Below are 56,682 nucleotides of genomic sequence, written 5' to 3' on the forward strand. Positions count from 1 at the left end.
CGAGCTGGGCCCGGAAGGTGTAGTCGGTGACCCGCAGGAGCGTCAGGTCCTCGTCCGGCGTGCCGCGCAGCCAGGGCCGCAGCAGCGGGCGCAGCGCGTGCACGGTGCCGTGGTCCGCGGCGGACTCGCCGTCGGCGAGCTGGAACTCCCACCGGTACCGGTCGTCGGAGATCCGCATGTAGGTCGCGGCGCGCTCGGCCGAGCAGACCTGGTGGATGCCCTCCCACCGGCCGAGATCGGCGCCGGTCGCGAGGTCCACGACGAGCCAGCGCTGGGTGAAGCCGAGATCCTCCATCCGGGAGCCGAGAGCGTCGCGGACCACGCTGTTGGCCCCGTCGCAGCCCAGGACGTACCCGGCGGTGATCGTCTCGTCCCGGCCGGTGACCCGGTCGGTGAGCTGCACGGTGATCCCGTGGGCGAGATCGTGCCGGACGATCCCGGTCACCTCGGCGTCACCGCGGATGCGGGCACCGGGACGGCGCCGCAGGGCGCTGCGCAGCAACCGCTCCAGCTCCGGCTGGTCGAACATGCTGGCTTCCGGGTACCCGTGCCTGCCGGTACCGGCCCGGCCGATCTCCCCGAGCACCCGGTGGTCGGCTCCGTCGATCAGCCGCAGCCCGAGTGCGGGCCGCGAGATCGCGGCGAACTCCTCGGCCAGGCCCATCCGGGCCAGGATCCGGAAGATCTCGTCGTCGAGCGACACCGCCCGGGGCCGGGGGTACACGCCGGTCCAGCGGTCGAGCACGAGGACGTCGACGCCCCGGTCGGCCAGCATGATCGCCGCACTGATCCCGGTCGGGCCCGCACCCACGATCACGACGTCGGCGTGCTCCGGCCGCCCAGCCGTCACCGGTGCTCCACCGGGTTGCGCTGACGGCCCAGGTCCAGGTGGCCGTCGTCGGTGCCGATGGCGGCCGTCACGACGTCGCCGTGCTGCAGGTAGTCGGGGTTGCGCTCGGCCCGGCCGACGAAGGCCTTCCACTTCCGCTCCGGAGGCAGGAGCCCACCGATGACCTCCACGATCCGCCGCGGAGCCTTCAGCGCGGTGCCACCCGGCGTCCCCGTCAGGAGCAGGTCGCCGGGCTCCAGTTCCTGGAACCGGGCGAGCAGCGTGAGTGCCCTGGCCGGCTGCACGATCATGTCGGCGAGCGTGCGGTCCTGGCGCAGCACGTCGTTGACCCACAGCCGCAGCCGCAGCCGTTCCAGGTGCGCGGCGTCGCCCGGCTCGAGCAGGACGAGCCGGGGCCCGACGGGGGTGAACGTCGGGTACGACTTCGACTCGTAGAACTGGCCCTTCGGCAGCTGGATGTCGCGGGCGCTGACGTCGTCGGTGACGACCAGCCCGGCCACGTAGTGGTCGAGGTCGGCGTCGGTGACGACGCTGCCGACCGGCAGCGGCGCGCCGAGGACCAGGCCGAGCTCGACCTCGTAGTCCAGCAGCCGGACGTGCTCGGGCCGCACGATCGTCGCGTCCGGCGCCGACACCGAGCCCGACGCCTTGCGGAAGAACGTCGGGAGCACCTGGTCGGGGTCGAAGCCGGAGTCCGTGGCGTGCGACCGGAAGTTGACCATCTGGGCGACGACCCGGCACGGCGTGGTCACCGGCGAGACCAGGTCCAGTCCCGCGACGTCGACGGCGCTCTCCGCCGTCGACGCGGCCAGCGCGGCGGACGCCTTCTCGACGGCCGGACGGTCGGCCAGCAGCGCGGCCGTCGTCGTCGCGTCGGTGTCGATCGGTACCGCCCGGCCGGCGCCGGAGGTGCTGCCGGTGGCCTCGACGTACCAGGCGTCGGTGGTGCGCAGGACGGAGATGCTCATGAGTTCATCGCTCTCATCAGGGCCCGCAGACGGGCGGGGGTCAGGTCAGTGTCCTCGGCACGGAGCGCGCCGAGGGCGTCGAGGAGCCGGGACGGGCCGCCGCCGAGGAACTCCCGGGTGACGGGCGGGCCCCACTGGGCGAGCCCGGACGACGACATCGAGGCCCAGCCGGGCTCGACCGAGGCGTCGAAGACGTCGCCGTCGGCGAAGTGCTCGACCATGAGGCCGTCGGGATCGCGCCAGTAGTCGAAGAGCTGGCTGCCCTGGACGTGCCGCCCGATCCCCCAGGACCGCCGGTAGCCGCGCTCGGTCAGGTACTCGCCGCCGGCGGCGATCGCGTCGAGGTCGGTGACCTGGTAGGCGGAGTGGACGTAGCCGGTGGTGGGCCCGAGGTGCATGGCCAGGGTGTGGTGGTCGGCCGGTTCACGGCCGCGGTCGCACCGCAGGAAGGCGAACGTCGGGCCGAAGTCCCGGTCGTCGGGCAGGTGGAGGAAGTCGCTGACGATCAGGCCGAGGGTGTCGAGGTACCAGTCCAGTGCGGACCGGAAGCGCGGTGTCTCCAGGACCACGTGCCCCAGCCGCTGCACCCGGGCCGGTTCGCGGGCCGGTCGCTGGGTCGCGTTGACGCGCGGGAACTCCCGCGCGGCCGTCAGCCCGGTGTTCAGCGTCAGTGGCACCTGTCCGGGCAGTCCGGCGTGCTCGTCGGCGCCGGCGACGACGGCGACCGGGATCCCGCTCGGGTCGCGCAGCTCGACCAGGGACCCCGGCCGTCCGGGTGCGACCGGGCGGACCGGCGAGCCGGTGTGCCGGGCGAGGCGTTCGAGGTCCTCCGTCGCGTCGGCCTGGAAGACCGGTCCGACGAAGCGCGACGACGGCCCGCGGCGGACGACCAGGGCGTCGCTGCCGGGCAGGGTGCCGCGCAGCCGCAGCTCGTCCGGTGTCCGGGACGCGACGGCGAACCCGAAGTCGCAAGCGAAGATCTCGGCCCGGTCCAGGTCCGGCTTCTCGAACTGCAGCCAGGCGAGGTCGCGGACCTTGATCACCGGGTTGCGGGACCGGCCCGGGTGCTCGCCGCGGCGTCGCCCGTGCTCGCTGTGCAGGTCGCTGTGCGCCGCCTCCGGCAGGTCCGCGGGCGCGGGGATCTCGACGGTCATGCTCCTACTCCGATCTGGTCCAGGTCGTGGCCGACGACCAGCCGGCCGGAGAAGCCCTTGCCGGCGTCCTCCCAGCGCTCGACGGGCCAGGTCGCCGGCACGAAGTGGTTCAGGACGAGCGTCCCGACCCCGGCCCGCTCGGCCAGCGGGCCGACGTCGGCGATGCGGGTGTGCTGGCCGATCATGTGCTGGTAGATGGCCTCGGACATCGGGTCACGCGGCGAGGGGAAGTGCTCGGCGACCCAGTCGTCGGCGATCACCTCGTGGACGAGGACGTCCGCCCCGGTGGCCAGTTCGACCAGGTTGTCGCTGGGCCCGGTGTCACCGGAGAACACGACCGAGCCGTCGTCGGTGTCGAACCGGAACGCGAGCGCCGGGAAGATCGGCGCGTGCTGGACGAGCGTCGCCGACACCCGGATCCGGTCGTCCTCGAAGAACGGCACCGGGCTCATCCGCGGGTGCGGGTTCCCGTTCGGGTCGGCGGTGTACTCGGCCGGGATCGGCACGTCGTGCCCGGCGAGGTACCCGTCGGGGACCTCGACGCCCTGCTCGAAGAAGCGGTCGTTGTAGTCGGTCGCGTAGGTGCCGAGGAGCTTCTCGACCATCTCCGCGGTGCCGGGGGTCGGGCTCTGCGGCGCGACCGCGTTCGGCGAGCTGCCGGGGCGGGCCGGGGGAAGGGCGCCACGGTTGCCCGGGCCCCAGACCCGGACCGGGCCGCCGAGTCCCAGCCCGTTCGCCAGGCCGGTGGTGAGGATGTTGTTGAGGTCGCAGACGTGGTCGGAGTGCAGGTGGGTCAGGAAGATCCCGCCGAGCGTGTCGAGCGGGCCCGCCATCCGGGACTCCCAGTTGCCGAGCCGGGCGCGGCGGATCTGCGGGCCGACGCCGTGCCCGCAGTCGACCAGGTAGTACCGGTCTCCGACGGCGACGGCCGAGGAGATCCCGCAGCGCGGGTCGTCGAGCCACCAGTTGGGACCGCCCGCGGTCCCGAGCAGCACGAGGCGGGTCGGGGCGTCGGAGGTCAGGGGTGCACGGTCAGCGGTCACGGTGGTTCCTCTCGTCGTCGTGCAGCAGGGCACGGGTGTTCGTGGCGAGGTGGTCGCGCCACGTTCCGGTCGGTCCCGGCGCCGCCAGCGAGGCGATCTGGGCCTCGACGGCCGGGGCGGGCGTGAAGCAGTGGTCGCTGCCGTAGACGAGGCGGGCGCCGCCGACGGTGGCGGCGATCGCGGGCAGCTGGACGGGTAGCGGGGTCCCCGCGCAGTCGAACCAGCACCCGGCCAGCGCGGTGGCCACGTCCTGCCGCGGTGCCTGCGGGTCGAACAGGGAGAACAGGTTCACCCGCGCGGTGAGCAGCGGCAGCACGCCACCGCCGTGGGTGAGCACCCACCGGATCCGCGGGTGCCGGCCGATCCGGTCGGCGAGCACCAGGTCGACCGCGGAGCGCGCCGCGTCGAACAGGAACTCGATCATCGGCAGCGGCCTGCCGCGGGACACGGCGTCGGCGTGCGGGGGCGCGGAGGGATGGACCAGGACGAGCGCTCCGCGCGCGTCGAGCTCGTCGAACAGCGGATCGAGGGCCCGGTCGCCCGGGTAGAGCCCGGCGGCGTTCGACGGCAGCAGCACGCCGTCGGCCCCCAGCTCGTCGAGCCCGCGACGGGCCTCGGCGACGGCCGCCCCGACGTCCGGCAGCGGGAGTGCGACGAGGTGCCCGAACCGGTCCGGCCGGGCCTCGACGATCTCCGCGGCGGCGTCGTTGACGTGCCGGGCGAGCTCGCGGGCGGCGGCGTCGTCACCGAAGTGGACCCCGGGCGAGGACACCGACAGCAGGGACCGCCCGATCCCGGTCGCGTCCATCAGGGACAGGTGCTGGTCGGCCGACCAGCGCGGCCAGGCCGGCATGCCGTCCGGTGTGGTGTGGCCCGCGGCGACGGCCGCCTCGACGTAGTGGCCGGTGAGGAAGTGCGCGTGGACGTCGGTCAGCGACGGCGACGTCACCGCTGCTCCTCGTCGGCGGCGGCCACCGCCGCCGGCCGCGTGCGCAGCAGGCGCCAGGTGAGGTAGCCCCACAGGACGATCGCGGGCGGGCCGAGCACGAACTTCGCCACCCCGAGGGCGACGACCTGGGACGCCGCGTACAGCGGGACCCCGACGAGCAGGTGCAGCACCCAGAGCCCGGTCCACAGTGCAGTGACCCTGAGATGGGCGGCCGGGTCGTCGGTCATGCCGGAGAAGCGGGACAGCCGCATCGAGATCGGCCGCCGGATCAGCCAGGAGCCCGCGAACACGACCGTCGCGAGGCTGTTGACGACCAGCCACGGCAGGAAGTAGTCGCGGCCCTCCCCGGTGACCAGCACCATCAGCACGTGCAGCAGCACGAGGCCGAAGGCCGCGACGACCATGGTGAGCCGTCGGCGCGCGAGCAGGCGTACGACGACCAGTACCAGGCCCGCGGCGACGGCCGCGATCACTCCCTCCTGCACTCCCAGCGCCTCGTAGCCCACCAGGAAGGCGATGTTCGGCAGGACGGCGTCGGCGAGATGTCGTCGCAGGTCACGACCCTTCAGCGGGGACGGCGGTCCGGACGGGTGCTCCACAGCCATGTCCGTGACGATACTTCTCGGTATTCAATACCCTCAAGTACTGGACGCTGAGAAGTCCCTGAGTTCTGCCGGGCCGGCCCCACCCGGCAGCCGGACCCCGTCCACCTCCGTGACCGTCGCCCACCGGCGTCGGCGGACGACCTCAGATGTGGCGGCCACCGGCGACCTCGAGGACGCAGCCGGTCATGTAGGACGACATCCGGCCGGCCAGGAACAGCGCGACCGAGGCGATCTCGCTCGGGTCGCCCACCCGCTGCAACGGGATCTCGGCCACCTTCGCGTCGAAGATGTCCTGGCGCAGGGCGGCGGTCATGTCGGTACGGATCAGGCCGGGCTGGATGGCGTTGACCCGCACCCCCCGATGGGCCAGCTCCTTGGCAGCGGCCTTGGTCATACCGACCACGCCTGCCTTGGCGGCGCTGTAGTTCGTCTGCCCGGCCATCCCTACCTTGCCGGAGATGGAGGACAGGTTCACGATCGCGCCGCTCCCCTGCTCGCGCATCACCGCGGCGGCGGCACGGGTACCGAGCCAGGTGCCCTTGAGATGGATGTCCATCACGGCCTCGAAGTCCTCGAGGGTCATTCTCCGCATGGTCGCGTCCCGCGTGATGCCGGCGTTGTTGACGAAGACGTCGAGCGAGCCGAACTCACCGACCGCGGTGTCCGCAGCGCGCTGCACGGAACCGGGATCGGTGACGTCGCACGCCACCCCGATCGCCCCCGCCCCCAGCTTCTCGGCGGACTCGCCGACGAGGTCGCCGTCGATGTCGGCGAGGACGACCCGCGCGCCGTTCGCGAGGAAGGTCTCGGCGATCGCGAGGCCGAGGCCCTTCGCTCCACCGGTGATCACTGCCGTCTGGTCCTGGAGCATGTCTGCCTCTCGCGTGTCCGGGGTCGGGGTCGGGGTCGGTGGGTCAGCGGTCGTGCCAGACCGGCCGGCGCTTCTCGACGAAGGCCGCAGCGCCCTCGGCGGCATCGTCGGAGGCCAGGACCGGCTCGACCACCTCGCGCTGCCGCGCGAAGGCGGCCGGCGCGGTGTAGTGCACGGACTCGGCGACGAGCTGCTTCGACGCCCGGACCGCGCGCGGGGCGTTGGCGGCGATGGTCCGAGCGAGCTCCTGCGCCGCCGCGAGCGCCCCGCCCGGCTCGGCGAGCCGGGCGACCAGACCGTGCGCATGGGCGACGTCCGCGGTGACGGGCTCCCCGGTCAGGGCCATCTGCATGGCCTGCTGGTAGGGCAGCACCTTGGCCAGCCGGAGGAGACCACCGCCGCCGGCGACGAGCCCGCGCCTGACCTCGGGCAGTCCGAACTTCGCGTCCCGCGAGGCCACGATCAGGTCGGCTGCAAGCGCCAGCTCGCAGCCGCCCGCCAGCGCCCATCCCTCGACGGCGGCGAGCAGCGGGGTGCGGGGCGGGCTCTCGACGATCCCGGCGAAGCCGCGCCCCGGGAGGGACGGGCGTTCCCCGCGAGCGAAAGCCTTCAGGTCCATGCCGGCGCAGAAGTTGCCGCCGGCTCCGGTGATGATCCCGACCCGCAGGTCGGGGTCCGCATCGAGCTCGTCGACGGCGGCGGCGAGCGCGACCGCGGTCGCCCGGTCCACCGCGTTGCGGACCTCGGGGCGGACGATCGTCATCACCAGCACGCCGTCGTCGACCTCGGTCGTCACGGGCCGGTCGGTCGTCGTGGTCACGGGATGCGGCTCCTCGGTGTCAGAGTCCCAGGGACTTGGCGATGATCGTTTTCATGACCTCGCTCGTCCCGCCGTAGATGCGGGAGACCCGCGCGTCGGCATACAGCCGGGCGATCGGGTAGTCGCGGATGTAGCCGTAGCCACCGAACAGCTGAAGGCACCGATCGAGTACCCGCCCCTGCAGCTCGGTGCAGAACAGCTTGAGTGCGGCGGCGTCCGCGGCCGAGAGCTCGGCGCGGTCGTGGTCGACCAGGCTGCGGTCCAGCATCGCCCGGCCCGCCATGACCTCGGCCGCGCACGCCGCGAGCTCGAACCTGGTGTTCTGGAACCCCGCGAGCGAGCTGCCGAACACCTCGCGCTCCTTGACGTAGCCCACCGTCGTGTCGAGTGCCGTCTCGGCGGCGGCCACCGCACCCAGCGCGATGGCGAGCCGTTCCTGGGGCAGGTTCCCTGTCAGGTAGGTGAACGCCTGCCCCTCTTCTCCGAGCAGGTTGTCCTCCGGCACCTCGACGCCGTCGAAGAACAGTTCCGCCGTGTCCTGGGTGTGCAGACCCAGCTTGTCCAGCTTGCGGCCGCGGGTGAAGCCCGGCATCCCGTCCTCGACCACCAGCAGGGACAGTCCCTGACGGCGGTTCTCCGAGTTCCCGGTCCGCGCGACGACCAGCACCAGGTCGCAGTTGATGCCACCGGTGATGAAGGTCTTCGCCCCGTCGAGGACGAAACGGTCGCCGGCTCGCCGGGCCCGGGTCGTCATTCCCGCGAGGTCCGAGCCGGTGCCGGGCTCGGTCATGGCGATGGCGGTCATCAGCTCGCCGCGGGCGATGCCGGGCAGCCACCGTCGCCGCTGTTCCTCGGTCGCGTACCGCAGCAGGTAGGGCAGCACGACGTTCATGTGCACCCCCAGCCCGCCGAGGTGCACCCCGGCCCGCACGACCTCCTCGGTGAGCACGGCGGAGAACCGGAAGCTCGTGGCGCCGCCCCCTCCGTACTCCTCGGGGACCTGCATTCCGGGGATCCCGAGCTCGCCGAGGCGGGCGAAGATCTCCTTCGGGACGAGACCTGCGGACTCCCACTCCGCGAAGTGCGGGACGACCTCCTTGGCCAGGAGGTCCCGGACGACCTCCCGGAACGCCTCGTGGTCGGCGTCGTAGGCGCGACCGGTCGTGCCCGTCACCGTTCACCTGCCGGCACCGGGCCGAGCACCCGGCGGGCGTCGCGCTCCGGGTTCATCCCGAGCAGCGCGGCGAGTCCGCCGACCAGGGCCAGGACGCCGAAGATCTGGAACGCGGCGGCATACCCCTCGGCCGGCGATGCGGCCCCGTCCACGATGACACCCGTCATGTACGGGCCGACGAGCCCGCCGAGTGCCATCAGCGCCAGGAAGATCCCCAGCGTGGTCGCCAGCCGGTGCGGCGGGCAGATCTGCGAGATCGCGGCGTTGATGAGCGGGAACACGATCGACCCGACGCCATAGCCGATCGACACGACGACGACGGCGAGTACGGGCGAGCTGATCGCGGGCAGGCCGACCAGAGCGACCCCGCACACGAGCAGCCCGCACCCCGGGAGCACGCCTCGCAGCATCCGGGCGCTGGCGCCCCGGGACAGCATCCGGTCGCTCACGGCAGTGGCCGCGAACATGGCGACCACTCCGACGATGCTGGGCAGCCCGAACATCGCGCCGGCCTGCAGCCGGCCGTATCCGAGACCGACCTCGAAGTAGGACGGGAGCCAGGTGAGCACCGTGGACACGAGCGCGTACATCGCGAAGACCGCGACAAGCCCACCCAGGAAGGTCGGGGTGCGGGCGATGCGCCACCAGGGTGCGTCGTTCGGCGTCGGAAGCGTCGTCGCTCGTGCCTCGTCCGGCTCGGCCGATGCCGTGCGTTCGCCGTAGGGGCCCTCACGCCACACCATCAGCCAGACCGCACACCATGCGAGCCCGAGGATCGCCAGTGCGATGAACGCGCCCCGCCATCCCCAGGTCGCGACGATCACCGCCAGCACGGGGATCAGTGCGATCTTGGCGATCGACGAGCCCGCGGTGATGAACGCCCCCGGCAGGCCGCGCTTCTGCGGCGGGTGCCAGGAGTAGGCCGCGGTGTGGATGATGGCGCTCGACGGCCCTTCGAACAGTCCGAGCGCGATCCGGGACATGAGCAGCACTGCGAACCCGGCGAACGCCACGACCGGGAGCATCGAGGCAGCCCAGGTGAGCGAGAGGATCACCATGATCCATCGCATCGGCATCCACCGGGTGAGCGCCCCGGCGAAGAAGCCGCTGAAGACGAACGCCGCGAAGAACGCGCTGCCGATGAGGCCGATCTGGGAGCTGGTCAACCCCAGTTCTTCGGAGAGCGGCTGGGCGACCAGGCCCAGGACCGCCTTGTCCGCGTAGTTCAGGACGTAGAGCGCGACGAGGGTGAACGTCACCCCCCATGCCGTTGCTCGGGATTCGCCGCGCTCCCCCCGGGCCGATGTCATCGCTTCGACCGTGCGTACCGCGTTCAAGACAGATTCCTCCTGTGGAATCGTGACGATCAGCGAGAGATCCCGTCGTACGCCGTCTCGTGCGTTGCTGGATCCGTCCGATCGGGCCTCAGCGAGGAGGCATCCGGATCGCGCCGTCGAGCCTGACGGTCTCGCCGTTCATGTAGCCGTTCTCCAGCAGCGTGGTGGCCATGTGGGCGTAGTCGGCCGGGTCGCCGAGCCGACGTGGATGCGGTACCCCCGCGGCCAGCTGGTCCCGGAGGTCGTCCCGCAGCCGCGCGAGCATGGGGGTGTCGAAGACACCCGGGGCGATGGTGTTGACCCGGATCAGCCGGTTCGCCAGGTCCCGCGCCGCGACGATCGTCATCGCGTGGACCGCGCCCTTCGACGCGCTGTAGGAGGTCTGCCCGATCTGTCCGTCGAAGGCGGCGACGGAGGCGGTCAGGACGATCGCGCCCCGTTCACCGTCGACGGGCTCGTTGCGGGCCATCGCCTCGGCCGCCAGCCGCAGCACGGTGTAGGTCCCGACCAGGTTGACCTCGAGCACCTCGCGGAAGCGGTCGACGTCGGCCGGGGTGCCGTCCCGATCCAGGATGCGGAGCCGGTCACCGCCGCGGCCCGCGCAGTGGACGACACCGCGCAGCGGGGGCCGGCCGTCGTCGGTGGCGACGGCGAGGGCCTGGCGGATCTGGTCGTCGTCGCGGATGTCGGCGGGCACGAACCGCACGCCGGCTCCCAGTGCGGCGGCCGTGGCCGCACCGTCCGACCCGGGAAGGTCCGTGATCGTCACGTACGCCCCGCCCCGCACCAGCTGTGCGGCGGTGGCGGCGCCGAGTCCGGATGCGCCGCCGGTCACCAGGACCGACGTGTCGGCGATCTTCACAGAGCGTCTCCTCCTGTCCGACGGCGCCGTAGGACGGTCGCCGGTGTCTCGGTCGTGGCCATGTCAGATCACGTCCTTGTCGCGCAGGCCGTCGATCTCGTCGCGCGAGAGCCCGGCGATGTCGTGCAGGACGTCGTCGGTGTCCGCTCCCAGCGCCGGGGGCGGCGCGGCCGGGGCCGGAGCCGCATCGTCGAACCGGATCCCGAGGCCGACCTGCGGAATCCTGGTACCGCCGCGTTCCATGCGATAGAACATGCCGCGCTCCCGCAGGTGGGGGTCCGCGGCGACCTCGTCCACCGAGTGGATCGGGCCTGCGGGTACCCGTGCCTGCGCGAACACCGCCAGCCAGTGCGCGCGCGGACGCTGCTGCAGGATCGCCGAGATCCGCTCGACGATCTCCTCACGGTTCCGGCTCCGGGAGGAGTTGTCGACGAACCGTTCGGCGGCGCCGAAGCCGGGGTCGCCGACGGCCTCCCAGAACCGCGCCCAGATCCCGTCGTTGCCCAGCCCCAGCGTGAGCGGCCGGTCGGCGGTGTCGAAGGACTGGTAGACGGCGATGACGCTGTCCTTCGCGCCGGTGCGGCGCGGGACCTCACCGGAGCCCAGGTAGGTGACGATGCGCGGGGTGAGCATCCGCGTCATGCTCTCGACCAGCGAGACGTCGACCCCGTGGCCCCTTCCGGTTCGCGCCCGGTCGAACAGGGCGCTCACGGCGCCCAGTGCCGCGTCCATCCCGGCGAGCACGTCCGCCGCCGGGGCGCCGATCTTCTGCGGGGGCGAGCCGGCCTCACCGGTGACGTCCATGATCCCGCTGTAGCCCTCGGCGATCAGGTCGTAGCCCGACAGGTCGGCGTGCGCGCCCGTGAGCCCGTAGCCGGAGATCGAGACGTGCACCAGGTCGGGCCGGACCGCGGTGAGGGCCTCCCGGTCGAGGCCCAGCTTGCGCTGGACCCGCCCGGTCATGTTGACCACGACCACGTCGCAGGCGGCGACCAGGCGGTGCAGCACCTCCTGCCCGGGATCCGAGGTGATGTCCAGGGTGATGCTGCGCTTCGAGCGGTTGACGCTGAGGAACCACAGCGACTCCCCGTCGAGGAACGGCGGTCCCCAGGCGCGGCTGTCGTCGCCGGCTCCGGGCCGCTCGACCTTCAGCACCTCCGCGCCGAGGTCGGCGAGCAGCATCGTGGCGTAGGGGGCGGCGATCGACGTCGTGAGGTCGAGGACCCGGACCCCGGACAGCAGGGCGGGCGGGTCCGCCGTCGGCGCGGTGCCGAGATCGTCCACCGGGAGCGCGTCGGTCATGACGGGCCTCCCGCAGACCGACCGGGTCGGGGGGCCGTCACAGCGCCTCGAGCACGGTGGCGTTCGCCATCCCGCCCGCCTCGCACATGGTCTGGAGTCCGTACCGGATGCCGTCGTCGCGCATCCGGTGGACGAGTGTGGTCATCAGCCGGGCGCCGGAGGCACCCAGCGGGTGGCCGAGTCCGATCGCACCGCCCCGGGCGTTGAGCAGCTTCGGGTCCGCTCCGGTGTCGGCGAGCCAGGCACAGGTCACCGACGCGAAGGCCTCGTTCACCTCGAAGGCGCCGACGTCCTCGATCCGGAGTCCGGCCCGTGTCAGGACGGCAGCGGTGGCCGGGATCGGGGCGGTCAGCATCGTCACCGGATCGACCCCGGCGAGGGCGAACGAGTGGAACCGGGCCAACGGCTGCCAGCCGTGCCGGGCCGCGATCTCACTGGTGGTGACCAGCAGCGCGGCGGCACCGTCGGAGATCTGCGAGGAGTTCCCGGCGGTGACGACCCCGTCGTCCCGGAACGACGGCCGGAGCGCGCCCAGCTTCTCGGGCGTTCCGCCACGGCGGACCCCCTCGTCGGTGTCGACGACGGTCGCGGCGGCGCCGTCCTGCCCCGGAACCGGGACCGGGACGATCTCGCTGGCGAACAGGCCACCGTCGATCGCCTGTCCCGCCCGCTCGTGGGACTCCAGAGCATGCAGATCGAGCGCCTCGCGGGACAGCCCCCAGCGCTCGGCGACGATCTCGGCGCTGTCGCCCTGGTTGAACTCGACGCCCTCGTAGCGCTCGCGCACGGACGGCCCGAAGGGCAGACCCGGACCGTTCGTCCGCGCCGATCCCATCGGCACCCGCGACATCGACTCCACCCCGCCGCACACGACGACGTCGTACTGCCCCGCGATCACCCCGGCGGCGGCGAACGTCGCCGCCTGCTGGGACGACCCGCAGGCACGGTCGATGCTCGTGCCCGGCACGTGCTCCGGCCAGCCGGCGGCCAGTGCCGCGTACCGGCCCACGTTGCCGCCCTGCTCCCCGACCTGCGAGGCGCATCCCCACACGACGTCCTCCACCAGCGCCGGGTCCAGCCCGTTGCGCTCGGCCAGCCCGCGCAGGACCACGGCGGACAGATCCACCGGGTGCAGGCCGGAGAGGACTCCGTTCCGTTTGCCGATCGGGGTCCGGACCGCGTCGACGACGACGGCGTCACGCATGGTTCAGCCTCTCCTTCAGTTCGGTCTTGAGGATCTTTCCGGTCGGGGTGACGGGTAGCTGGTCCACGAAGACCACCTCGGAGATCCGCTTGTACGGAGGCACCCGGCTCGCGACCTGCTCCCGCAGTGCGTCACCGGTGAGTCCGGCCTCCGGATCCGCGACGACGAACGCGACGGGCCGCTCCCCCACGACGGCTTCCGGCCTGCCGACCACAGCGGCCTGACGGACCCCGTCGATCGCGGTCAGCAGCTCCTCCAGCTCCCGCGGGTAGACGTTGTAGCCCTTGTAGATCAGCATCTCCTTGAGCCGGCCGGTGATCGCGAGGTAGCCGTCGGCGTCGAGGCGGCCGATGTCACCGGTACGCACCCAGCCGTCCCGGAACTGCTCCGCGGTGATCTCCGGGTGGCCGAGATAGCCGGCGGTGACCTGCGGTCCGCGCACCCAGATCTCACCGTCGGTACCGGCCGGCACCGCCCGGCCGACGTCCTGCAGGTCACGGATCTCCACCTCGGTGTCGAACAGGGGGACGCCGACCGTGCCGATCCGGCGTTCGGTGTCCGGTGTGGGCGGTGGGAAGGTCGCGGTGCTGGTGACCTCGGTGAGGCCGTAGCCCTCCAGGACGACCGCACGGGGGAACGCTTCGCCGAGGGCGGCGTGCATGGCCACCCCCATCGGCGCCGCCCCGCTGGTCAGTGCCCGGACCGACGACAGGTCCCGGTCCGCGATGTCCGGGACGTCCAGCAACGCGTGGTAGGCGGCCGGAGCGGTGGTGGTGTAGTCCACCCCGTACCGCTCGATGAGATCGAGGGTGCGCGCCGCGTCGAACCGTCCCGCGATGACGGCCGTCGCTCCGACCGTGACCATCAGGTTCAGGTTCATCAGCGCGTGCTGGTGGTAGAGCGGCGAGGTGATCAGCCCGACGGACCGCCCGAGCTTCAGCGGGAACTGCTCGCTCTCGGGGATCTCCGTCAGCCGGATCTCCTCGCCGTGCACCTCGGGGAGCACGCCGGCGCGCCAGCAGCCCATCTGGAGCAGGTTCGCGACGAAGTTGCGGTGCAGGACGCGGACCGGCTTCGGCGCTCCGGTCGTCCCACCGGTGTACGCGAGCAGGGCCGTGTCCTCCGGACCGACGCCGATCTCGGGGGGTACCGACGGCAGGCCCCGGACCAGGTCGTCGAAGGCCGTTCCACCGACCGGCGCCCCCTCTCCGCCGGCCGGGCCCGGGAGGGTGACGACCCGCTGCAGCCGGCCGGCGGCCGCCTCGCGGGTGGCGTCGGAGCAGGCCGGATGGGTCACGGCAGCCACGGCGTTCGTCTCGCGCAACTGCCCTGCGAGCGTCGGCACCGGCTGCAGCGGGCTGAGCAGGCAGACCGTCCCGCCGGCCAGCAGGATGCCGAACCAACCGACCGGGTGGTAGAGGCCGTTCGGGGCGTGCAGCGCGACCACGTCGCCCTCTCGGACCCCGTCCCGCCGCAGTGCGTGCGCCAGTGCCGAGGCGCGGCCGAGCAGCTCGGCGTAGGTCAGGGTCTCCTCACCGTCGCGCAGGGCGATCCGGTCGGGGACGACACTCGCGGTCCCCCGCAGCAGCGCCGTCATCGGGAGCGCCGGATACTCCAGCGTCCGCGGCAGGCCCGTCGGCCAGATCTTGCCTGCGGTCTTCATCGTCAACGTCCTCCTCGACGAACACGCGACCCGTTCGGTGTGGCCTCAGCCAGTCAAGGACCTCGACACATATAGAACAAGCGGCATTCAACTAATGATCCGTACACAAGAAGCTATGAGTTGGGCTGTCCGGTGCGCCTCGGCCCTGGGCCGATCTAGGATCGGAGGGTGGAGCGCCGAGCCGCCGAGTACTTCCTCGCCGTCGTCGAGCACGGCTCGATGACCGCAGCGGCCGGAGCGCTCTACATCAGCCAGCCGACCCTCTCGGTCGCGATCCGCAAGCTCGAGCAGCAACTGGGGGCGACGCTGTTCGAGCGGTCGACGCGCGCGCTGACGCTCACCGACGCGGGCCGGTCGCTCCTGGAACCGGCACGGCAGATCCTCGTCGACATCGACCGTGCGCAGCGCACCGTGCGCGACGTGGTGTCCCTGCGGGGCGGCGAGCTGGCCGTCTCGGCGGTACCGGCGCACGCCGTGGATCCCTTGCCGGCCCTGGTGGCGCGGCTGCGCGAGCGCCTTCCGGACGTGCGCGTGGTACTGCGAAGCGGGTCCACGGACGCTGTGGAGACCGATCTCCGCGCGGGCCGCTGCGAGGCCGCCATCACCGATGGTCCGGTCCGCGCCGGCGACGAGCTCTGTCACCACCAGGGTGAGGACCAAGAGATCGTCCTGGTCCTCCCGGAGGGGTCGAGCCTGCCTGACCCGCTGCCACGGCATCGGCTCAACGAGATGCCGCTCGTCCTCGAACTCGAGGACCGCTGGCTGCGTTCCGAGCTCGGCGAGTACCTGACCCACGTGGTGGTCGACTGCGAGCACCGGCAGGCGATGCGAGCGCTGGTCTCCAGCGGCGCCGGGGCCGCGCTGATGTCACGCGGAACCGCTGCCCGCGCCGTACCGGACCACACGATCGTTGCTCTCGATCCGCCGCCACGGAGACCGTTCGTCGTCGTCCACCGCGGCGGCGCGCCATCGCCCGCCGTGACCGAGATCCTGGCCGCCGCAGGGATGGCGTGCGCAGGCGTGGGCTCGTCACCGGTGAACGTGCCCGGCCGACCGGCAGCCTTTCCAGCACGCTAGGTGTCGGGTCCCGACTCCGCCCCGTCGGTCGATGCGAGGGCCCGTTCGAGGAACGCCGCTCCGGCCGCGGACAGATGCGCGGGGTCGTACACCACTCCGTGAGCCCGCCGTACCGGCGGAATCAGGTCGCGCACCTGAGCGCCCCGTTCGCCCAGGTAGGCAGCGCTGGAGCGCTCCATGAACGTCGCACCCACGCCACTGAGGACCAGTGAGTCGAGCGACTCGCGGTGATGGGTGACCACGGCGACCCTCGTCCGCTTACCGGCAGCGTGCAGCGCCTCCTCGATCTGGACACGCATCGGTGCCGTTCGTGGCACGAGCAGGAGCGGCAGATCGGGGAGTTCCGCCAGGGCCAGCCGAGAGGTCGGAGGCAGCTCAGCGTCGGGTGGCGCGACCAGCACGTAGTCGAGCTGCCCGAGCGTCCTGGCCGTCAGGCCGGAAGCCATGACGGGGAGGTGGCTGAACACGAGCTCGCAGTGCCCTTGTCGCAGGAGTGCGGCCGGATCATCGCCCTCCGAGAGCGAGCCCATCCGAACGGTCACCGCGGGATAGGAGCGTCGGAACGCACCGACGAGCTCTGCGACCGGGTGAACCGACACGTACGCCGAAGCCAGGATGTCGAGACGGCCTGCGACCTGTGTACCCGACGCCAGCGGTGCGAGCTCCGCCGCTGTCGCGCTTCGCACGACCCGACGGGCCGGGCCGACGAACGACTGCCCGGCCGAGGTGAGCACCATGCCCCGGCCGACCCGGTGGAAGAGCTCCGCCCCCAGCGTCCGCTCCAGGGCACGGACCCCCTGCGACACGGACGAGCTGGTCGACCCCAGCGCGGTTGCCGCACTGACGACGCCGCCGTTGTCGACCACGGCGAGGAAGTAGCGCACCTGCCGGATCTCCACCGAACCATCCTAGGAAACCTCAGGGATACCCAGGACTTCCGATCGACAACCGGTCTCCACGCCACGGTCGACGAGACCGCGCTGCTCCGGTGACGGCATCCCGGATCGCGGCGATCCGGGCCCTACAGCTCCATGTCCTCGAGCGACGGCCCGATCCACGTCTGTTCGGCAGGCATCGGATCGTCGCACCGCTCGGCGAAGGCGGCGAGCTCGACGAGGAGCCGGTCGGACATCGGATGCGCACGCTGGGCGGAACCGTGCTGACCGCCGGCGACCACCCGGAGCTCGACCTCGCAGCCGGCCCGGGCGGCCGACCGGGCTACCGCGAGAGTGTCGTCGCGGAGGAGCTCGTCGGCGCCGCACAGCAGGAACAGCGGCGGCGCGCCCCTCCAGACCTCCGGCGAGGCCACCGCCGGCGACACGGCCGGATGACCGGGATCGGACGACCCCGTGTACATCGGACCGACTCGGTGAGCCTGGGCGGGCGTGATCTGGTCCAGGCCGTCGTTGTCGGCGAGCGACTGCTGGGTGAGCGTGAAGTCGAGGAAGGCCGACAGCGACACCACGCCGGCAGGTGTCGGCAGACCGTGCTCGGAGGACCGGGTGAGCAGGGTCAGGCCCAGCGTTCCGCCTGCGGAGTGGCCGAGGACCAGGATGTCGCCCGGGGCCCAGCCGGCGTCGAGCAGGAGCGCGTACGCCGCGATGACGTCGTCGCTCGCGGCGGGGAACGGATTCTCCGCGCCGACCCGGTAGTGGAGCATCAGCACCGGGCGATCGAGAGCGGCAGCGACCCGGTCGGCGTAGAGATCGGGTTCCTCGTCGAACAGGAACGCCCCGCCGTGCAGGTACAGCACGACCCGTGCGCCCGGAGCGGGCTCGCGGAGCGACGGCGGCAGCTCGCCGCCGGGCCACAGCTCCGCGACGGCGGGGGTGGACGGTGCAGAGGTCGCCACGGCGACTCCGTTCCGGTAGGGCTACAAATCGAAACGATTGACTCGTTTTGACGCTATGGCGGCGGGCGATCCCGCGCAACCGCTCCGCGCCTACCATGGCGATCATGCCCCGGTTGAGCGATGCGCTGAGAGCGGAGCGGCGTCGACATGTCCTCGACAGCGCGTTCCGCTGCTTCGCCCGCACCGGCTTCCACGCGACCACCGTCGACGATGTCGTCGCCGAGACCGGCTGGTCGTCGAGCGTGGTCTACAGCTATGTCCGGACCAAGGACGAGATGGTCGCTGCGGCGGTCGAGGAGGCGCTCGCCGAGTTCGCCGTCGTACTCGCCGGCCTGCTGGGCCGCGATCCGGCGCCGACTCCGCGCGAGACGCTCCAGGCGTTCGTCGACATCCTCGACGACGACACCTACGACCGCCGGTACGGCCTGCGGGGCCTGGTCGTCCACATCTGGGCCGAGGCCCTGGGCAGCCGTGAGGTCGGGGACCGCGCCCGCCGAGCACTCGCGGTGGGGCGCCGCAGGCTCACGACACTCACCGGCCGGATGGAACAGGCCGGGACCCTGCCGCCCAGCATGACTCCCGACGACGGTGCCTCGCTCCTCCTGCTGGTGATCTTCGGTGTCATCGTCGACCAGACCCATCTCGGCGGCGCGGCCACTGAAGGAGCGCTGCACCGCCTGGAGATCTTCGAGCCGTGACGGACCCCGGCGCGACGACGGGTCCCCTCGTTCGCCCCTCCGACCTGGATCGCAGGACCCGGGTGGAGGACGTCGGAGTCCGCCCCTCGGACACCCGCATTGAGGCGACGATCGCCTCGTGGAGAGGAGTCCGACCGAGACGCCTGTACCCCTGCGTCACCCCGGGTCAGCGCCACCGACTTCTGGACGGAGACCCGGGATGCGCCACTCGGCAGCTCCTCGATGGCCCCAGAGGCGAACGTGGATCCGGCGCTCAGGTCGAGCGGCGCCGCCACTCGGTCGGGCTGCAGCCGAACTGCCCCCGGAACCAGCGGGTGAAGTTGCTGTGCGAGGAGAAGGCCAGCATCTGGGCGACGTCGGTGAGTGGTCGGTTCCGGTTGAGGACCATGTGCTCGGCGAGCCCGCGCCGGGTGGCGTCCAGGACGCCACTGAATGTCTCCCCTTCCTGCTTGAGCTTCCGGTGGACCGTGCGGCGGTCGACACCGAGGCTGCGTGCGACCTGCTCGACCGAGCACTGCCCGGTCGGCAGCAGCATCTCGACGAGCTCCCGGACCCTGCTCGAGGTCGTGGTCTGCTTCGACGTCTCGAGCGAGTCGAGGAAGTGCCGGGTGTACTCGCGCAGGAGGGGATCGGACATGGCGTTCGGCGCATCCAGGTCGGCCGCGTACACGGACAGTCCGTTGTAGCTCTGCCGGAATTTCACCGACGGGCCGAGGACCCGGTGGTGGATCGTCTTCCGGTGTGGCTCGCCATGGGTGAAGGCGACCGTCAGGGGGCGCCAGGTCGCCCCGAGGAACCCTTGCATGAGCTGGTGGAGTACTCCGACGGCGAGTTCCACGGACTGTCGGGTCCCGGTCTCGTGCACGTCGAGCTCGATTCCCAGGGTCGCGATCCCGTTGTGCTCGTGAACCCGGGCGTGGAGCGCTTCGTTGTACATGTGCTCGTACCGGATCAGCAGCGCCAGAGCGCCGCGGACGTCGGGCTCCTCGCGAACGACCAGGCTCAGCGGCCCGAGGTTCGAGAACCGACGGAGCTCGGCGAGGCGTAGCCCGAAGTCCTCCCGGCCCGAGGCGGCAGCCGCGAGCTCGAGCAGCTGCGCAACGGCCACGGCCGGGATCCAGCGGTCCTGCATGCTCAGGCTCCCCGGATCGAGCCCGACCTCCCGGATCATGCCCGCCGGATCGAGCCCGAGCGATCGGCTGAGCTCGATGAAGTTGTTCAGGGCGGCGTAGCGCGCCAGTGATCCCGACGCCATCGTCAGCTCCGTTCGATGTCCCGAGATGAGCAGAAGACTGTCCCCCGAAGATAAGTTACCCGCCGCCGCGGCTCCTAACGTCGCCTCCGTCACATCGAACGACGAGGAGGTGAGGTACCGATGGCCAAGGCGATTCGCTTCGCCGAGCCGGGGGGCCCGGAGGTCATGCGGTGGGAAGCTCTCGAGGTCGGCCGGCCCGGTCCCGGCGAGGTTCGGATCCGGCACGAGGCGGTCGGTCTGAACTTCGCCGACACCTACTTCCGCAGCGGGCTGTATCCCGCCGCGCTGCCGGCCGGGATGGGGGTGGAGGCGGCCGGCGTCGTCGAGGAGATCGGGACGGGTGTCGCCTCGGTCGCTCCGGGTGATCGGGTGACCTACACCGGCAGCCCGCTCGGCGCCTACAGCACCGAACGCGTCCTGCCCGCCGAGCACCTCGTCCGGCTCCCCGACGGGATCGGCTTCGACACCGCGGCGGCGATGACGATGCGCGGGCTGACGTCGGCGTACCTGCTGCGGCGCATCCACCCGCTGCGTGCCGGAGACACGGTGCTGCTGCACGCCGCGGCCGGCGGCGTCGGGCTGATCGTCGTCCAGTGGGCGAAGCTGCTGGGCCTGCGCGTGATCGGAACCGTGTCGACCGAGGCCAAGGCCGAGGTCGCGGCGGCTCACGGCTGCGACCACGTGCTGGTGCACGACCGCGACGACATCGTCGCCCGGGTCCGCGAGCTGACCGGAGGTCGCGGGGCCGAGGTGGTCTACGACAGCGTCGGACAGGCCACCTTCCACACCTCCCTGGCCTGCGTGGCACGTCGCGGGCTGGTCGTGTGCTTCGGTACGGCGTCCGGGCCGGTCCCGCCGATCGATGCCGTGCAGCTCGCACTGCACGGTTCGGTCTTCGTGACCCGTCCCGCCTTGGCCGACTACATCGCCGACCCCGACGAGCGGGCGGAGCTGGCCGGCGAGCTGTTCGACCACGTCGGGGCCGGCCGGATCACCATCGAGATCCGGCAGCGCTACGCGCTCGCCGACGCGGTGCAGGCGCATCGCGACCTCGAGGCCGGTCTCAGCGTCGGCTCCTCCGTCTTCTCCGTCTGACCGACCCTCCTCGAATGCGGTGATCCCATGACCACGACCGCTGCTCCGACGATCCACGCGGAGCCCCTGACCTGCACCATCGGCGCCGAGCTGCACGATGTGGACCTCGGTGCTGCGACTCGGGACGACGCGCTGTTCGCCGAGCTGCGGGCGTTACTGCTCCGCCACAAGGTGCTGTTCCTGCGCGACCAGAACATCACCGGCGGCCAGCATGTCGCCCTCGCCCGCCGGTTCGGCGACCTCGAGGACCATCCGGTCCTCGGCAGCGACCCCGAGCACCCCGGGCTCGTCCGGATCTACAAGGACCTCGACAGCCCGCCCGAGCACTACGAGAACGCCTTCCACTGCGACGCCACCTGGCGGGAGAACCCGCCGATGGGCTGCGTGCTGCACTGCGTCGAGACCCCGGCGGTGGGTGGCGACACCATCTGGGTCGACATGGCCGCGGCCTACGCGCGTCTGCCGGACGAGGTGAAGGCACGCATCGGCGGGCTCCGCGCCCGGCACAGCATCGAGGCGTCCTTCGGCGCAGCCATGCCGATCGAACAACGCCACGAGCTCCACCGCCGGTTCCCGGACGCCGAGCACCCCGTGGTGCGGACCCATCCCGAAACCGGCGAGAAGGTGCTGTTCGTCAACGGCTTCACCACCCACCTCGTCAATTACCACACGCCGGACAACGTCCGGTTCGGGATCGACTACGCCCCCGGCGCCAGCGCGCTGCTCCAGTACCTGATCAGCCAGGCCACCGCTCCCGAGTATCAGGTCCGCTGGCGATGGACCCCGGGCAGCGTCGCCATCTGGGACAACCGGTCCACCCAGCACTACGCGGTCCAGGACTACTGGCCCGCGATACGCAAGATGGAGCGCGCCGGAATCATCGGCGACCGCCCGTTCTGACCGGAGCCCTACTCACTGAACGGAGCAAGCAATGCATTTCCTCGACGACGCCCTCTTCCCGGAGAACCAGGAGAAGCTGGTCATCACCGTGGCGCCCTACGGCCCGGAGTGGGAGCTCGACGACTTCCGCGACGATCTGCCGCTCACGATGGACGAGCACGTCCAGCAGGCCGTCGACTGCTACGACGCCGGCGCCACCGTGCTGCACATCCACGTCCGTGAGCTCGACGGCAAGGGCTCCAAGCGACTGTCGAAGTTCAACGAGCTGCTCGGCCGGCTCCGCGAGGCCGTCCCGGACATGATCCTGCAGGTCGGCGGCTCGATCTCGTTCGCCCCCGAGGGCGAGGGAGCCGACGCGAAGTGGCTCTCCGACGACACCCGGCACATGCTCGCCGAGCTCGACCCCGCTCCGGACCAGGTCACCATCGCGATCAACACCAGCCAGATGAACATCATGGAGCTGATGACCGCCGACGACGTCGCCGGTACCTCGCTCGAGCGCCCGGAGGTCTACGAGGCGTACCGGGAGATGTACGTCCCGGCCGGGCCGGGCTGGGTGGAGGAGCACCTGCGCCGCCTGCAGGCCGCCGGAATCCAGCCACACTTCCAGCTCGCGAACGTCCCGCAGCTCGAGACCGTCGAACGCCTGGTCCGTCGCGGGGTCTACACCGGCCCCCTGATGGTCACCTGGGTCGGGATCGGCGGCGGGTTCGACAGCCCGAACCCGTACAACATGATGGAGTTCATCCGGCGGACGCCGGACGGAGCCGTGCTCACCCTCGAGACGCTGATGCGCAGCGTGCTGCCCGTCAACGCGATGGCCATCGCGATGGGGCTGCACGCCCGGTGCGGCAACGAGGACACCATCTGGACACGCAAGGGCGAGAAGATCAGCTCGGTCGCCCAGGTCGAGCAGCTGGTCCGCATCGCCGGCGAGCTCGGTCGCGAGGTCGCCACCGGCAAGGACGCCCGCGAGATCTACAAGCTCGGTGAGCGCTACGCCGACGCCGACGAGACGCTCGCGAAGATCGGCTTCGCGCCGAACCGCAAGCCCGGACAGGTCGGGTTCACCCAGCACACCTGATCGGCACGCACGTGCCCGAGCCGGGCGGGGACAGCCCGCTCCCGCCCGGCTCGGGCACGCGTCCGCCGGGACACGCAGGACAGACCCGTCCCCATCGCGCCAGCCCTCGGCCACAGGAGTCCGAATGGGACCGCACGCCCCGTCCGACATCATCCCGACAGCACCGTCGCCCGCCACCACTCCGGTCGCCCGGCGCACTCGCCTCTACCCCTGGATCGTCTTCGTCCTGACCTTCGGCCTGCTGCTGTCCGACTACATGTCCCGGCAGGTTCTCAGCGCGGTGTTCCCGCTCCTGAAGGCCGAATGGACCCTGTCCGACACCCACCTCGCGACCCTGAACAGCGTCGTCGCGCTGATGGTCGGCCTGCTCACCCTCCCGCTGTCCGTGCTCGCCGATCGCCGGGGTCGCGTGCGCAGCCTGATCATCATGGCCGTGCTGTGGAGCGTGGCGACCCTGCTGTGCGCCGTCGTGACCAGCTACGAGCAGATGCTCGGTGCCCGGTTCCTGCTCGGCGTCGGCGAGGCCGCCTACGGCAGCGTCGGCATCGCCGTCGTCCTCGGCGTCTTCGCACCGCGCAGGCATGCCGCGCTCGGCGGCGCCTTCATGGCGGGCGGCTCCTTCGGCTCCGTCCTGGGGGTGGCCCTCGGTGGACTGCTGGCCGTGCACCTGGGCTGGCGCTGGTCGTTCGTCGCGATGGCCGTGTTCGGGCTGCTGTTCGTGGCCCTGTTCGCCGTCCTGGTCACCGAACGGCGGTTGAGCAGGCACGCCGCCGACCCGTCGTCCGGTGCGGCCGCGGCGACCGGGACCCGCGCCCCGCTGTCGAGCCTGTTCACCAACCCGCCGGTGTGGTGCGCCTACATCGGCAGCGGACTCCAGATGTTCACCGCGGCCGTCCTGCTGACCTGGACGCCCAGCTTCTTCACCCGGTACTACGACCTCGGCCTGGACAGGGCCGCGGGGGTGGCCGCGCTGTTCGTACTGCTCGTCGGCACCGGCATGGTCGTCTGCGGTGCGCTGACCGACCGCGTGGGACGAACCCGACCGCAGAAGAGATGGACGACCACCATCGCCTACTGCACCGTCTCGCCGGTCTGCCTGGTAGCGGGCTTCCAGCTCGCACCCGGCCCCGTCCAGCTCATCCTGATCGGCATCGGCTCCTTCTTCGCCGCCGGTTCCTCCGGCCCGACCGCCGCACTGGTCGCCGGGCTCACCCACAGCTCGGTACGGGCCTCGGCCATGGGCACCCTCACCGTGGCGAACAACATCCTCGGCCTCGCACTGGGCCCCTTCGTCGTCGGAGTCCTCGCCGATCACCTCGGCCTGCGCACCGCCCTGACTCTCGCCCCCCTCGCCTACCTGGGCGCGCTCACCGCCTTCGCCGTCGGTCGACACCTCCACTCCGCGGGGCTGCGCACCCTGCACACCGTCACCACCAGCACCGGAGCGTGAACCACATGGACTCCACCGTCGTCATCGTCCCCGGGCTCCGTGACCACGTCGCCGATCACTGGCAGACCCTGCTCGCGGACGACCTGACCCGCCGGGGACGCCCGGTGCGCATCGTTGCGCCCCTGCAGACCGACCGGCTCAGCAGACGGGCCCGTGTCGCCGCACTCGACCGCACGGTCCACGGGATCACCGGGCCGATCCTGCTGGTCGCCCACAGCGCGGGCGTGGTGACCACCGTGCACTGGGCACGAACCGGTAGCCGACCGGTCCGCGGCGCCCTCCTGGCCACGCCTGCGGACCTCGAGCTCCCGCTGCCCGAGGGCTATCCCACGACCGCCGAACTCGAGGCCCACGGTTGGAACCCGCTCCCCCGGCAGCGGCTGCCCTTCCCCAGCATCGTCGCGGCGAGTACCGACGACCCGCTGGGCCGGCACCGGCGGATCACCGGCATGGCCGAGACCTGGGGCAGCCGGCTGGACACGCTCGGGGCCGTCGGTCACCTCAACCCGGCCGCCGGTTTCGGACCGTGGCCGAGAGCCGAGCAGCTGATCGCGGAACTCGACGCGCGCGGTCGCCCCGCCACCGGAGCGCCCACCTGGAACACCCTCTCGGCGCACTGATCCGTGAGACCCGACCTGGACCGGTTGGTGACAGACGCCGATGAGTTCCTGGGCGGCGGGACCGTCGTCGGACCCCTCGAATCGTGGTCGCACGGGTTCACGGTTCGTCGTCGGCGAGCTTCTTCGCCCACCACTCCTGGTCGGATCTCGGGATGGTTGCGTGATCGGGGCGGCGATGCCGGAAGCACCCATCAACGAACACCGCGACCTTCCAGCGAGTGAAGGCCACGTCAGCGCGTCTGCGTCGAAGTCCGTCGATGTCCAGACGCACCTCGACACGAAACCGGCGTCAGATGGGTGGGCGCGGCAGGGTTCGAACCTGCGACCGCTCGGGTGTAAACCGAGTGCTCTCCCGCTGAGCTACGCGCCCTCGAACGAACGAGGAAACACTCTCACACGACCGAGAGCGCCCGTCTCCACCCGTCCTGGTCCCGCGGCTCCCCCGGCTGGTTCACCTCGGCGAACGAGACGATCCCGTCGGGGGCGACGAGGAACGTCCCCCGCACCGCCATCCCCTTGGCCGGGTTGAACACCCCGTAGGACGACGCCACGTCGCCGTGCGGCCAGAAGTCCGACAGCAGCGGGAACGTGAACCCCGCCGACGACGCCCACGCTCCCAGCGCGAACGTCGGGTCGCACGAGATCGCCAGCACCTGCGTCGAGGAGTTCTGGAAGTCCGCGAGCGAGGACTGCACGGCGGAGAGCTCCCCGCCACAGATCCCCGAGAACGCGAACGGGTAGAAGACCAGCAGCGCCGAGCGCCCCGATCCCAGGACCGACTCCAGCGACACCGGAGTGCGGTTCTGGTCGGGGAGCCCGAAGGCCGGCGCCGCCGACCCGACGGCGACGGTCAGCGCTTGCCCTTGCCCTGTTTCGGCGGGACGAGCTTCGAGCCCACCCAGTCGTCACCGAGGGTCGCGTTGGACGTCTGGGACAGGCCGGCGGTGGGGGCCGCCTCGGCGATCTCGGACGGCTGGAGGTGCCCGTCCCGGCCGGTCTTGGGTGTCAGCACCCAGACCACGCCGTCGTCGGCCAGTGGGGTCCGGGCGTCGACGAGGGTGTCGACGAGGTCTCCGTCACCCTCACGGAACCAGAGGAGGACGACGTCGATGACCTCCTGGGCGTCCTCGTCCAGCAGCTCCTCACCGGTGATCTCCTCGACGGCGTCTCTCACCTGCTCGTCGACATCGGTGTCGTATCCCAGCTCCTGGACGATCTGGCCCGGCTCGATGCCGAGCTTCCCCGCGATGTCGGACGCACCGGCATCAGCCGCGGTCACCACTCGTTCCCCTCTCACGCTGCTCACGCAGTCCATCGTCATCGGTTCCGCGTGCGGGCGCCACCCTTCACGCGAAATCGGATGCGGCATCCGAACACGCGGGCGCGACCCGGCGCAACTGTGCGTACCCGATGCGGGGCACCGGGGCGGCGGGAGAAGCAGGTCACCCGACCTTCCGTTCAGTTACGTACGAGTAGTACCTATCCTCGCCGGAACGCCCCGTAACCGGATCGTCCCTCGTCGATGCGAGTTTCGGGCCCGAGCCGGAACGGGCACGATGGACACCATCACGTCCGCTCGATCCGGTCGGCGGCTCCGCGTCCTGCCGCCCCGCAGATCCGGGGGCCAGGGGCACGGCGGCACGTGAGGAATACAGGGCCGGGTACCCCGGCCACCGACTGACCAGGCAGGGAGAACCCTTGACCGCGCAGAGCAGCAGGGCGGGCGACGAGCCACGCCGCGTCAACGTCATCCGGGGCGGGCTTGCGGCCCACCTGCCGGACATCGATCCGGAGGAGACGGCCGAGTGGCTCGAGTCCTTCGACGCGGTCCTGGACAACGCCGGGCAGCAGCGTGCCCGCTACCTGATGCTGACGATGCTGCAGCGTGCGCGCGAGAAGCACGTCGGCGTCCCGTCGCTCACCACCACCGACTACGTCAACACGATCCCGACCGACCAGGAGCCCTGGTTCCCGGGTGACGAGGACGTCGAGCGGACCTACCGGCGCTGGCTGCGCTGGAACGCGGCCATGACCGTGCACCGCGCGCAGCGGCCGGGCATCGGCGTCGGCGGGCACATCTCGTCGTACGCGTCGTCCGCGACGCTCTACGAGGTCGGCTTCAACCACTTCTTCCGCGGCAAGGACCACGCCGGCGGCGGGGACCAGATCTACATCCAGGGGCACGCCTCCCCCGGCATCTACGCGCGCGCGTTCCTGGAGGGCCGCCTCTCCGAGGACCGCCTCGACGGGTTCCGCCAGGAGCTGAGCCACGCGGGCCCGGGCGGCGGGCTGCCGTCGTACCCGCACCCGCGGCTGATGCCGGACTTCTGGGAGTTCCCCACGGTCTCGATGGGCATCGGCCCGATGAACGCGATCATGCAGGCCCGGTTCAACCGGTACCTCGGCGACCGCGGCTTCTCGAACACCGACGACCAGCACGTGTGGGCCTTCCTCGGCGACGGCGAGATGGACGAGCCGGAGTCGCGCGGCATGATCCACGTCGCGGCGAACGAGGGCCTCGACAACCTGACCTTCGTCGTCAACTGCAACCTGCAGCGCCTCGACGGCCCGGTCCGCGGCAACGGCAAGATCATCCAGGAGCTGGAGTCGTTCTTCCGGGGCGCCGGCTGGAACGTCATCAAGGTCATCTGGGGCCGCGAGTGGGACTCGCTGCTGCACGCCGACCGTGACGGCGCGCTGATCAACCTGATGAACACCACGCCGGACGGCGACTACCAGACCTACAAGGCCAACGACGGCGCGTACGTCCGCGACCACTTCTTCGGCCGCGACCCGCGCACCAAGTCGCTCGTCGAGCCGATGTCGGACGCCGAGATCTGGAAGCTCAAGCGCGGTGGTCACGACTACCGCAAGGTGCACGCCGCCTACGCCGCGGCGACCGCGCACCACGGTCAGCCGACCGTCATCCTGGCGAAGACGATCAAGGGGTACGGCCTGGGCACGCACTTCGCGGGCCGCAACGCCACCCACCAGATGAAGAAGCTCACGCTCGACGACCTCAAGCAGTTCCGCGACGAGCAGCGCATCCCGATCTCGGACAAGCAGCTCGAGGCGGACCCGTACCTGCCGCCGTACTACCACCCCGGCGAGAACGACGACGCGATCCGCTACCTGCGCGACCGCCGCCGCCAGCTGGGCGGGCCGCTGCCGTCGCGGCGCACCACGAGCAAGGCGCTCGTCCTGCCCGGCGACAAGGTCTACGACATCGCCAAGAAGGGGTCGGGCAAGCAGGAGGTCGCCACGACGATGGCGTTCGTCCGGCTGCTCCGCGAGCTGATCAAGGACAAGGAGATCGGCGGCCGGTTCGTGCCGATCATCCCGGACGAGGCCCGTACCTTCGGTATGGACTCGATGTTCCCGAGCCAGAAGATCTACAACCCGAACGGGCAGAACTACACGTCGGTCGACGCCGACCTGATGCTCGCCTACAAGGAGTCCGAGCAGGGCCAGATCCTGCACGAGGGCATCAACGAGGCCGGGTCGGTCGGGTCCTTCACCGCGGCGGGAACCTCCTACGCCACGCACGGCGAGCCGATGATCCCGGTCTACATCTTCTACTCGATGTTCGGGTTCCAGCGGACCGGCGACTCGATCTGGGCCGCCTCGGACCAGATGGCCCGCGGCTTCCTCGTCGGCGCCACCGCCGGCCGGACGACCCTGACCGGTGAGGGCCTGCAGCACAACGACGGGCACTCGCTGCTGCTGGCCGCGACCAACCCGGCGATCGTCGCCTACGACCCGGCGTACTCCTACGAGGTCGCGCACATCATGAAGGACGGCCTGCGCCGCATGGTGGGCGAGGACGCCGAGAACGTCATCTACTACCTGACCGTCTACAACGAGCCCTACGTCCACCCCAAGGAGCCCGAGGGGGTCGACGCCGAGGGCATCCTGCGCGGCCTGCACCGCGTCGAGCAGGCACCGGAGGGCAACGGTCCGGTCGTGCGGCTGCTCGCCTCCGGCGTCTCGGTCCCGTGGGCGCTGCGGGCCCGGGACATGCTCGCCGACGAGTGGGACGTCCGGGCCGAGGTCTGGTCGGTCACCTCGTGGGGCGAGCTGCGCCGCGACGGCGTCGAGGCCGAGCACCAGAACCTGCTCAAGCCCGGCGACACCCCGGTCGTCCCGTACGTGACGAACAAGCTCGGCGAGGGCGAGCACGGCGAGGCCCCGGTCGTCGCCGTCTCGGACTGGATGCGGGCCGTCCCGGACCAGATCCGCCAGTGGTCCCCGGCGCCGTTCCTCTCGCTCGGCACCGACGGGTTCGGCCTGTCCGACACCCGCCCGGCCGTGCGGCGGCACTTCGCCGTCGACGCCGAGTCGATCGTCGTCGGTGCCCTCTCGGCGCTCGCCGGGCAGGGCCAGATCAAGTCCGAGACCGCGGCCGAGGCCGCGGCCGGCTACAAGATCGACGACCCCCGGGCCGCCGGGCCGCAGACCAGCGACTCCGGCGTCGCCTGACCCCGTCCGGCACCCTCACGGGCCCGCCCCTCCCCCGGTCCGGGGACGGGGCGGGCCCGTGGTGCATTTCGCCCCTCCCAGGGCGGCGCAGATCACGATAGTCTCCTCGCCACGGACGGTCGTCGTGATCACATTCCACGACGGATCGCCGTCGCGACCAGGGCGTGGACCGTGTGCGCCGCTGGCCGGCGGTCGCGGTGCGAGGTGCGCCGGGCCGATGAACGAGGGAGCAGGAATGGCAGAAGGCACCGTCAAGTGGTTCAACAGCGAGAAGGGCTACGGCTTCCTCGCTCCCGACGGTGGTGGTGCAGACGTGTTCGTGCACTACTCGGCGATCCAGACCCAGGGTTACAAGACCCTCGACGAGGGCCAGCGCGTGTCGTTCGACATCGAGCAGGGCCAGAAGGGCCCGCAGGCCAGCGGCGTCACGCCGCTCTGAGCGCACCCGTCACCAGGACGGCCCGCGCGGCGACGCCCGGGCCGTGATCCACGGCGCCCGCCGTCACTCCCGGCCCAGGGCGCCGTGCATCTCCCACACCAGGATCTCCGCGCCCTCCGGGCCGGCGGTGAGCCGCCGGCCCCCGTCGTCGACGATCCTGGCCGCGTCACCGGCGTCCAGCGCCGGTGGGCCCGTGCCGTCCCCTGGGGCGACGGTCGCGGACTCCAGTCCCGCGCTCCCGCGCGCCACGAAGGCGTGCACGAACGGCGCCGCGGGCAGCGGCGCGCACTGCCCCGCCCGCAGCCGGACGACGCCGAGTGCCGCGTGCCGCTGACGCAGCGGGAGCACCGTCGCGTCCCGGTGCCGCGCCAGCCCGGACGCCAGGACGACCGTGCCGTCGTCGCCGAGTGCGTCCCGCACCTGGTACTCGGGGTCCCCGCCCGGGGCGTCGGGCACCACCCACATCTGCACGAAACGCACGCCGCGCTCCGGTGTCGCGTGCTCGGAGTGCCGCACCCCCGAGCCCGCACCGAGCCGCTGCACCGCGCCGGGGCCGACCCGCTGCAGCCGGCCGCTGCCGCTGTCGCGGTGCTCCAGCTCCCCCTCCAGCACCCAGGTGAGGATCTCGGTGTCGCGGTGCGGGTGCTCGTCGTAGCCCCGCCCCGGTGTCACCCGGTCCTCGTTGTGCAGCAGGAGCAGCCCGAAGTGGGTGTTGGCCGGGTCGTAGTGCGCGCCGGCCGAGAAGCTGTGCCGCGAGTCCAGCCAGCCGGTCGCGGTGCGGAACCGCTCACCGGCGCGGTGCAGGGTGACGTGCCGGTCGTGGTCTGTGTAGGCGCCCATCGTCGTGTCATGCTGCCCGACGTGCACCGCCCCCCGGTCGCGGCCGCGACGTTGCGCCGCCTCGAGCTCGCCTCGTCGCAGCTCGCCGGTGCGTGCCTGGCGGAGATGGAACGGCGCCGCCCGTGGTTCGCGCGGCTGCCCGCCGACCAGCGCGCGGGCGTCGCCCTGGTGACGCAGACCGGCGTCGCGAACTTCGTGTCGTGGCTCCGCGAACCCGACCGGACGACCCCGCTGACCGCCGAGGCGTTCCGGATCGCCCCGCGCGACCTGGCCCGCCGGATCAGCCTGCGCCAGACCGTCGAGCTGGTGCGGATCGCCGCCGACGTCTTCGAGCAGCACCTGCCCCCGCTCGCGGCGGACGCCGCCGAGCGCCACGAGCTGACCGAGGCGGTGCTGCGCTTCGGGCGGGAGATCGCGTTCGCGGCGGCCACCGTCTACGCCGGTGCCGCCGAGTCCCGCGGCGCGTGGGACGCCCGGCTGGAGGCCCTCGTCGTCGACGCGGTGCTGCGCGGCGACGTCGACGGGGCGCTCGTCTCCCGCGCCGCGGCGCTCGGCTGGAACCCGGCGGTCCCGGTGCAGTGCCTGGTCGGCAGCGTGCCCGGGTCCGGGTCGGAGTCGCCGCAGCTCATCGTGGAGCTGCGCAGGCTCGCGGCGCGGCTCGGGCACGAGGTGCTGGTCGGTGTGCAGGGACGACGGCTGGTCGTGCTGCTCCACGCCACCGGGCGCGCCGCCCGCGGCTCCGCGGGCGTGCTCACCGAGGTCGCCACGCACTTCGGGCCGGGGCCGGTCGTCGCCGGGCCGCCGAGCCCCGATCTCGCCGGGGCCGGGGCGGCCGTCGCCGAGGCGCTCGCCGGGCTGGCCGCGGCGCCCGGGCACCCGGACCCGCCGCGCCCCGTCGACGCCGCCGACCTGCTCCCCGAGCGCGCCCTCTGCGGCGACGCGACCGCGCGGCAACGGCTCGCCGAGGACGTCCTCGCCCCGCTGCACGACGCCGGCGGCGAGCTCCTGCGCACCCTGGCCGCCTACCTGGAGGGCGGGGCGAGCCTGGAGGGCTGCGCCCGGACGCTCTACGTGCACCCGAACACCGTCCGGTACCGGCTGCGGCGGATCGGTGAGCTCTCGGGGCTGGCGCCCACCGACCCGCGGGAGGCGTTCGTGCTGCGCGCGGCGCTGGTCGCGGACCGGATGGGCAGGGCCGGGGAGGGACTCCCGGCCGCCGGGCCGCTCATCCCGCTCGACGGCGCCGGCGACGAGGGGAGCGCCGGGACCGCGGATCGCCTGTCCGACACGCCCGGGCCGACCCCCGCCGTCGCTACCGGAACCCGGCGGTGATCGGATGGACGATGTCGTGAACCCTACAAACATCGGCGCCTACGGACCGGTAACGAGGGCTCGGTCACACCTCGCTGTTGGAGGAAACCTCCAACACGGGTGGGGCGAAGTTCGTCGTAACCGATATCCCGTCGCCGCCCCCGTGAGGTGTGTGATGTCCCGGTGATCGCCCTGCTCGCTCCCGGCCAGGGGGCCCAGACCCCCGGCATGCTCTCCCCGTGGCTGGAGGACCCGGCCGCCGAGAAGGCCGTCGCCGGCTGGTCCGACGCGGTCGGGCTGGACCTGGTCCGCCTGGGCACCACCGCGGACGCCGAGGAGATCACCGACACCGCGGTCACCCAGCCGCTGATCGTCACGCTCGGGCTGCTGGCCGCGCGACGGCTGCGGGAGACCGTGGAGCTGCCGGCGGGCACCGTCGTCGCGGGGCACTCGATCGGGGAGATCACCGCCGCCGCGATCGCGGGCGTCCTGACCGACGACGCCGCCGTCGCCCTCGCCGGGGTGCGCGGGCGTGAGATGGCCGCCGCCTGCGCCGTCACGCCGACCTCGATGGCCGCCGTCCTCGGCGGTGACGAGGAGGTCGTGCTGGCCCGGCTCACCGACCTCGGGCTGGACCCGGCCAACCGCAACGGTGCCGGTCAGATCGTCGCGGCCGGCGCGAAGGACGCGATCGCCGAGCTGGTCGCCACGCCGCCGGAGGGCGCGCGCGTCCGGGAGATCCCGGTGGCCGGCGCGTTCCACACCGCGCACATGGAGCCGGCCCGCGCCGCGCTGGAGGCGCACGCGTCGTCGGTCCGGGTCGCCGACCCCGATCTGGTGCTGCTGTCCAACGCCGACGGCGGGACGGTCACCTCGGGTGCCGCCGTGCTGGAGCGGCTGGTCGCCCAGGTGACCCGCCCGGTGCGCTGGGACCTGTGCATGGCGTCGCTGGCGGGCCACGGCGTCGGTGCGACCCTGGAGCTCCCGCCCGGCGCCACGCTGACCGGCATGGTCAAGCGGGCCGTGAAGGGCACGCCCACCCTCGCCGTCAAGACCCCCGAGCAGCTCGGCGCGGCCGCCGAGCTCGTCGCCGAACACGGAAAGTGAGTCGCATGCGTCTCTCGTCGCCCGTCACCGGGGCACGCATCCTCGGGATCGGCAGCGCCCAGCCCGAACAGGTCGTGACCAACGCCGACCTGGAGAAGCGGGTCGAGACCGACGACGCGTGGATCCGCTCGCGGGTCGGCATCGTCGAGCGCCGGATCGCCGACGCCGCGACGTCGCTCCCGGACATGGCGGTCGAGGCCGGGCGGGCCGCGCTCAAGGACGCGGGCTTCGACCCCGCCGACCTGGACGCCGTCATCGTCGCGACCTGCACCATGCCCAACCCGATCCCGAACGCCGCCGCGCAGGTCGGCACCGCGCTGGGCGCGAACGGGGTCGCCGCGTTCGACCTCAACGCCGCCTGCGCCGGCTTCTCCTACGGCCTCGGCGTCGCCTCGGACATGGTGCGGGCGGGCAGTGCGAAGCACGTGCTCGTGATCGGCGCCGAGAAGCTGTCCGACTGGATCGACTGGGACGACCGCTCGACCTGCATCATCTTCGCCGACGGCGCGGGTGCGGCCCTGGTCGGACCGGCCGAGACCGACGACGCCGTCGGGATCGGGCCGGTGAGCTGGGGCAGCGCGGGTGACCACGCGAGCACCATCCGGATCCTCGGCGAGACCACGAACAAGCTCCACCAGGAGGGCCAGGCGGTCTTCCGCTGGGCCACCACCGCGATCGCACCGATCGCCCTGGACGCGATCGAGCGGGCCGGGCTGACGCCGGCCGACATCGACGTCCTGATCCCGCACCAGGCGAACCTGCGGATCGTCGAGGCGATCGCGCGCAAGCTGCGCACCAAGGGTGCGCGGGAGGACATGGTCGTCGCCGACGACATCGTGCACTCCGGCAACACCTCGTCCGCGTCCATCCCGATGGCGCTGGACCACATGCGCGCCGCCGGCCGGGTACGGTCCGGCGACGTGCTGCTCCTCGTAGGCTTCGGCGCAGGTCTGTCCTACGCCGGACAGGTCGTCGTCTGCCCGTGACGCAGGGCAGCCGCCGTCCTGGCACCACACCCGAAACCGACCCCACCTCGCAAGGAGATACCGACCGTGGCTGACAACGCTGAGATCCTGTCCGGGCTGGCCGAGATCGTCGAGGAGGTCGCCGGCATCGACACCGCCGAGGTGACCCCGGAGAAGTCCTTCGTGGACGACCTGGACATCGACTCGCTGTCCATGGTGGAGATCGCCGTGCAGGCCGAGGACAAGTTCGGCGCCAAGATCCCGGACGACCAGCTGGCCGAGCTGAAGACCGTCGGCGACGCCGTCGACTTCATCGCCAAGCACCAGTGAGTCGTTCCGGCGCCCAGCGCGCCGGGGAAGGGGAGACACCATGACCGACGGAGTGGTCGTCACCGGTTTCGGGGCCACCACCCCGCTCGGCGGGGACGCCATGTCCACCTGGGAGGCGCTGCTCGCCGGCAAGTCCGGCGTCGGCACCACCCGCGCGGACTGGACCGAGCGCTTCGACCTGCCGGTGGGCATCTCGGCCCAGCTCGCCGTGGACCCGGCGGAGGTCCTGCCACGGGTGCAGGCCCGCCGCATGGACCGCTGCGAGCAGGTCGCGATGATCGCCGCCCGGGAGGCCTGGGCGCACTCGGGGCTCGGTGCCGTCCCCGGTGAGGACGGCGCGAGCGTCGAGGGCGAGCGGCTGGCCGTCGTGCTGGGCGCCGGCATCGGCGGGGCGCCGACGCTCCTCGCGCAGGACGACCTGCTCGAGGAGCACGGCCTGCGCAAGGTCTCGCCGCTCACCGTCCCCATGCTCATGCCGAACGGGCCGGCCGCCATGGTCAGCCTGGAGTACAAGGCCAAGGGCGGGGTCCACTCCCCCGCGTCGGCGTGCGCGACCGGGGCCGAGGCGCTCGCCTGGGCCTACCGGCTGCTGCAGGCCGGCGAGGTGGACGTCGTGCTCGCCGGTGGCGCCGAGTCCTGCATCGTGCCGATCACCGTGGCCGGGTTCGTCCAGGCGCGGACGCTGTCCACCCGCAACGACGACCCGGAGCGCGCCTCCCGGCCGTTCGACACCGGGCGGGACGGCTTCGTGCTCGGCGAGGGCGCCGGGGTGCTGGTGCTCGAGCGCGAGGAGTTCGCGAAAGCCCGCGGCGCGACCGTCCACGGCCGGTTGGCCGGGATCGGCCTCACCTCGGACGCGTACCACATCACCGGGCCCGACCCCGAGGGCGAGGGCCAGGTCCGGGCGATGCGCAAGGCCGTCACGAACGCCGGCCTGGAGCCCTCCGACGTCACCCACGTCAACTGCCACGCCACCTCCACGGTGGTCGGCGACGTCGGCGAGTCGGTGGCCGTGAAGAAGGCCCTGGGCGACCACCCGGTGCTCACCGCGCCGAAGTCGGCGCTCGGGCACCTGGTCGGCGGGGCCGGAGCGGTCGAGGGCATCATCACGATGCTGTCGGTCCGCGACGACGTCGTCCCGGCGACGCTCAACCTCACCGACAAGGACCCGAAGGTCGAGCTGGACGTGGTCTCCGGTGAGCCGCGCAAGCTCACGGTCGACGCGGCGCTGAACAACTCGTTCGGCTTCGGCGGGCACAACGCCTCGCTGCTGTTCACCAAGCCCTGAGGCACTCCCCCACGACGACGGCGGCGGCTCCGGTCCACGGAGCCGCCGCCGTCGTCGTGTGTGGTGGGGTCAGCAGGGGGCGCCGAGGATCCCGCCCGGGTCGCCCACCAGGATCCGCGGCGGCGAGCCCGCCATCGGGTAGGTGGCCTGCCAGCAGATCCGCCCGACCTGCAGGCCCGGCGGGCCGTCCTCGGGGTTCTGCACGCTCACGAAGCGCACCAGCGCCACCACGCCGCCACCCGGGGCCGGGTCGATCCGGTCCACCCGGATCGTGCCGTCGGTGGTGGTCCCGACCCCGTCCAGCCAGACGTCGCGCGGTTGCTGCTCGGCGCGTTCCGGGCTGACCACCCGGGTCCAGGTCGCGTGGTCCCGGCCGTTGATCGCGTTGAAGTAGAGCTGGACCTGTTCCAGGACCAGCTGCGCGGCCGGATGGTCCGCGGCCCCGTCGCTGATCGTGACGGTCTGGTCCCCCGCGCCGTCGTCGGGCACCCGCGGCGGCGCCGCGGCCGGTCCGACGCCGTCCGGTGAGGACCCGGACGCCGTCCAGGCGGTCCCCCCGAGCGCGACCAGTGCCACGACCAGCCCCGCGGCCACCGCAGCGGCCCGCGCGCTCATCGTTCCCCCGTGCACACGTCGTCCAGTGTGCCCGGAGGCGTCCGGGTCAGCCGACCCGGTGGGTCAGCCAGGTGACCGCGGCACCGTCACCGGCGAAGCGGAAGGACTCCAGCTCGTCGTCCCAGGCGGTGCCGAGGAGCTGGTCGAGCTGCCGGGTGAGACCCGTGCCGCCGTGCTCGGCCATCACCGCGCGCAGCTGGTCCTCGGGCAGCACGACGTCGCCGTTGGCGCTCGTGCGGCCGTGCCACATCCCGAGGCCGGGGACGTGCATGAACCGTTCACCGTCCACGCCGGGGCTCGGTTCCTCGGTCACCTCGAACCGCAGCATCGACCAGGCGCGCAGTGCCCCCGCGAGGGCCCCACCGCTGCCGGCCGGACCGCTCCACGAGCACTCGGCCCGCATCTGCCCGGACGCCACCGGCTGCGCGGACCACTCGAGAGAGACCCGCGCCCCGAGGACGCCCGAAATCGCCCACTCGACGTGCGGACAGACCGCAGTCGGCGACGAGTGGACGAACACCACTCCGCGTGTGCTCACTGCCAACCTCCGCTGTCGTCGACGAGGATCGTCTTCCCCTACGTCCTCTGTGACTTCTGCGGTGCTGCGTGGTGACGCGCGGTACGGATGTGCTGCGTGTGGGTGTGAGGGCGACCTCCGGGTCAGGTGGGACCGTGGCATCACTCTGCCGCATTCCGTCCCGGGCGGCCACCCCGACACGACTTACGGGTGAACCGCCGACGGCGTGTCGCGGCCCGGCGCGCGGGTCACGCGGTGTAGGTGGCGATCATCGCACCGGACGCCGGATCCACCGTCTCCGAGCGGACCAGATCGCCCCGGTCGGCGAGGACGTCGAGGTGCGCACCGGTCTCCAGGACGGCCAGCATCCGGTTGAACAGGTCCATGTCGTCGAACCGGTGCTCGCGGCGGGTCCAGCGCAGCACCCGGGCCACGTCCTGGGCGGTCGGTGCGCCCGCGACGACGGCGTCCCGGCTCTGGGTGAGCCGCACGTCGTGGTGCGCGAGCAGCTCGTCGACCCGGGCGTGCACCCGGCCGCCGATCGCACCGTGCGCGGGCAGCAGGCCGGCGTCGGGCAGCGAGCGGACCAGCCGCAGCGAGTCGAGGAACTGACCGAGCGGGCTGTCCACGATGGTCGGCTGCAGCCCGATCGACGGGGTGATCCGCGGCAGGACGTGGTCACCGGCGAAGAAGAGCTCGTTCTCGGCGTCGGTGAAGACGAGGTGCCCGCGGGTGTGCCCGGGCGTCTCGACGGCGGTGAGGGTGCGGGTGCCGGACTGGTCCCCGACGGCGATCGCCGCCCGGTCGGCGATCCACTCGTCGGGCGCCTCCCACTCCTCGGGCACCGGCCGCGGCCACGGACCGCTGCGGCCGATCTCCTCGACGATGTCCGCGGCGCCGCACCGCAGCAGCCGGGTCCGCTCGGGCTCGCGCTCGGCGCGGTCCGGGGAGGCGATGATGTCGAGGTTCGGCTTCTCCCCCGCCCCCAGCAGGACCCGGGCGCCGTACTCGCGGCGCAGGATCGACGCGAGCGTGTAGTGGTCCCGGTGGGCGTGGGTGATGAGGAACCGTCGGACGTCGCCGAACCCGGAACCGAGGGCGGCGAGCGCCTTCCCCAGCAGGTCACGGGACTCGTCGATGGCCCAGCCGGAGTCCACCAGGGTCCAGCCGTCGGCGTCGGCGATCGCGTAGACGTTGACGGCGCGCAGGCCGTCCTGGGGCAGTGGCAGCGGGATCCGGTACACCCCGGGCGCGCAGCGGAACACGCCGGGCGCGGTCCAGTCGCCGTCGGGATCGTCGTCGGTCACGGTCGGGAGGCTCACCCCTCGACCCTAGATCGTTGCCGTTGCTAGCGGGTGAAGGCGTCCTCCCCCGGCTCGTGCGCCGCGAACATCTCCTCGCCGTAGTGCTCCCGGAAGGTGGTCAGGACGTCGTCGAGCGGGAGGTCGTGGAACGTGCCGCGGTCGTGCTCGTAGCTCATGTAGCGGGCACCGGCGCCGTCGTAGGCGTGCATCAGGGCGTCGTCGGTGCCGTCGAACGCGATCGGCTCGACGCCGAAGCGGGCGCACAGCTCGGCGTTGAACGCCGGGGTGGCCTTGCGCCAGGCGCCGTCGAGCCACAGCGCGGTGTAGCCGTGCCAGACGAACAGGTCCGCCCCGCCCATCCGGTCCCGCAGCCGTGGGGTGTTGAGGTGGTTGCGGACGTCGGCGAAGCCGAGCCGGGCCGGGATCCCGGCGGCACGGGCGGCCGCGGTGAGCAGCACCGCCTTGGGCACGCACCAGTTGCCCTGCTGCCCGGCGACCCGGCTCGCGCGGTACGCCTCCGGGTCGGTGACGACGCAGAACGGGTCGTACCAGATCTCGTCGCGGACGGCCTCGAACAACGACGCGGCCCGCGCGCGGGGGTCGTCGAGCCCCGCGGTCACCCGGGCGGCGAAGGCCCGCACCGCGGGGGCGTCCGAGTCCGTGAACCGGCCCGGTTCCAGGTCCCGTGCAGCCGGCTCGTGCGTCCCGGTCGATGGTTCCGGTGGGGACACCGTCGTCCTCCCCTCTCGTGTGGTCGCGACCCTACGCGGGCCCCTGAATCTCACCGTACGTAGGCGTTCGAGCACCCTGCGCCGATCTTCGGCGCGGAGTCCACCCGAGGGTGGGACATGATCGCACCGGGAGTGTGGCCGGTTCCGCGCTACCGTCCCTGCGTTCGCTGATCACGATGGTCGGCCGCGGGGGCGCGGTACGGCGGAGGAGGGGCGCACGCATGGGGGCAGGGATCCCGGAGCAACGGTCCGGGCAGGACGCGCCGTTCCTCACCGTGGCAGAGGTGGCCGAGCGGATGCGGGTGTCGCGGATGACGGTGTACCGGCTGGTGCACTCCGGCGAGCTGCCCGCGGTGCGGTTCGGCCGGTCGTTCCGGGTGCCACCGGAGTCGGTGGAGACGTTGATCGAGTCGGCCCGCTACACGGGGAGCTGAGCGCCACCGATGCTGCCCACCGACGCCGCCTCCGCGCGGCGGGTGGCCGGTACCTACGACACGCCGGAGGCTGACGCCGAGCGGGTCCGGGCCCGGTCGTTGCTGGCCGCGGATCCCGGCGAGCGGATCCTGCTCGTCGGGACCGGGCCGGGGCACCTGCTCGCGGAGCTCGCCACCGCGTGCGGTCCCGGCGTGCAGGGCGTCGATCCCGACCCGGTGATGGTGACGCTCGCCCGGCGACGGTGCGGGCCCGCGGCCGTCGTCGAGCAGCGGGCGCTCGGTGGTCCCCGGTCGCTGCCCGACGGGCCGTTCGACGCCGTCGCCTGCCTGCAGGTGCTGGAGTTCCTGACCGACACCCGTGCGGCCGTGGCGGAGCTGTACCGGGTGCTGCGCCCGGGCGGGCGCCTGCTGGTGCTCGACACCGACTGGACCTCGCTGCACTGGCCGGGTCACGGTCAGGACCGGCACCGCCGCGTCCGGGACGCCTGGTGCACGACGATGCCGCGGCCGCGCCTGCCGCACGAGCTGGGTCCGCTGCTGCGCGCGGCCGGGTTCGCCGACGAGTGGGCCGAGCGCGCGACGATGCGCGGGCCGGCCTCCACCGGTTACGGCGCGGAGCTGCGCGAGATGGTCGCCGCCGCCGCGCCCGGGCGGTGCGGGCTCACCCGGGCCGAGGTCGACGCCTGGGCGGACGGTGTCGCCGCGTGTGCGGACGAGCCGTTCTCGGTGGACCGGTGGTTCCTGGGCGCCCGGCGGCCTGGCGGGACCCGAGCATGATCGGGCAGCATCGGCGCCCGTGAGCAGTACGCCAGACGCACGGGTCCCGGCCCGGGTCCGGATCGGGCAGCGGCCCGACCACGTCCGCTGGTTCCGGGTGGTGCCCCGGACCGGGGAGTGGGTCAACTTCGCGCCACCCGGGATGACACGCGACGACTACGAGGTCGACTGGGTGATGCACTGGGCCGTCGACCCCGACGACGGCGACCAGCCGGACGTCACGATCGAGATCCAGCTCGTCGACCCGGAGGGCTGAGCGCCGGTCAGCGGAAGCCGTGACTGGTGATCGCGGCGGGGCCGCCGCGGCGGACGGCGTCGAGGACCGCCCGCTCGTGCGGCACGGTGTCGACCGGCAGCGCGGCCAGCGGGAACCAGTCCAGCCCGGCGGTCTTGCCGGTCTCGGCCGCGTGCGGCTCGCCCGTCCAGCGGCGGGCGGTGAAGAAGAAGTCGACGCGTTCGTCGACCGGATCGCCGTTGCGCTGCGTCCGGTGCACGGCGGTCAGCGGCAGCAGGTCGGCCGGGTCGATCGTGACGCCGAGCTCCTCGCGGGCCTCCCGGACGGCCGCGGCGGGCGCGTCCTCACCCTCCTCGACGTGACCGGCCGCGGCGGCGGCCCAGTGGCCGTCCATGAACCCGGTGTTCGCACGCAGCTGCAGGAGCACCTCGGTGCGCTCGCCGTCGCCGCGCAGCAGCAGGACGTAGGACGCGGGGACCACCCGGTAGCGATCGGTCACGGCACCGACCCTAGGCGGGACCCGGCGCGGGACCCGGCGCGGGACCCGGCGCGGGATTCGGCGCGGGATTCGGCGCGGGATTCGAGAAGGACCCCGAACCTCGTCGCAACGCCGGGGTAACGGGGTGCGCCTACCGTCCCTGCGATGGCGGTGCGGGACGAGGAGCGCAGGGCGGTCGGTGACCGGCTCGGGATGGTTCCGCCACGCGGGTCGGAGCTGAGGTTCCGCACGGTGCACGGCTACCGGCGGGCGTTCCGCGTCGCCGGGTCCGGGCCGCCGATCGTGCTCGTGCACGGCATCGGCGACAGCTCCGCGACCTGGGAGGCCGTCCTCCCGGCACTGGCCCGCCGGTTCCTGGTGATCGCCCCGGACCTGCTCGGACACGGTCACTCGGACAAGCCGCGCGCCGACTACTCGGTCGCGGCGTACGCCAACGGGATCCGTGACCTGCTCGGGGTTCTCGGCGTACCGCGCGCGACGCTGGTCGGGCACTCGCTCGGCGGCGGCGTCGCGATGCAGTTCGCCTACCAGTACCCCGACCGCACCGAGCGCCTCGTGCTCGTCGGCAGCGGCGGCGCGGGCCCGGAGGTGACGCCGTTGCTGCGGGCCGTCAGCCTGCCCGGTGCGCAGGCGGCGCTCGCCGCGCTGCAGCTGCCGCCGGTGCGGTGGCAGGCCGGGCTCGTCCTGGACCTGCTCCGGGTGCTCGGTGCCGATCTCGGACGGGACGCGACCGACCTGCTCCGGCTGATCGACGCGCTGCCGGACGCGACGTCGCGGGCCGCGTTCATCCGGACGCTGCGGGCGGTCGTCGACTGGCGCGGGCAGGTCGTCACGATGCTCGACCGCTGCTACCTGACCCGCGGGATGCCGACGATGCTGGTGTGGGGCGGGCGGGACGCCGTGGTGCCCGTCGAGCACGGCTACACCGCGCACCGGGCGATGCCGGGCAGCCGGCTGGAAGTGTTCGACGACGCCGGGCACTTCCCGTTCCACTCCGACCCGGCCCGGTTCGTCGGGCTGCTGGAGGAGTTCCTCGACTCGACCGAACCCGCCCGATGGAGCCCGGAGCAGTGGCGCCAGCTGTTGCGCTGCCCGGCCCCCGTCCCGGCGCGGCCCGGACCGGTGTCCGCGACCTGACCGCTCCCAGGCCGGCCGCTCGCTCAGTGGAGGATGCCGAGCCACCGGGACGCACAGGCGTGGCAGGCGCCGTACGTGGTGTCGTCGCGAGGCACCTGGCGCAGGCAGAACGGGCAGTGCACCAGCCGGCGGCGGGCCCGGCGCAGCAGGCGGTCGCGGACGTCGCGGACCGCCGCCGCCTGCTCGTCGTCCGGGTCGGTGCACCCGGCGAGCCCCCGGACCTCCTCCTCCTCGACCGGGTCCAGGACCGGCAGGTGCCCGTCCCACCGGGTGCGGGGACGGGCGAGGCGGGGCGGCCCGTACGGGGCCAGCCCGAGCATCAGCTGGGCGGGTTCCCCCGCGACGAACCAGTCGACGTCCGGCCCCGCCCCCGGCACGGGCAGGCCGGCCGAGCGCAGGTCGGCGTCGGTCCAGCCGCCCGCCCGCAGCTCGGCGGGGGTGAGCCCGAAGTGCCGCAGGCCGTCGGCGGGGAGGTCGAGGTCGCGCAGCTCGGACGGCGAGGGGACGCCGACGAACACCCGTCCGCGGGCGGGTGGGTCGTCGTCCCCGGCCGGAGGGGTCCCGCCGTCGCCGGAGGCGGGTCGCCACGGTGCCGCGACCAGCAGGGCGAGGACCCGCGGGTCGATGCCGAGCCGCCGGGCGAGCTCGTGCGTGTGGTCCTGCACCGGTGGTTCCCCTCCCTGTCCCCGGGGTTCCGCCGCGGGGCCTCGCGACGCGCCACGGGGCGGCACCGGAGTCGTCCGGTACCGCCCCGCGGTGTCGTGCCGGGTGTCAGCTGCAGCCGCTGGTGGAGCCGCAGCCCTCGCAGAGGTAGCAGGACCCCGCCGGCCGCATCTTCGTCCCGCAGGTCATGCACAGCGGGGCGTCCGCGGCCTTGCCCAGCCGCAGCTCCAGCAACTCGGTGGAGCTGCCGACCTCGGCCGGAGCCGGCTCGACGCCGGCCTCGTCCTTCTTCTCGGACGTGGGCACGGAGGACCGGAACTCCTCCATGTCCAGGTTCTCCGAGCCCGAGCCGTAGTCGCTCTCGACCTGGGCCGACCGCTCGTCCGAGGAGAAGATCCCCAGCTGGACCCGCTTCTCGTAGGGCAGGTGGTCCAGCGCGAGACGGCGGAACAGGTAGTCCAGCACCGAGGTCGCGATCCGGACGTCCGGGTCGTCGGTCATGCCGGCCGGCTCGAACCGCAGGTTGGAGAACTTCGAGACGTAGAACTCGAGCGGGATGCCGTACTGCAGCCCCACCGAGATCGACATCGAGAAGGCGTCCATCACGCCGGCGAGCGTCGAGCCCTGCTTGCCGAGCTTGACGAAGATCTCGCCGAGCCCGTCGTCGGGGTAGCTGCCCGCGGTCAGGTAGCCCTCGGCACCGCCGACGGTGAAGGACACCGTCTCGCTGGGGCGCTTCTTCGGGAGCCGCTTGCGGATGGGCCGCTGCTCGACGACGACCTTCGGCTCCGCCTCGGCCGTCTTCTCGCCGGAGCCGCCCTTGCCGGCGGACAGCGGCTGGCCGACCTTGCAGTTGTCGCGGTAGATCGCGAGTGCCTTGAGGCCGAGCCGCCACCCCTCGAGGTAGATCCGCTCGACGTCCTCGACGGTGGCCCGCTCGGGCATGTTCACCGTCTTGGAGATCGCACCGGACAGGAACGGCTGGGCCGCCGCCATCATCCGGACGTGTCCCATCGGCGCGATCGACCGCTCGCCCATGGCGCAGTCGAACACCTCGTAGTGCTCGGGCCGCATGCCCGGGGCGTCGACGACGTGGCCGTGCTCGGCGACGTACTCGACGATCGCCTCGGCCTGCTCGGCCTGGTAGCCGAGGTTGTCCAGCGCCCGGCGCACCGACTGGTTGACGATCTGCATGGAGCCGCCGCCGACCAGCTTCTTGAACTTGACCAGCGCCAGGTCCGGCTCGATGCCGGTCGTGTCGCAGTCCATCATCAGGCCGATCGTGCCGGTCGGTGCCAGCACGGAGGCCTGGGCGTTGCGCCAGCCGTTCGCCTCGCCGATCTCCTGGCACTGCTTCCAGGTCAGCGTGGCGAGCTTCTGGATCGCGGTGGACGCCGCGAAGGTGCGGATCCCGTCGTTCGCGGCCGCGTGCTTGCGGATCACCCGCTGGTGCGCCTCGGCGTTGCGGGCGTAGCCCTCGTACGGGCCGACGACACCGGCGAGCTCCGCGGAGCGCTTGTACGCGGCACCGGTCATGAGGGAGGTGATCGCGCCGGCCAGCGCGCGGCCGCCCTCCGAGTCGTATGCGTGCCCGGTCGCCATGAGCAGCGCGCCGAGGTTCGCATAGCCGATGCCGAGCTGCCGGAACTTCCGGGTGGTGTCCGCGATCGGGTCGGTCGGGAAGTCCGCGAAGCAGATGGAGATGTCCATCGCCGTGATGATCAGCTCGACGGCCTTGGCGAAGGTCTCGGCGTCGAACCGGTCGTCGGCGTCGAGGAACTTCAGCAGGTTCAGCGACGCGAGGTTGCAGCTGGAGTTGTCCAGGTGCATGTACTCCGAGCACGGGTTCGACGCGGTGATCCGGCCCGACTCCGGGCACGTGTGCCAGTCGTTGATCGTGCCGTCGTACTGGATACCGGGGTCGGCGCAGTTCCAGGCGGCCTCGGCGATGCCGTGGAAGAGCTTGCGGGCGTCGACGGTGTCGATCACCTCGCCGGTCATCCGGGCGCGCAGGCCGAACTCGGTGTCCTCCTCGACGGCGCGCATGAACTCGTCGGAGACCCGGATCGAGTTGTTGGCGTTCTGGTACTGCACCGAGGTGATGTCGGAACCGCCGAGGTCCATGTCGAAGCCGGCGTCGCGCAGCACGCGGACCTTGGCCTCCTCCTTGGCCTTGGTCTCGACGAACTCCTCGACGTCGGGGTGGTCGACGTCGAGGACGACCATCTTCGCCGCCCGGCGGGTCGCGCCCCCGGACTTGATCGTCCCGGCGGAGGCGTCCGCACCGCGCATGAAGGAGACCGGGCCCGACGCGGTGCCGCCGGAGGACAGCAGCTCCTTCGACGACCGGATGCGGGAGAGGTTCAGACCGGCACCGGAGCCGCCCTTGAAGATCAGGCCCTCCTCCCGGTACCAGTTCAGGATCGACTCCATCGTGTCGTCGACCGACAGGATGAAGCAGGCGCTGACCTGCTGCGGGCTGGGCGTGCCGACGTTGAACCACACCGGCGAGTTGAAGCTGAACACCTGGTGGATCAGCATCCAGGTCAGCTCGTGGTCGAACACCTCGGCGTCGGCGTCCGTGGCGAAGTAGCCGTTCTCGACCCCGGCCCGCCGGTAGGTCCCGACGACGCGCTCGACGAGCTGCTTGAGGCTGGACTCCCGCGTCTCGGAGCCGACCGCACCGCGGAAGTACTTGCTCGTGACGATGTTGGTGGCGTTCACCGACCAGGACGACGGGAACTCCACGCCGCGCTGCTCGAAGTTGACCGTGCCGTCACGCCAGTTCGTCATGACGACGTCCCGGCGCTCCCACTCGACCTGCTCGTACGGGTGGACGCCCTCGGTGGTGAAGACGCGCGGCACGGTCAGGCCACGGCGCTTCGCGCCGGCCTTGCCCCGGCCGCGGGCGGCCTTCGGGGCCTCCCCCGCGCCGTTCGTGCTCTCGCTCCCGGTGCCTGTCGTCGGGCCCCCGACGGTCTCGGTCATGAACTGCCTCCGCATCCGACGTCCTCTGCCCGCCCGCGCGCTGGGGTGCGCGGGCGTTCCCCGGACGGTGCCGTGCACCGTCCCCCTTCCGGTCCTGCCGACGTGGCTCCCGCGGTGCCGGTGTGCGCGCCCCCTGGTGCCCGCACCGGTCCGATCGGTCGCCCGGTTCAGCCGTCCCGGTTGCCGGCCGCGTCGTCGGCTGCTTCCCCGGCAGCCGCCGTACGCAGATCGGCGATCTCCTTCTCGAAGTCCTCGATGGAGGAGAAGGACCGGTAGACGCTCGCGAACCGCAGGTACGCGACCTCGTCGAGATCGCGCAACGGTCCGAGGATCGCCAGCCCCACCTCGTGGCTGGGAATCTCGGCCGCCCCGCGGGCACGCACCGTCTCCTCGACCCTGTGGGCGAGCTGCTGCAGGTCGTCCTCGTCGACCGGCCGGCCCTGACACGCCCGCCGAACCCCTCCGACCACCTTCTGGCGGCTGAAGGGCTCGCTCACCCCGCTGCGCTTGACGACGGCGAGCACGGTCTCCTCGACCGTGGTGAACCGGCGACCGCACGCGGTGCAGGACCGGCGACGGCGGGTACACGTCCCGTCGTCGGCGGTCCGGGAATCGATCACCCGCGAGTCCGGGTGGCGGCAGAAGGGGCAACGCACGACGTACCCACCCTCTTTCTCCCGCGACCTACCGGAGACTCTCCGCGATGACCTGTTCCCCAACCCGTGGGAGAACGACACCAATGTAACCCCTACATCTAGGGGTGCGCCATCCCAGGGGCGGCGCGGCGCCGAGCTTCGCCCGATCGGGACCCGAAGCCTCGCACACCGGCTCCCGGCCCCCGCCGACAGCAACCGATCATGAACGGATGCATACGCCCTGATCAGGTCGTGCACGCCGGCGCCGTCCGCCGTCCGTCGCCCCGGAACGACCGCGCCGGACGGCCACCCGGTTCCGCGACACGCCGGTGTGTCGCGCCCGGCGGCCACCGGTCAGCGTCCGGTCGCCGCCGTCACGACCGGCCCCGCCGGGCTCGCGGGGGCCGTCGCGCCGCCGGCGTTCCACCCGGCGGCCGCGTCACCCAGCAGCCCGAGCACCAGGACGGCGGTTGCCGCGCACAGCGCGACCGCCACCCCGGCCAGCAGCCGGGAGCCCCGCGTGTGCGCCTGCGCCTGCCGCGTCCGGCGACGCGCCGGGGCGACGCACCGGCGGTGCAGCGGACGGACCGTACGCGGCGCGGGCACGGACGACGGGTCCGCCGCCACCGGCCGCCGGTCACGCCCGGGGACCCCCGCCGTCCGCCACGCCGGTGCCGCGCCCGGGACGACCGGCACACCGTGGACGGTGCGGCGCCCAGTGCGCTCCGGACGGTCGTGGCCGCCCTCGGCCCGCTCGATGCCGGCCCAGCGGAGCGCGGCACGCTCGGCCGCCGACAGCCGGCGGACGCCCTCGGCCACCGGCACCGCCCGGCCCTCGACGGGGTCGGCGTCGCGCAGCGCCGCCGTGGAGCGGCCCCCGCCCGCGCAGACCGGCCGGACCGGGCGCCTGCGCTCACGCGGTCCGGCGGAGCGCGTTCCCCGCGCCGTCTCGCGGGTCCCCCGCGCCACGTCACGCACGTCGAGCTCTCGCATGGCTCCTCCTGCTCCTCGCCGTCGGCGCCCGGCCACACCCGGCCGCGCGCCCTGCTCACCCCCGACCGGCCCTTCCCCGAGCCCGGTCGAACGGGTGTACGAGCTGTGTAGCACCGGCCCCCGGCAGAAACGGGGGGCCGCCGGCGGGCGCCCGCGGGCCCGCCGACGCCGGCGGGTCAGCGACCCGTGGACACGGCCGCCGGAGCGACCGGGACGACGCCGGCGGTGGCGACCTCGGCCAGCAGGCCCAGCCCGACGACCGCCGTGGCGGAGGCGACCAGCACGCCCACGGCGGCGACCGCCCGGTGCAGCACGGAGGGCGCACCCGCCGACCCCGCCGAGCGCGCACCCGGCGGCATCCGGACCGCCGCAGGCGTCGCGGAGGACACCCGGACCGTCGTCCCACACGGCGGCGGCGGCACCGCGAGCGGCGCCGCCCGAACCAGCTCCGCGGTGACCGGCGGGCGGACACCGCCGGGGACCACCCGCACCTCCGTCGTCGCGCTCACGATCTCCACCCCTCCCGGTCTCCGGCGCTGCACGGGCGCCGGACCGAAGTCGTCGAATCGATGTTCGATCGAACGCCTGTGCGATGTTCTACCACCGGGGTCCGACGGAATCCACGACACGCCCGGCACGAACTTCGAACGCATGTTTGGCGGACGGCCCGGACTTGGCTAGTGTTCGTGCCGGTAGATCCTCGAGGAGGCGAATGCGATGGCAGCGGACGAGTCCGGAGGCGGTGCGCCCGCCGGGCCGGGATCCGCGGACGTCCGGGAGTTCCCCGAGCCCCCGGCCGACACCCGTGGGCTGACCCCGCGGCAGCGGAAGGTCCTGTCGGTGATCCGGGACTGGGTGGACCGGTACGGGTACCCGCCGAGCGTGCGCGAGATCGGGGACGCGGTGGGGCTGACCTCCACCTCCTCGGTGCACCACCAGCTGCGGACCCTGGAGCGGAAGGGCTTCCTCCGCCGGGACCCGAACCGGACCCGGGCGGTCGACGTCCGGAGCCCGGAGCAGGCCGCGGCGGGCGACGGCGCCGACGCGGACACCGAGGCGGTCCGGTCCGAGCGCCCGGCACCGGCCTTCGTGCCGCTGCTCGGTGACATCGCAGCGGGCGGGCCGATCCTCGCCGAGCAGGCCGTGCAGGACGTGTTCCCGCTCCCGCGGGAGATCGTCGGCGAGGGCACGTTGTTCCTGCTCAACGTCAAGGGCGACTCGATGGTCGACGCCGCGATCACCGACGGGGACTGGGTCGTCGTCCGGCAGCAGCCGGTCGCCGAGCAGGGCGAGGTCGTGGCCGCGATGATCGACGGCGAGGCGACGGTGAAGACGTTCCGCCGCAAGGACGGGCACATCTGGCTGATGCCGGCGAACGAGGCGTACGACCCGATCCCGGGGGACGACGCGTCGATCCTGGGCCGGGTCGTCGCGGTCATGCGCCGGCTCTGAGGCGCGGGACCGGGCCGTCGGCGGATCAGCTCCGCCGGCGGCCGTGCAGGACCATCGCGCCGATCCCGGCCAGCAGCAACACCCCGAGCACCCCGGCCCCGGCGACGGCGGGCAGCCACGGCGGGAACGACCCGGTGCGGGGCACCTCCGCCGGTTGCGCGACCACGGGGGCCGCCGCGGCGGTCGCGGCCGTCGCCACGCCGGGCACGGCCCGGACGCCCGCCGGCGAGAGCCCGCGGGCCTCCGAGCCGGAGTGCAGCGTCCCGCGGCCGTCGAGGGCCACCGCCTCCCCCTGGGCCTCGTCCGGCAGCGGCACCGGCAGCGGCGCTGCGCGCAGGGCCTCGACGAGCGCGTCCGCGGAGACCCGGCCGTCCGGTGGCGGGCGCAGCGGGAACACCCACGCGTCGGTGTAGGTCCGCAGCGCGGCGACCCGGCCACCGTCGGCGCCGGGAGGGCCGACCGCTCCCCCGGTGACCGTCCGGGTCCCGGTGGCGCCGAGCGGGCCGCCGGACGTGGCGGAGTACGGGAGGACCACCTCGCCGACCCGGTCCAGCGTGACCGGTGTGGCGCCGCCGTCGAGCGGGCCGGCGGGCCGGTACACCCCGGCCGCGCCGGTGGTCTTCGCGACGATCAGCGGGGTCCCGTCGTCGGCGAGGAGGATCGCCTCGGCGTCGCGCGGCCCGTCCGGGTAGACGAGGTCGTGCGCCCGCGCGGGCCCGGACACCGGCAGCTCGACCAGGCGCACCGTGCCGCGGTCGCCGCGGTTGTCGCCGATGTCGGCGAGCCAGAGGGTCCCGTCGGGTGTCGCACCGAGGTCCTCGACGTCGGTGACCCGGACACCGGTGTCCCGGATCTCGGTGACCGCGCAGGTCACCGGGTCGAGCGTGAGGACCTCGCCGGTTCCGCCGCCGTCGACGATCGCCCGGTACCGCACCGGGCCCGCTCCCGGTGGGCCCTCGGCGACCAGCCCGGAGAGCTCGGCGGCCCGCGGGTCCTCGGCCGTGCAGACCGGACGCGGCGCTGCCGGCCCGGGTGCGGCCCCGGTCCGTGGCGGGGCCCCCGGGACCGCGTCCGGCGCGGCGTGCGCCGCCGTCACCCCGCCGGCTCCGGCACCGCTGATGCCGAGGACGATCCCGAGCGCGACGGCGACCGGCCCCACACGGATCCTGCTCCGCCGGGGCCGGGACATGCAGGGCCGGGACGTGCGGGGCCGGGACGTGCGGGGGCCCCTCGGGCTCAGTGCCCTGCCGCCGTCGCGGGCAGGTCGGTGCCCGCAGGATCGGTGTCCGCGGGCACCGTCGCGGTCCCGCCGACGGCGTACGGGAGCACCGCGGTGCCGAGCTCCGGGCCGACCCGGGCGCGGACCCGGGTGCCCTCACCGGTGTGCTCCTCGGCGAGTACCTCGCCCTCGTCGTGGAGCCGGGCCACGAGCGCACCCTCGGTGTAGGGCAGCAGCAGGTCGACCTCGTACTCGGGGCGCGGGAGCAGCTCCGCGATCCGGTCGCGGAGCTTCCCGATGCCGCTGCCGTCGTGCGCGGAGACGAACACCGCCTCCGGCTGGGCGTGCCGCAGCCGGGCCAGTGCGAGGTCACCGGCGGCGTCGACCTTGTTGATCACCAGGAGCTCGCGCGGCATGGTGCCGCCCTGCTCCTCGCCGATCTCCACGAGGACCTGCCGGACCGCGGCGATCTGGTCGTCGGGCAGCGGGTCGGAGCCGTCGACGACGTGCACCAGCAGGTCCGCCCGGGCCGCCTCCTCCAGCGTCGAGCGGAACGCCTCGACGAGCTGGTGCGGCAGGTGCCGCACGAAACCGACCGTGTCGGTGAGGGTGTAGGCGCGGCCGTCGGGCGTCTCGGAGCGGCGCGTCGTCGGGTCCAGCGTCGCGAACAGCGAGTCCTGGACCAGGACCCCGGCGTCGGTCAGCTGGTTGAGGAGGCTGGACTTTCCGGCGTTGGTGTAGCCGACGATCGCGACCGACGGGACCTCGTTGCGGGTGCGGTTCCCGCGCTGGGTCTCGCGGACCTGGCGCATCGCCCCGATCTCGCGGCGCAGCTTCGACATGCGCGCCCGGATCCGGCGGCGGTCCAGCTCGATCTTCGTCTCACCCGGGCCACGCCCACCGATGCCGACACCGCCTGCGGCCCGGCCACCGACCTGACGGGACAGCGCCTCACCCCAGCCGCGCAGGCGCGGGAGCAGGTAGGACAGCTGGGCCAGCTCGACCTGCGCCTTGCCGTCCCGGGAGCGGGCGTGCTGGGCGAAGATGTCGAGGATCAGCGCGGTCCGGTCGATCACCTTGACCTTGAGCCGCTCCTCCAGCTGGCGGAGCTGGCCGGGTGAGAGCTCGCCGTCGCAGATCACGGTGTCGGCGCCGGTCGCGCGGACCACCGTGGACAGCTCGTCGACCTTGCCGGAGCCGATGAAGGTCGCCGGATCCGGCGTCGAGCGGCGCTGCACGAGTCCGTCGAGGACCTCGGACCCCGCGGTCTCGGCGAGGCGGGCGAGCTCGGCGAGCGAGGCGTCGGCCTGCTCGGCGCTGCCCTCGGTCCACACCCCGACCAGCACGACCCGTTCGAGCTGGAGCCGCCGGTACTCGACCTCGGTGATGTCGGTGAGCTCGGTGGAGAGGCCGTGGATCCGGCGGAGCGACGAGCGCTCCTCGAGGTCCAGCTCGCCCGCCGACGGGACGGCGGACCCTGCGGACGTGGACGGCACGGCGGCGGTGTGGGCTTCAGTCATCGTGCCGTCCAGTGTTCCACGTCGGCGGGCGTGTGTCCGCCCGGATTCGCGCCGGTCAGGCGGGCCGGTCCCACCAGGTGCGGTCGATCTCGCCGGTCGCGAGCAGGACGGCGGGGCCGTGCAGCACCGTCGTGCCGGTGGCCGCGTCGTCGCCCGCCCCGACGGTCACCCGGAGCCGGCCGCCGGGGGTGTCGACGTGCACGTCACCGGCCGGGTGCCCGGCGGCGCGCAGCGCGGCGACGACGGCCGCGACGGTCCCGGTGCCGCACGCCAGGGTCTCCCCTACGCCCCGCTCGTGCACCCGCATCCGGACGCGCCCGCCGTCGGCCGGGCCGTCCAGCGGGGTCACGAACTCGACGTTGACGCCGCGAGGGAACACCTCCGGGTCGACGGCCGGTGCCCCGGTGAGGTCCAGCGCGTCCGGGTCGGTGGCGGTGACGCAGGCCAGGTGCGGGTTGCCGACGTCGAGGGCGATGCCGTCGAACCGGGCGCCACCGGTCGTCGCGACCGAGGCCGGACCGATCGCGACCGGGCCCATGTCGACCGACACGGTGTCGCCGGACAGCGTCGCGGTCCGCACCCCGGCCCGGGTGCCGACGGGACCGCCGCCGGGCGCCCAGCCGCGCTCGTGCAGGTAGCGGGCGAACACCCGCACCCCGTTGCCGCACATCTCGGCGACCGAGCCGTCGGCGTTGCGGTAGTCCATGAACCACTCGACGCCGGGGACCGGCTCGGGCACCGACTCGTCCCCGGCCAGCTTCGCCCAGCGCACGACGCGCAGGACGCCGTCGGCGCCGATGCCGCCGTGGCGGTCGCAGAGCGCCGCGACCCGTTCCGGGGTCAGGTCGAGCGCGGCGTCGGGATCGGGCAGCACGACGAAGTCGTTCCGGGTGCCGTGGCCCTTGGTGAACTCGATCCCGCCGCTCATGCCACCAGGGTACGAGCGAGCACCGACCGCGCGTCCGCGACCAGGTCCGGGGCCGCGCCGTCGAGCCAGTGGATCCGCTTGTCGCGGCGGAACCAGGACCGCTGCCGCCGCACGAACCGGCGGGTGGCGCGGACGGTCTCCTCGCGGACCACGGCGAGGTCCGGGGCGTCGGGATCCCGTTCGAGCGCCTCGATCACCTGCCGGTACCCCAGTGCCCGGGACGCGGTCCGGCCCTCGGCCAGCCCGTGCGGCAGCAGGCCGCGGGTCTCCTCGACCAGGCCGTCGCCGAGCATCCGGTCCACCCGGAGCGCGACCCGCTCGTCGAGCTCGGCGACGTCGCGGTCGACGCCGAGCAGCACGGCGCCGTAGCGGGGCGCACCGGTGGTGGGCAGCGTCGCGCGGAACGGGCCGCCGGTCAGCGCGATCACCTCCAGCGCGCGGACGATCCGCCGCCCGTTCGACGGCAGCACCTCGGCGGCCGCCGCGGGATCGGCGTCGGCGAGCCTGCGGTGCAGCGCCCCCGGCCCGTCCCGCTCCAGCTCCGCCTCCAGCTCGGCACGCAGCCCCGGATCGGTCCCGGGGAACTCCAGCTCGTCGAGGACCGCCTGGACGTAGAGCCCGGACCCGCCGACCAGCACCGGGGTGCGGCCGCAGGCCCGCAGGCGCTCGATCACGGCGCGCGCCTCGCGCTGGTAGGCGGCGACCGAGGCGGTCTCCCGCACGTCGAGGACGTCGAGCAGGTGGTGCGGCACGCCGCGGCGCTCGGGGACGGGGAGCTTCGCGGTGCCGATGTCGAGGCCGCGGTAGAGCTGCATCGCATCGACGTTGACGACCTCGCCGCCGAGCGCGAGCGCGATCTCCAGGCCGAGGTCGGACTTGCCGGTCGCCGTCGGCCCGACGACGGCGACCAGCCCCGGCCCGCCGTCACCGCCGGCCGTCACGCCGGTTCCCACAGCGCGACGTGGTAGGCGACGCCGTAGGGCATCGAGGTGTGCCGGTGCGCGGCCCGCCAGTCCCGCCCGGACGCGGCGCCGGCGAGGACCTGCCAGGGGGCGCGGCCCGCCGCCCACAGCTCCGCCGCGGCGGCCGGGTCGAGCCCGGCGAGCGCGCCGGGCGACGCGTCGTCGAGGGCCGCGGCGACGACGGCGTCGAACGCCTCGGCGCGCTCGTCGAACCCGCCGGGGGCCGTCGTGGAGTGCCGGGCGGCGCCGTCCCCCACGACGAGCAGGCCCGCGTCCTCAGCGGCCAGTGCCGCACCGAGCGCCCGGCAGTCCGCCGGCGGGGCGTCCGGCGCGACCAGCTCGCCGCGCGCCGACCGCACGCCCGCACCGGCCGCCGCCCACGCCGCGACCAGCAGCGGCAGCGGCAGCTCGGCGCCCTCGTCGGCGCCTTCCGGGCCGGGGAGGGCGACCGGGACGTCGTGGCCGTACCCGGCGAACGTGCCCCGGGTGCCGGGGGCGACGGTGCGGCGACCGCCCTGGTCCGCCCCGACGACGATCCAGTCGGCGGCGGCCGCGGCGAGTCCCGTCACGACCGCGCCGACGGCCTCGCGCAGCGCCTCGGTCTCGACGGCGGCGTCCCCGCTCAGGTCGGGGACGAGCAGCGGCGGCTGGGGCAGGACGGCGATCGCGGCGGGCACGGCGCCCGAGCGTAGCCAGCGTGGGCGCCCCTCGCCCGGAGCCCCGGCGGAACGCCACCGCGCCGTGTCCGGACCGTGCGGTTCGCCGACACCGGACGCCCGTTCGAGGCGCGCACGGTCCCCGGCCGGGGCCTCGGCGGTTCCCCCGGAGGTGGTGGACCTGCTTGAATCTCCATCCCGGCTCCTGGCCACGGCGAGGAGCCCGGTGCGCGCACGGCCCCGGACGGACATCCGGACGGGGCGCCCGCCGGTGATCCGGTGGGCCGAACGAGGAGGACACCGGTGCCCGAGACCAACGCCGCCACGCCCGGAGCACGCCCGCCGAACCCCGGTTCGGTCCCGAAGCCGGGGCCGCGCCCCGGCCCGCGTCCCGGGCCGCCGCCCGGCGCGAAGCCCGGACCGGCGGCGCAGAACGCCGCACCGGTACCGCCGGCCGCGCACCCGTCCCCGGTCCCGTCGGCGGTCGCCGACCCGGGCCGCTGGGGCCGCGCCGACGACGACGGCACCATCACCCTGCTCGGCCCCGACGGCGAGCGGGTGGTCGGCTCGTACCAGGCCGGACCGCCCGCGGAGGGGCTGGAGCACTTCGCCCGCCGGTTCGACGCGCTCGTCACCGAGACCGAGGTGCTGGCCGCCCGGATCGCCGGTGGCGGCGACCCGAAGGCGTCGCTCACCGCGCTGCGCACGCTGATCGCGGGGCTGGAGGAACCGGCCGTCGTCGGTGACGTGGCGGCGCTGCGGACCCGGCTCGACGAGCTCGTCGGCCGCGCCGAGGAGGGCGTCCACGCCGCGCGCGAGGAGCGTGACCGGGCCCGGCACGACGCCGTCGCCCGCAAGGAGGCGCTGACCGTCGAGGCGGAGAAGCTCGCCGAGGAGTCCACCCAGTGGAAGCAGGCGGGTGACCGGTTCAAGGCGATCCTCGACGAGTGGCGCACGATCAAGGGCGTCGACCGCAAGCACGACGAGCAGCTGTGGAAGCGGTACTCGAAGGCGCGGGAGGCGTTCAACCGGCGGCGCGGCTCGCACTTCGCCGACCTGGACCGGCAGCGGGTCGTCGCCAAGGGCCGCAAGGAGGAGCTCGCCGAGCAGGCCGAGGCCCTCGCCGAGTCCGACGAGTGGTCGTCGACCGCGGCCGCCTACCGGGACCTGATGACCGAGTGGAAGGCCGCGGGCCGGGCGCACCGGGAGGCCGACGACGCGCTGTGGTCGCGGTTCCGCGGTGCGCAGGACCGGTTCTTCGCCCGCCGCAACGAGCACTTCTCCGCCCGCGACGCCGAGTTCGCGGAGAACGCCGACGCGAAGCGGGTGCTGCTCGCCGAGGCCGAGAAGATCGACCTCTCGAACCCGGACGCCGCCCGGGCCGCGCTGCGCGACGTCCAGGAACGCTGGGAGGACATCGGCAAGGTCCCGCGCGACGAGATCCGCACCCTCGAGGGGCGGCTGCGCGGGATCGAGGAGAAGGTCGCCGAGGCCGCCGACGCACAGTGGCGCCGGACGGACCCGGAGGCCCAGGCCCGCGTCGAGCAGTTCCGGTCCCGGGTCGAGCAGTTCGAGGCGCAGGCCGAGAAGGCCGAGGCGTCCGGTGACCGCAGGCGGGCCGAGCAGGCCCGTGCCCAGGCGGCCCAGTGGCGGGAGTGGCTGGACGCGGCCGAGCAGTCGGTCAACGAGCTGTAGGTCCGTGCGCGGCCCCGTCCGGGGCCGCGCCGGCCGTTCAGGAACGCGCCAGCGCCGCGCCCGCCCACACGAAGGTCAGCAGCACGACCGCGATCACACCCAGCACCAGCCCGAACCCGGGCCCGCCCGCGGCGCCGGTCTGCTGCGACCAGATCGCCCAGACACCGTTCACCGACGAGATGCCGCAGCCGAAGGCGGCGAGCCAGGCCAGCACCCACAGCCGGGTGAGCAGGGCCGACGCGGACACGACGATCGCGAACACCGTCAGCGTGACGGAGAACAGCCGCGGCAGCGGGCCCGCCGCACCCCCCGCGAGGACCTCCCAGCCGGGCGCCCCCGCCACCCACGGCAGCAGCAGTGACGCCACCGCGGCGACGACCGCGACCGCGATCAGCATGGCCCGCGTGCCCGGGTCGATCCGCCGGGTCGCGGCCCGGCCGGCGTCGTCGATCTCCGCGCGGGTCTCCGGCGTCACGTCGCTGCTCATCGGATCCTCCTCAGGGGGCCGGGACGGCGCACGGCGACTCGGGGGCCGGCTCCTCGGCCGGCTTCCCGAAGGCGGGCAGTCCCAGGGTGGTGGGCGCGCCGGTGGGCCGGGTCCCGGCCTCGGCCGCGTCCCCGGCACGGGTGCGGCGGTGGGTCGTGACCCCGCCGTCGGCGACGAGATGGTGCGGGGCGCCGTAGTCGATCCGGACGGTGACGAGGTCGCCGGGCCGGATCCCGGTCGCGTCGCCCGGGGCGAAGTGGACGAGCCGCCCGTCGCGCGCCCGGCCGGTGAGCCGGCGGGTGGCGTCGTCCTTGCGGCCCTCGCCGGTGGAGACGAGGAGCTCGACCTCCCGGCCCTCCTGCGCGCGGTTCTCCTCCCAGGAGATCTCCTCCTGGAGGGCGACGAGACGCTCGTAGCGCTCCTGCACGACCTTCTTGGGCAGCTGCCCGTCCATGTCGGCCGCGGGCGTCCCGGGGCGGGGCGAGTACTGGAACGTGAAGGCCTGGGAGAACCGGGCCGCGGCGACGACGTCGAGGGTCGCCTGGAAGTCCTCCTCGGTCTCGCCCGGGAAGCCGACGATGATGTCGGTGGAGATCGCCGCGTGCGGGATGGACTCCCGCACGTCGGACAGGATCCGCAGGAA

57 protein-coding genes and 1 tRNA gene (2 of these 58 only partly in view) are annotated in these 56,682 nt (G+C 73.1%); 20 read left to right on the forward strand and 38 right to left on the reverse strand.

Annotated features, from left to right (window positions below; translation table 11 throughout):
- From mhpA to PP1_RS08280, 14 genes are all read right to left on the reverse strand, one after another.
- On the reverse strand, nt 1–850 hold the 5' portion of the coding sequence (gene mhpA / locus PP1_RS08215) for a bifunctional 3-(3-hydroxy-phenyl)propionate/3-hydroxycinnamic acid hydroxylase MhpA (RefSeq protein ID WP_010227736.1). It extends 683 nt beyond the left edge of the window; 850 of the gene's 1,533 nt are visible here — the first part of the coding sequence; the start codon lies at nt 848–850; its stop codon lies beyond the left edge, outside the window.
- Nucleotides 847–1,818, reverse strand: coding sequence for a fumarylacetoacetate hydrolase family protein (locus PP1_RS08220; protein ID WP_010227734.1), 972 nt, complete (start codon nt 1,816–1,818; stop codon nt 847–849). The genes mhpA and PP1_RS08220 overlap by 4 nt, the downstream gene beginning before the upstream one ends.
- Nucleotides 1,815–2,972: a VOC family protein gene (locus PP1_RS08225; RefSeq protein ID WP_010227732.1), complete on the reverse strand. Its 1,158-nt coding sequence runs from the start codon at nt 2,970–2,972 to the stop codon at nt 1,815–1,817. The genes PP1_RS08220 and PP1_RS08225 overlap by 4 nt, the downstream gene beginning before the upstream one ends.
- Complete coding sequence (locus PP1_RS08230; RefSeq protein WP_010227730.1) at nt 2,969–4,015, reverse strand: MBL fold metallo-hydrolase; 1,047 nt, start codon at nt 4,013–4,015, stop codon at nt 2,969–2,971. Before PP1_RS08230 ends, PP1_RS08225 begins: the two co-directional genes overlap by 4 nt.
- The gene (locus PP1_RS08235; RefSeq protein ID WP_010227728.1) at nt 4,005–4,964 is read right to left on the reverse strand and encodes an amidohydrolase family protein; all 960 of its coding nucleotides are present in this window, start codon (nt 4,962–4,964) and stop codon (nt 4,005–4,007) included. The genes PP1_RS08230 and PP1_RS08235 overlap by 11 nt, the downstream gene beginning before the upstream one ends.
- Nucleotides 4,961–5,569, reverse strand: coding sequence for a DUF3159 domain-containing protein (locus tag PP1_RS08240; protein WP_083697063.1), 609 nt, complete (start codon nt 5,567–5,569; stop codon nt 4,961–4,963). Before PP1_RS08240 ends, PP1_RS08235 begins: the two co-directional genes overlap by 4 nt.
- A 142-nt stretch (nt 5,570–5,711) precedes the next feature.
- Nucleotides 5,712–6,440 (reverse strand): 3-oxoacyl-ACP reductase FabG, encoded by a 729-nt coding sequence (gene fabG, locus PP1_RS08245; RefSeq protein WP_029239397.1) that lies wholly within the window; start codon nt 6,438–6,440, stop codon nt 5,712–5,714.
- 43 nt (nt 6,441–6,483) lie between these two features.
- On the reverse strand, nt 6,484–7,260 hold the full coding sequence (locus tag PP1_RS08250) for a crotonase/enoyl-CoA hydratase family protein (protein WP_010227723.1): 777 nt from the start codon (nt 7,258–7,260) through the stop codon (nt 6,484–6,486).
- 19 nt (nt 7,261–7,279) lie between these two features.
- On the reverse strand, nt 7,280–8,434 hold the full coding sequence (locus tag PP1_RS08255) for an acyl-CoA dehydrogenase family protein (protein WP_010227722.1): 1,155 nt from the start codon (nt 8,432–8,434) through the stop codon (nt 7,280–7,282).
- A complete protein-coding gene (locus PP1_RS08260; protein WP_010227721.1) occupies nt 8,431–9,693 on the reverse strand; it encodes an MFS transporter in 1,263 nt (420 codons plus the stop codon). The genes PP1_RS08255 and PP1_RS08260 overlap by 4 nt, the downstream gene beginning before the upstream one ends.
- Nucleotides 9,694–9,859: 166 nt before the next feature.
- Nucleotides 9,860–10,633, reverse strand: coding sequence for an SDR family NAD(P)-dependent oxidoreductase (locus PP1_RS08265; protein ID WP_010227720.1), 774 nt, complete (start codon nt 10,631–10,633; stop codon nt 9,860–9,862).
- A 63-nt stretch (nt 10,634–10,696) separates the two neighbouring features.
- Nucleotides 10,697–11,935 (reverse strand): CaiB/BaiF CoA transferase family protein, encoded by a 1,239-nt coding sequence (locus PP1_RS08270; RefSeq protein WP_010227719.1) that lies wholly within the window; start codon nt 11,933–11,935, stop codon nt 10,697–10,699.
- Between the two features lie 37 nt (nt 11,936–11,972).
- Nucleotides 11,973–13,139, reverse strand: a complete 1,167-nt coding sequence (locus PP1_RS08275; protein WP_010227718.1) for a thiolase family protein — start codon at nt 13,137–13,139, stop codon at nt 11,973–11,975.
- Complete coding sequence (locus PP1_RS08280; RefSeq protein ID WP_010227717.1) at nt 13,132–14,802, reverse strand: class I adenylate-forming enzyme family protein; 1,671 nt, start codon at nt 14,800–14,802, stop codon at nt 13,132–13,134. Before PP1_RS08280 ends, PP1_RS08275 begins: the two co-directional genes overlap by 8 nt.
- Nucleotides 14,803–14,970: 168 nt before the next feature.
- Between PP1_RS08280 and PP1_RS08285 the strand changes: the two genes are divergently transcribed.
- Nucleotides 14,971–15,879 carry a LysR family transcriptional regulator gene (locus tag PP1_RS08285; protein WP_010227715.1) on the forward strand — a complete coding sequence of 303 codons (909 nt, stop codon included), beginning with the start codon at nt 14,971–14,973 and terminating at the stop codon, nt 15,877–15,879.
- On the opposite strand, the gene PP1_RS08290 is transcribed toward PP1_RS08285, so the two are convergent.
- Nucleotides 15,876–16,778: a LysR family transcriptional regulator gene (locus tag PP1_RS08290; protein WP_010227713.1), complete on the reverse strand. Its 903-nt coding sequence runs from the start codon at nt 16,776–16,778 to the stop codon at nt 15,876–15,878. The two genes, PP1_RS08285 and PP1_RS08290, sit on opposite strands and share 4 nt — an antisense overlap.
- Nucleotides 16,779–16,900: 122 nt before the next feature.
- On the reverse strand, nt 16,901–17,731 hold the full coding sequence (locus PP1_RS08295) for an alpha/beta hydrolase fold domain-containing protein (RefSeq protein ID WP_010227711.1): 831 nt from the start codon (nt 17,729–17,731) through the stop codon (nt 16,901–16,903).
- Nucleotides 17,732–17,835: 104 nt separating this feature from the next.
- On the opposite strand from PP1_RS08295, the gene PP1_RS08300 reads away from it, so the two are divergent.
- Entirely contained in the window at nt 17,836–18,429 is a 594-nt protein-coding gene (locus PP1_RS08300) for a TetR/AcrR family transcriptional regulator (RefSeq protein WP_086000683.1), read from the forward strand.
- 253 nt (nt 18,430–18,682) lie between these two features.
- Here PP1_RS08300 and PP1_RS08305 read toward each other — a convergent pair whose 3' ends face one another.
- A complete protein-coding gene (locus PP1_RS08305; RefSeq protein WP_010227707.1) occupies nt 18,683–19,684 on the reverse strand; it encodes an AraC family transcriptional regulator in 1,002 nt (333 codons plus the stop codon).
- Between the two features lie 120 nt (nt 19,685–19,804).
- Here PP1_RS08305 and PP1_RS08310 point away from each other — a divergent pair, with 120 nt between their 5' ends.
- The 5 genes from PP1_RS08310 to PP1_RS08330 all read left to right on the forward strand — a co-directional run bounded on the left by PP1_RS08310 (nt 19,805) and on the right by PP1_RS08330 (nt 24,833).
- Nucleotides 19,805–20,779 (forward strand): quinone oxidoreductase family protein, encoded by a 975-nt coding sequence (locus PP1_RS08310; RefSeq protein ID WP_010227705.1) that lies wholly within the window; start codon nt 19,805–19,807, stop codon nt 20,777–20,779.
- A gap of 27 nt (nt 20,780–20,806) precedes the next feature.
- The gene (locus PP1_RS08315; protein WP_010227703.1) at nt 20,807–21,679 is read left to right on the forward strand and encodes a TauD/TfdA dioxygenase family protein; all 873 of its coding nucleotides are present in this window, start codon (nt 20,807–20,809) and stop codon (nt 21,677–21,679) included.
- Between the two features lie 31 nt (nt 21,680–21,710).
- Complete coding sequence (locus PP1_RS08320) at nt 21,711–22,763, forward strand: 3-keto-5-aminohexanoate cleavage protein (protein WP_010227700.1); 1,053 nt, start codon at nt 21,711–21,713, stop codon at nt 22,761–22,763.
- Between the two features lie 124 nt (nt 22,764–22,887).
- On the forward strand, nt 22,888–24,213 hold the full coding sequence (locus tag PP1_RS08325) for an MFS transporter (protein ID WP_010227698.1): 1,326 nt from the start codon (nt 22,888–22,890) through the stop codon (nt 24,211–24,213).
- 5 nt (nt 24,214–24,218) lie between these two features.
- Nucleotides 24,219–24,833, forward strand: a complete 615-nt coding sequence (locus PP1_RS08330; protein WP_033199199.1) for an RBBP9/YdeN family alpha/beta hydrolase — start codon at nt 24,219–24,221, stop codon at nt 24,831–24,833.
- 298 nt (nt 24,834–25,131) lie between these two features.
- Here the strand turns inward: PP1_RS08330 and PP1_RS08335 are convergent.
- From PP1_RS08335 to PP1_RS08345, 3 genes are all read right to left on the reverse strand, one after another.
- Nucleotides 25,132–25,203: transfer RNA gene (locus PP1_RS08335), tRNA-Val, on the reverse strand.
- A gap of 22 nt (nt 25,204–25,225) precedes the next feature.
- On the reverse strand, nt 25,226–25,687 hold the full coding sequence (locus PP1_RS08340; RefSeq protein ID WP_029239393.1) for a peroxiredoxin: 462 nt from the start codon (nt 25,685–25,687) through the stop codon (nt 25,226–25,228).
- Complete coding sequence (locus tag PP1_RS08345) at nt 25,684–26,115, reverse strand: DUF3052 domain-containing protein (protein ID WP_010227692.1); 432 nt, start codon at nt 26,113–26,115, stop codon at nt 25,684–25,686. Before PP1_RS08345 ends, PP1_RS08340 begins: the two co-directional genes overlap by 4 nt.
- 416 nt (nt 26,116–26,531) lie before the next feature.
- On the opposite strand from PP1_RS08345, the gene aceE reads away from it, so the two are divergent.
- The gene (gene aceE / locus PP1_RS08350) at nt 26,532–29,312 is read left to right on the forward strand and encodes a pyruvate dehydrogenase (acetyl-transferring), homodimeric type (RefSeq protein WP_010227690.1); all 2,781 of its coding nucleotides are present in this window, start codon (nt 26,532–26,534) and stop codon (nt 29,310–29,312) included.
- A gap of 235 nt (nt 29,313–29,547) precedes the next feature.
- A complete protein-coding gene (locus PP1_RS08355; RefSeq protein ID WP_010227688.1) occupies nt 29,548–29,751 on the forward strand; it encodes a cold-shock protein in 204 nt (67 codons plus the stop codon).
- A 63-nt stretch (nt 29,752–29,814) separates the two neighbouring features.
- Here PP1_RS08355 and PP1_RS08360 read toward each other — a convergent pair whose 3' ends face one another.
- Entirely contained in the window at nt 29,815–30,591 is a 777-nt protein-coding gene (locus PP1_RS08360; RefSeq protein ID WP_050802313.1) for a pirin family protein, read from the reverse strand.
- 9 nt (nt 30,592–30,600) lie between these two features.
- Between PP1_RS08360 and PP1_RS08365 the strand changes: the two genes are divergently transcribed.
- The 5 genes from PP1_RS08365 (at nt 30,601) to PP1_RS08385 (ending at nt 35,592) form a co-directional block, all read left to right on the forward strand.
- Complete coding sequence (locus tag PP1_RS08365; protein ID WP_075314064.1) at nt 30,601–31,923, forward strand: PucR family transcriptional regulator; 1,323 nt, start codon at nt 30,601–30,603, stop codon at nt 31,921–31,923.
- Nucleotides 31,924–32,085: 162 nt separating this feature from the next.
- Nucleotides 32,086–33,009 (forward strand): ACP S-malonyltransferase, encoded by a 924-nt coding sequence (locus PP1_RS08370; protein WP_010231567.1) that lies wholly within the window; start codon nt 32,086–32,088, stop codon nt 33,007–33,009.
- Between the two features lie 5 nt (nt 33,010–33,014).
- Complete coding sequence (locus PP1_RS08375; RefSeq protein WP_010231569.1) at nt 33,015–33,995, forward strand: beta-ketoacyl-ACP synthase III; 981 nt, start codon at nt 33,015–33,017, stop codon at nt 33,993–33,995.
- A 66-nt stretch (nt 33,996–34,061) separates the two neighbouring features.
- Nucleotides 34,062–34,304, forward strand: a complete 243-nt coding sequence (locus tag PP1_RS08380) for an acyl carrier protein (protein WP_010231572.1) — start codon at nt 34,062–34,064, stop codon at nt 34,302–34,304.
- A 40-nt stretch (nt 34,305–34,344) separates the two neighbouring features.
- Nucleotides 34,345–35,592, forward strand: coding sequence for a beta-ketoacyl-[acyl-carrier-protein] synthase family protein (locus tag PP1_RS08385; protein ID WP_029239605.1), 1,248 nt, complete (start codon nt 34,345–34,347; stop codon nt 35,590–35,592).
- Between the two features lie 69 nt (nt 35,593–35,661).
- Here the strand turns inward: PP1_RS08385 and PP1_RS08390 are convergent, their stop codons facing one another.
- The 4 genes from PP1_RS08390 to PP1_RS08405 all read right to left on the reverse strand — a co-directional run bounded on the left by PP1_RS08390 (nt 35,662) and on the right by PP1_RS08405 (nt 38,759).
- A complete protein-coding gene (locus tag PP1_RS08390; protein ID WP_010231577.1) occupies nt 35,662–36,207 on the reverse strand; it encodes a hypothetical protein in 546 nt (181 codons plus the stop codon).
- 46 nt (nt 36,208–36,253) lie between these two features.
- Entirely contained in the window at nt 36,254–36,745 is a 492-nt protein-coding gene (locus tag PP1_RS08395) for a DUF3145 domain-containing protein (RefSeq protein ID WP_029239606.1), read from the reverse strand.
- A gap of 227 nt (nt 36,746–36,972) precedes the next feature.
- Nucleotides 36,973–38,046, reverse strand: coding sequence for an MBL fold metallo-hydrolase (locus PP1_RS08400; protein ID WP_010231581.1), 1,074 nt, complete (start codon nt 38,044–38,046; stop codon nt 36,973–36,975).
- A gap of 26 nt (nt 38,047–38,072) precedes the next feature.
- A complete protein-coding gene (locus tag PP1_RS08405) occupies nt 38,073–38,759 on the reverse strand; it encodes a transglutaminase-like domain-containing protein (RefSeq protein ID WP_010231583.1) in 687 nt (228 codons plus the stop codon).
- A 221-nt stretch (nt 38,760–38,980) separates the two neighbouring features.
- Here PP1_RS08405 and PP1_RS08410 point away from each other — a divergent pair, with 221 nt between their 5' ends.
- Genes PP1_RS08410 through PP1_RS08420 form a run of 3 tightly spaced genes read left to right on the forward strand, consistent with a single transcriptional unit; the run spans nt 38,981 to nt 40,226 of the window.
- Nucleotides 38,981–39,193 carry a helix-turn-helix domain-containing protein gene (locus tag PP1_RS08410; RefSeq protein ID WP_010231584.1) on the forward strand — a complete coding sequence of 71 codons (213 nt, stop codon included), beginning with the start codon at nt 38,981–38,983 and terminating at the stop codon, nt 39,191–39,193.
- Between the two features lie 9 nt (nt 39,194–39,202).
- Complete coding sequence (locus PP1_RS08415) at nt 39,203–39,970, forward strand: methyltransferase domain-containing protein (protein WP_010231585.1); 768 nt, start codon at nt 39,203–39,205, stop codon at nt 39,968–39,970.
- A gap of 19 nt (nt 39,971–39,989) precedes the next feature.
- Complete coding sequence (locus tag PP1_RS08420) at nt 39,990–40,226, forward strand: hypothetical protein (RefSeq protein ID WP_010231586.1); 237 nt, start codon at nt 39,990–39,992, stop codon at nt 40,224–40,226.
- A gap of 7 nt (nt 40,227–40,233) precedes the next feature.
- On the opposite strand, the gene PP1_RS08425 is transcribed toward PP1_RS08420, so the two are convergent.
- The gene (locus PP1_RS08425) at nt 40,234–40,704 is read right to left on the reverse strand and encodes an NUDIX hydrolase (RefSeq protein ID WP_010231587.1); all 471 of its coding nucleotides are present in this window, start codon (nt 40,702–40,704) and stop codon (nt 40,234–40,236) included.
- A gap of 144 nt (nt 40,705–40,848) precedes the next feature.
- On the opposite strand from PP1_RS08425, the gene PP1_RS08430 reads away from it, so the two are divergent.
- The gene (locus tag PP1_RS08430; RefSeq protein WP_010231588.1) at nt 40,849–41,841 is read left to right on the forward strand and encodes an alpha/beta fold hydrolase; all 993 of its coding nucleotides are present in this window, start codon (nt 40,849–40,851) and stop codon (nt 41,839–41,841) included.
- Between the two features lie 23 nt (nt 41,842–41,864).
- On the opposite strand, the gene PP1_RS08435 is transcribed toward PP1_RS08430, so the two are convergent.
- The 5 genes from PP1_RS08435 to PP1_RS08455 form a co-directional block, all read right to left on the reverse strand.
- Nucleotides 41,865–42,506, reverse strand: coding sequence for a hypothetical protein (locus tag PP1_RS08435; RefSeq protein ID WP_010231589.1), 642 nt, complete (start codon nt 42,504–42,506; stop codon nt 41,865–41,867).
- Nucleotides 42,507–42,612: 106 nt separating this feature from the next.
- Nucleotides 42,613–45,492, reverse strand: coding sequence for a vitamin B12-dependent ribonucleotide reductase (locus PP1_RS08440; RefSeq protein WP_029239608.1), 2,880 nt, complete (start codon nt 45,490–45,492; stop codon nt 42,613–42,615).
- 167 nt (nt 45,493–45,659) lie between these two features.
- Nucleotides 45,660–46,148: a transcriptional regulator NrdR gene (nrdR, locus tag PP1_RS08445; protein WP_029239609.1), complete on the reverse strand. Its 489-nt coding sequence runs from the start codon at nt 46,146–46,148 to the stop codon at nt 45,660–45,662.
- Between the two features lie 333 nt (nt 46,149–46,481).
- Nucleotides 46,482–47,120: a hypothetical protein gene (locus tag PP1_RS08450; protein WP_075314063.1), complete on the reverse strand. Its 639-nt coding sequence runs from the start codon at nt 47,118–47,120 to the stop codon at nt 46,482–46,484.
- Between the two features lie 176 nt (nt 47,121–47,296).
- Entirely contained in the window at nt 47,297–47,629 is a 333-nt protein-coding gene (locus PP1_RS08455) for a hypothetical protein (protein WP_139323810.1), read from the reverse strand.
- Nucleotides 47,630–47,837: 208 nt separating this feature from the next.
- On the opposite strand from PP1_RS08455, the gene lexA reads away from it, so the two are divergent.
- Nucleotides 47,838–48,572, forward strand: a complete 735-nt coding sequence (lexA, locus tag PP1_RS08460) for a transcriptional repressor LexA (RefSeq protein WP_010236902.1) — start codon at nt 47,838–47,840, stop codon at nt 48,570–48,572.
- Nucleotides 48,573–48,597: 25 nt separating this feature from the next.
- On the opposite strand, the gene PP1_RS08465 is transcribed toward lexA, so the two are convergent.
- The 5 genes from PP1_RS08465 to PP1_RS08485 all read right to left on the reverse strand — a co-directional run bounded on the left by PP1_RS08465 (nt 48,598) and on the right by PP1_RS08485 (nt 53,878).
- Entirely contained in the window at nt 48,598–49,731 is a 1,134-nt protein-coding gene (locus PP1_RS08465) for a hypothetical protein (RefSeq protein ID WP_083697062.1), read from the reverse strand.
- Nucleotides 49,732–49,808: 77 nt separating this feature from the next.
- Nucleotides 49,809–51,311, reverse strand: a complete 1,503-nt coding sequence (gene hflX, locus PP1_RS08470) for a GTPase HflX (protein WP_050802549.1) — start codon at nt 51,309–51,311, stop codon at nt 49,809–49,811.
- 55 nt (nt 51,312–51,366) lie between these two features.
- Nucleotides 51,367–52,239 (reverse strand): diaminopimelate epimerase, encoded by an 873-nt coding sequence (dapF, locus tag PP1_RS08475; protein ID WP_010241646.1) that lies wholly within the window; start codon nt 52,237–52,239, stop codon nt 51,367–51,369.
- On the reverse strand, nt 52,236–53,180 hold the full coding sequence (miaA, locus tag PP1_RS08480) for a tRNA (adenosine(37)-N6)-dimethylallyltransferase MiaA (RefSeq protein ID WP_010241645.1): 945 nt from the start codon (nt 53,178–53,180) through the stop codon (nt 52,236–52,238). The genes dapF and miaA overlap by 4 nt, the downstream gene beginning before the upstream one ends.
- Nucleotides 53,177–53,878, reverse strand: coding sequence for a hypothetical protein (locus PP1_RS08485; RefSeq protein ID WP_075314062.1), 702 nt, complete (start codon nt 53,876–53,878; stop codon nt 53,177–53,179). Before PP1_RS08485 ends, miaA begins: the two co-directional genes overlap by 4 nt.
- A gap of 282 nt (nt 53,879–54,160) precedes the next feature.
- Here PP1_RS08485 and PP1_RS08490 point away from each other — a divergent pair, with 282 nt between their 5' ends.
- A complete protein-coding gene (locus tag PP1_RS08490) occupies nt 54,161–55,552 on the forward strand; it encodes a DUF349 domain-containing protein (protein WP_060573204.1) in 1,392 nt (463 codons plus the stop codon).
- A 37-nt stretch (nt 55,553–55,589) separates the two neighbouring features.
- On the opposite strand, the gene PP1_RS08495 is transcribed toward PP1_RS08490, so the two are convergent.
- Both PP1_RS08495 and miaB read right to left on the reverse strand, forming a co-directional pair.
- Nucleotides 55,590–56,039: an Rv2732c family membrane protein gene (locus PP1_RS08495; RefSeq protein ID WP_010224298.1), complete on the reverse strand. Its 450-nt coding sequence runs from the start codon at nt 56,037–56,039 to the stop codon at nt 55,590–55,592.
- Nucleotides 56,040–56,049: 10 nt separating this feature from the next.
- Nucleotides 56,050–56,682: the end of a tRNA (N6-isopentenyl adenosine(37)-C2)-methylthiotransferase MiaB gene (miaB, locus tag PP1_RS08500; protein WP_010224300.1), read on the reverse strand. Its footprint extends 846 nt past the window's final position; the window shows 633 of its 1,479 coding nt (coding positions 847–1,479); its start codon lies beyond the right edge, outside the window — the gene reads right to left on this strand; it ends in the stop codon at nt 56,050–56,052.

The sequence above is a fragment of the Pseudonocardia sp. P1 genome (assembly GCF_000178675.2).
Classification (GTDB): domain Bacteria; phylum Actinomycetota; class Actinomycetes; order Mycobacteriales; family Pseudonocardiaceae; genus Pseudonocardia.

Bases quoted from the DNA above. Each gene is read 5' to 3' on its own strand.
- PP1_RS08310 (WP_010227705.1), top strand. From the start codon at position 19,805: ATGGCCAAGGCGATTCGCTTCGCCGAGCCGGGGGGCCCGGAGGTCATG.
- PP1_RS08325 (WP_010227698.1), top strand. From the start codon at position 22,888: ATGGGACCGCACGCCCCGTCCGACATCATCCCGACAGCACCGTCGCCC.
- PP1_RS08315 (WP_010227703.1), top strand. From the start codon at position 20,807: ATGACCACGACCGCTGCTCCGACGATCCACGCGGAGCCCCTGACCTGC.
- lexA (WP_010236902.1), top strand. From the start codon at position 47,838: ATGGCAGCGGACGAGTCCGGAGGCGGTGCGCCCGCCGGGCCGGGATCC.
- PP1_RS08385 (WP_029239605.1), top strand. From the start codon at position 34,345: ATGACCGACGGAGTGGTCGTCACCGGTTTCGGGGCCACCACCCCGCTC.
- PP1_RS08410 (WP_010231584.1), top strand. From the start codon at position 38,981: ATGGGGGCAGGGATCCCGGAGCAACGGTCCGGGCAGGACGCGCCGTTC.
- PP1_RS08360 (WP_050802313.1), bottom strand. From the start codon at position 30,591: ATGGGCGCCTACACAGACCACGACCGGCACGTCACCCTGCACCGCGCC.
- PP1_RS08355 (WP_010227688.1), top strand. From the start codon at position 29,548: ATGGCAGAAGGCACCGTCAAGTGGTTCAACAGCGAGAAGGGCTACGGC.
- PP1_RS08305 (WP_010227707.1), bottom strand. From the start codon at position 19,684: ATGGCGTCGGGATCACTGGCGCGCTACGCCGCCCTGAACAACTTCATC.
- PP1_RS08225 (WP_010227732.1), bottom strand. From the start codon at position 2,972: ATGACCGTCGAGATCCCCGCGCCCGCGGACCTGCCGGAGGCGGCGCAC.
- PP1_RS08440 (WP_029239608.1), bottom strand. From the start codon at position 45,492: ATGACCGAGACCGTCGGGGGCCCGACGACAGGCACCGGGAGCGAGAGC.
- PP1_RS08320 (WP_010227700.1), top strand. From the start codon at position 21,711: ATGCATTTCCTCGACGACGCCCTCTTCCCGGAGAACCAGGAGAAGCTG.
- PP1_RS08365 (WP_075314064.1), top strand. From the start codon at position 30,601: ATGCTGCCCGACGTGCACCGCCCCCCGGTCGCGGCCGCGACGTTGCGC.
- PP1_RS08415 (WP_010231585.1), top strand. From the start codon at position 39,203: ATGCTGCCCACCGACGCCGCCTCCGCGCGGCGGGTGGCCGGTACCTAC.
- hflX (WP_050802549.1), bottom strand. From the start codon at position 51,311: ATGACTGAAGCCCACACCGCCGCCGTGCCGTCCACGTCCGCAGGGTCC.
- PP1_RS08240 (WP_083697063.1), bottom strand. From the start codon at position 5,569: ATGGCTGTGGAGCACCCGTCCGGACCGCCGTCCCCGCTGAAGGGTCGT.
- PP1_RS08390 (WP_010231577.1), bottom strand. From the start codon at position 36,207: ATGAGCGCGCGGGCCGCTGCGGTGGCCGCGGGGCTGGTCGTGGCACTG.
- dapF (WP_010241646.1), bottom strand. From the start codon at position 52,239: ATGAGCGGCGGGATCGAGTTCACCAAGGGCCACGGCACCCGGAACGAC.
- fabG (WP_029239397.1), bottom strand. From the start codon at position 6,440: ATGCTCCAGGACCAGACGGCAGTGATCACCGGTGGAGCGAAGGGCCTC.
- PP1_RS08220 (WP_010227734.1), bottom strand. From the start codon at position 1,818: ATGAGCATCTCCGTCCTGCGCACCACCGACGCCTGGTACGTCGAGGCC.
- PP1_RS08375 (WP_010231569.1), top strand. From the start codon at position 33,015: ATGCGTCTCTCGTCGCCCGTCACCGGGGCACGCATCCTCGGGATCGGC.
- PP1_RS08450 (WP_075314063.1), bottom strand. From the start codon at position 47,120: ATGCGAGAGCTCGACGTGCGTGACGTGGCGCGGGGGACCCGCGAGACG.
- PP1_RS08430 (WP_010231588.1), top strand. From the start codon at position 40,849: ATGGCGGTGCGGGACGAGGAGCGCAGGGCGGTCGGTGACCGGCTCGGG.
- PP1_RS08280 (WP_010227717.1), bottom strand. From the start codon at position 14,802: ATGAAGACCGCAGGCAAGATCTGGCCGACGGGCCTGCCGCGGACGCTG.
- PP1_RS08330 (WP_033199199.1), top strand. From the start codon at position 24,219: ATGGACTCCACCGTCGTCATCGTCCCCGGGCTCCGTGACCACGTCGCC.
- PP1_RS08275 (WP_010227718.1), bottom strand. From the start codon at position 13,139: ATGCGTGACGCCGTCGTCGTCGACGCGGTCCGGACCCCGATCGGCAAA.
- PP1_RS08270 (WP_010227719.1), bottom strand. From the start codon at position 11,935: ATGACCGACGCGCTCCCGGTGGACGATCTCGGCACCGCGCCGACGGCG.
- PP1_RS08495 (WP_010224298.1), bottom strand. From the start codon at position 56,039: ATGAGCAGCGACGTGACGCCGGAGACCCGCGCGGAGATCGACGACGCC.
- PP1_RS08300 (WP_086000683.1), top strand. From the start codon at position 17,836: ATGCCCCGGTTGAGCGATGCGCTGAGAGCGGAGCGGCGTCGACATGTC.